This window comes from Acidovorax sp. GW823-FHT05D11 (genome assembly GCF_058795695.1).
This window is the reverse complement of the sequence record NZ_CM179502.1, coordinates 5,195,001-5,250,569: the sequence shown is the minus strand read 5'-3', so window position 1 is coordinate 5,250,569 and position 55,569 is coordinate 5,195,001. Positions and strand designations below refer to the sequence as shown.

Annotated in this window: 50 protein-coding genes (1 of these 50 cut by a window edge); 35 read left to right on the top strand and 15 right to left on the bottom strand. The window is 68.6% G+C overall.

Annotated elements, in window-relative coordinates; translation table 11 throughout:
* The 3 genes in view from AC3RCE_RS24165 to AC3RCE_RS24155 are tightly spaced (at most 22 nt apart) and all read left to right on the top strand, a layout consistent with a single transcriptional unit that may run on beyond the window.
* A protein-coding gene (locus AC3RCE_RS24165) for a nucleotidyltransferase family protein (protein WP_218341806.1) crosses the window boundary here: on the top strand, positions 1-646 show its 3' portion. 101 nt of this gene lie to the left of the window's left edge; the window shows 646 of its 747 coding nt (coding positions 102-747); the start codon falls outside the window, past its left edge; its stop codon occupies positions 644-646.
* The gene (locus AC3RCE_RS24160; RefSeq protein WP_218297888.1) at positions 643-2,040 is read left to right on the top strand and encodes an aminopeptidase P N-terminal domain-containing protein; all 1,398 of its coding nucleotides are present in this window, start codon (positions 643-645) and stop codon (positions 2,038-2,040) included. Before AC3RCE_RS24165 ends, AC3RCE_RS24160 begins: the two co-directional genes overlap by 4 nt.
* Before the next feature lie 22 nt (positions 2,041-2,062).
* A complete protein-coding gene (locus AC3RCE_RS24155) occupies positions 2,063-2,851 on the top strand; it encodes a CPBP family intramembrane glutamic endopeptidase (protein ID WP_492254128.1) in 789 nt (262 codons plus the stop codon).
* Positions 2,852-2,881: 30 nt separating this feature from the next.
* Here AC3RCE_RS24155 and AC3RCE_RS24150 read toward each other — a convergent pair whose 3' ends face one another.
* A complete protein-coding gene (locus AC3RCE_RS24150; RefSeq protein WP_218297887.1) occupies positions 2,882-3,778 on the bottom strand; it encodes a LysR family transcriptional regulator in 897 nt (298 codons plus the stop codon).
* Between the two features lie 168 nt (positions 3,779-3,946).
* On the opposite strand from AC3RCE_RS24150, the gene AC3RCE_RS24145 reads away from it, so the two are divergent.
* Positions 3,947-5,434 carry an MFS transporter gene (locus tag AC3RCE_RS24145; protein WP_492254127.1) on the top strand — a complete coding sequence of 496 codons (1,488 nt, stop codon included), beginning with the start codon at positions 3,947-3,949 and terminating at the stop codon, positions 5,432-5,434.
* Positions 5,435-5,513: 79 nt separating this feature from the next.
* Positions 5,514-6,950 carry a pyruvate kinase gene (gene pyk / locus AC3RCE_RS24140; protein ID WP_492254126.1) on the top strand — a complete coding sequence of 479 codons (1,437 nt, stop codon included), beginning with the start codon at positions 5,514-5,516 and terminating at the stop codon, positions 6,948-6,950.
* A 45-nt stretch (positions 6,951-6,995) separates the two neighbouring features.
* Here pyk and AC3RCE_RS24135 read toward each other — a convergent pair whose 3' ends face one another.
* On the bottom strand, positions 6,996-7,748 hold the full coding sequence (locus AC3RCE_RS24135) for a phosphatase PAP2 family protein (protein ID WP_218341776.1): 753 nt from the start codon (positions 7,746-7,748) through the stop codon (positions 6,996-6,998).
* Between the two features lie 88 nt (positions 7,749-7,836).
* On the opposite strand from AC3RCE_RS24135, the gene AC3RCE_RS24130 reads away from it, so the two are divergent.
* The 8 genes from AC3RCE_RS24130 (at position 7,837) to AC3RCE_RS24095 (ending at position 17,928) form a co-directional block, all read left to right on the top strand.
* Positions 7,837-8,544, top strand: a complete 708-nt coding sequence (locus AC3RCE_RS24130) for a response regulator transcription factor (RefSeq protein WP_218297884.1) — start codon at positions 7,837-7,839, stop codon at positions 8,542-8,544.
* A complete protein-coding gene (locus AC3RCE_RS24125) occupies positions 8,541-9,959 on the top strand; it encodes a histidine kinase dimerization/phospho-acceptor domain-containing protein (protein WP_492254125.1) in 1,419 nt (472 codons plus the stop codon). Before AC3RCE_RS24130 ends, AC3RCE_RS24125 begins: the two co-directional genes overlap by 4 nt.
* An 80-nt stretch (positions 9,960-10,039) precedes the next feature.
* Positions 10,040-11,104 (top strand): class II fructose-bisphosphate aldolase, encoded by a 1,065-nt coding sequence (gene fba / locus AC3RCE_RS24120; RefSeq protein ID WP_492254124.1) that lies wholly within the window; start codon positions 10,040-10,042, stop codon positions 11,102-11,104.
* 491 nt (positions 11,105-11,595) lie between these two features.
* Entirely contained in the window at positions 11,596-12,147 is a 552-nt protein-coding gene (locus AC3RCE_RS24115) for a hypothetical protein (RefSeq protein ID WP_255591903.1), read from the top strand.
* Between the two features lie 63 nt (positions 12,148-12,210).
* Positions 12,211-13,812 carry a Re/Si-specific NAD(P)(+) transhydrogenase subunit alpha gene (locus AC3RCE_RS24110; protein WP_492254123.1) on the top strand — a complete coding sequence of 534 codons (1,602 nt, stop codon included), beginning with the start codon at positions 12,211-12,213 and terminating at the stop codon, positions 13,810-13,812.
* A 34-nt stretch (positions 13,813-13,846) separates the two neighbouring features.
* The gene (pntB, locus tag AC3RCE_RS24105; protein WP_492245259.1) at positions 13,847-15,259 is read left to right on the top strand and encodes a Re/Si-specific NAD(P)(+) transhydrogenase subunit beta; all 1,413 of its coding nucleotides are present in this window, start codon (positions 13,847-13,849) and stop codon (positions 15,257-15,259) included.
* A 91-nt stretch (positions 15,260-15,350) separates the two neighbouring features.
* Positions 15,351-17,030: a long-chain-fatty-acid--CoA ligase gene (locus tag AC3RCE_RS24100; protein WP_218297878.1), complete on the top strand. Its 1,680-nt coding sequence runs from the start codon at positions 15,351-15,353 to the stop codon at positions 17,028-17,030.
* Between the two features lie 130 nt (positions 17,031-17,160).
* A complete protein-coding gene (locus tag AC3RCE_RS24095) occupies positions 17,161-17,928 on the top strand; it encodes a 5'-methylthioadenosine/adenosylhomocysteine nucleosidase (protein WP_492254122.1) in 768 nt (255 codons plus the stop codon).
* A 193-nt stretch (positions 17,929-18,121) separates the two neighbouring features.
* On the opposite strand, the gene corA is transcribed toward AC3RCE_RS24095, so the two are convergent.
* The 5 genes from corA to AC3RCE_RS24070 all read right to left on the bottom strand — a co-directional run bounded on the left by corA (position 18,122) and on the right by AC3RCE_RS24070 (position 22,417).
* A complete protein-coding gene (gene corA / locus AC3RCE_RS24090; protein WP_010464274.1) occupies positions 18,122-19,108 on the bottom strand; it encodes a magnesium/cobalt transporter CorA in 987 nt (328 codons plus the stop codon).
* A gap of 198 nt (positions 19,109-19,306) precedes the next feature.
* Entirely contained in the window at positions 19,307-19,888 is a 582-nt protein-coding gene (locus tag AC3RCE_RS24085) for a uracil-DNA glycosylase family protein (protein ID WP_492254121.1), read from the bottom strand.
* 256 nt (positions 19,889-20,144) lie between these two features.
* Positions 20,145-20,624 carry a ribosomal protein S18-alanine N-acetyltransferase gene (gene rimI / locus AC3RCE_RS24080; protein ID WP_218297874.1) on the bottom strand — a complete coding sequence of 160 codons (480 nt, stop codon included), beginning with the start codon at positions 20,622-20,624 and terminating at the stop codon, positions 20,145-20,147.
* 22 nt (positions 20,625-20,646) lie between these two features.
* Positions 20,647-21,387 (bottom strand): tRNA (adenosine(37)-N6)-threonylcarbamoyltransferase complex dimerization subunit type 1 TsaB, encoded by a 741-nt coding sequence (gene tsaB / locus AC3RCE_RS24075; RefSeq protein ID WP_492254120.1) that lies wholly within the window; start codon positions 21,385-21,387, stop codon positions 20,647-20,649.
* Positions 21,388-21,418: 31 nt separating this feature from the next.
* On the bottom strand, positions 21,419-22,417 hold the full coding sequence (locus tag AC3RCE_RS24070) for a DMT family transporter (protein ID WP_492254119.1): 999 nt from the start codon (positions 22,415-22,417) through the stop codon (positions 21,419-21,421).
* A 100-nt stretch (positions 22,418-22,517) separates the two neighbouring features.
* On the opposite strand from AC3RCE_RS24070, the gene dacB reads away from it, so the two are divergent.
* From dacB to AC3RCE_RS24055, 3 genes are all read left to right on the top strand, one after another.
* Positions 22,518-23,990 carry a D-alanyl-D-alanine carboxypeptidase/D-alanyl-D-alanine endopeptidase gene (dacB, locus tag AC3RCE_RS24065; protein WP_492254118.1) on the top strand — a complete coding sequence of 491 codons (1,473 nt, stop codon included), beginning with the start codon at positions 22,518-22,520 and terminating at the stop codon, positions 23,988-23,990.
* A gap of 71 nt (positions 23,991-24,061) precedes the next feature.
* Entirely contained in the window at positions 24,062-24,331 is a 270-nt protein-coding gene (locus AC3RCE_RS24060; RefSeq protein WP_218297870.1) for a SemiSWEET transporter, read from the top strand.
* Between the two features lie 132 nt (positions 24,332-24,463).
* Positions 24,464-25,762, top strand: a complete 1,299-nt coding sequence (locus tag AC3RCE_RS24055; RefSeq protein WP_492254117.1) for a lipase family protein — start codon at positions 24,464-24,466, stop codon at positions 25,760-25,762.
* Between the two features lie 119 nt (positions 25,763-25,881).
* Here the strand turns inward: AC3RCE_RS24055 and AC3RCE_RS24050 are convergent, their stop codons facing one another.
* The 4 genes from AC3RCE_RS24050 to purE form a co-directional block, all read right to left on the bottom strand.
* Positions 25,882-26,835: an SGNH/GDSL hydrolase family protein gene (locus AC3RCE_RS24050; protein ID WP_218297868.1), complete on the bottom strand. Its 954-nt coding sequence runs from the start codon at positions 26,833-26,835 to the stop codon at positions 25,882-25,884.
* Positions 26,836-26,910: 75 nt separating this feature from the next.
* Entirely contained in the window at positions 26,911-27,927 is a 1,017-nt protein-coding gene (locus tag AC3RCE_RS24045; RefSeq protein ID WP_218341785.1) for an L-threonylcarbamoyladenylate synthase, read from the bottom strand.
* Between the two features lie 2 nt (positions 27,928-27,929).
* On the bottom strand, positions 27,930-29,099 hold the full coding sequence (locus tag AC3RCE_RS24040) for a 5-(carboxyamino)imidazole ribonucleotide synthase (RefSeq protein WP_218297866.1): 1,170 nt from the start codon (positions 29,097-29,099) through the stop codon (positions 27,930-27,932).
* Positions 29,096-29,590 (bottom strand): 5-(carboxyamino)imidazole ribonucleotide mutase, encoded by a 495-nt coding sequence (gene purE, locus AC3RCE_RS24035; RefSeq protein ID WP_057227318.1) that lies wholly within the window; start codon positions 29,588-29,590, stop codon positions 29,096-29,098. The genes AC3RCE_RS24040 and purE overlap by 4 nt, the downstream gene beginning before the upstream one ends.
* Before the next feature lie 159 nt (positions 29,591-29,749).
* Here purE and trxA point away from each other — a divergent pair, with 159 nt between their 5' ends.
* A complete protein-coding gene (trxA, locus tag AC3RCE_RS24030) occupies positions 29,750-30,658 on the top strand; it encodes a thioredoxin (RefSeq protein ID WP_492246531.1) in 909 nt (302 codons plus the stop codon).
* A gap of 185 nt (positions 30,659-30,843) precedes the next feature.
* Here trxA and AC3RCE_RS24025 read toward each other — a convergent pair whose 3' ends face one another.
* Positions 30,844-31,764 carry a phosphoribosylaminoimidazolesuccinocarboxamide synthase gene (locus tag AC3RCE_RS24025; protein ID WP_218297864.1) on the bottom strand — a complete coding sequence of 307 codons (921 nt, stop codon included), beginning with the start codon at positions 31,762-31,764 and terminating at the stop codon, positions 30,844-30,846.
* A 259-nt stretch (positions 31,765-32,023) separates the two neighbouring features.
* Here AC3RCE_RS24025 and AC3RCE_RS24020 point away from each other — a divergent pair, with 259 nt between their 5' ends.
* From AC3RCE_RS24020 to hprK, 4 genes are all read left to right on the top strand, one after another.
* Entirely contained in the window at positions 32,024-33,250 is a 1,227-nt protein-coding gene (locus tag AC3RCE_RS24020) for an MFS transporter (RefSeq protein ID WP_218297863.1), read from the top strand.
* A gap of 247 nt (positions 33,251-33,497) precedes the next feature.
* The gene (gene hpf, locus AC3RCE_RS24015; protein ID WP_218297862.1) at positions 33,498-33,833 is read left to right on the top strand and encodes a ribosome hibernation-promoting factor, HPF/YfiA family; all 336 of its coding nucleotides are present in this window, start codon (positions 33,498-33,500) and stop codon (positions 33,831-33,833) included.
* A 111-nt stretch (positions 33,834-33,944) separates the two neighbouring features.
* Positions 33,945-34,412 (top strand): PTS sugar transporter subunit IIA, encoded by a 468-nt coding sequence (locus AC3RCE_RS24010; protein ID WP_218297861.1) that lies wholly within the window; start codon positions 33,945-33,947, stop codon positions 34,410-34,412.
* 50 nt (positions 34,413-34,462) lie between these two features.
* Complete coding sequence (hprK, locus tag AC3RCE_RS24005; RefSeq protein WP_218297860.1) at positions 34,463-35,419, top strand: HPr(Ser) kinase/phosphatase; 957 nt, start codon at positions 34,463-34,465, stop codon at positions 35,417-35,419.
* Positions 35,420-35,538: 119 nt separating this feature from the next.
* Here hprK and fur read toward each other — a convergent pair whose 3' ends face one another.
* On the bottom strand, positions 35,539-35,955 hold the full coding sequence (fur, locus tag AC3RCE_RS24000) for a ferric iron uptake transcriptional regulator (RefSeq protein WP_218297859.1): 417 nt from the start codon (positions 35,953-35,955) through the stop codon (positions 35,539-35,541).
* An 87-nt stretch (positions 35,956-36,042) separates the two neighbouring features.
* Here fur and AC3RCE_RS23995 point away from each other — a divergent pair, with 87 nt between their 5' ends.
* The 6 genes from AC3RCE_RS23995 to AC3RCE_RS23970 all read left to right on the top strand — a co-directional run bounded on the left by AC3RCE_RS23995 (position 36,043) and on the right by AC3RCE_RS23970 (position 42,146).
* Entirely contained in the window at positions 36,043-36,603 is a 561-nt protein-coding gene (locus AC3RCE_RS23995) for an outer membrane protein assembly factor BamE (protein ID WP_218297858.1), read from the top strand.
* Positions 36,604-36,759: 156 nt separating this feature from the next.
* Entirely contained in the window at positions 36,760-37,530 is a 771-nt protein-coding gene (gene dapB, locus AC3RCE_RS23990) for a 4-hydroxy-tetrahydrodipicolinate reductase (protein ID WP_492255432.1), read from the top strand.
* Positions 37,531-37,544: 14 nt separating this feature from the next.
* On the top strand, positions 37,545-38,228 hold the full coding sequence (locus AC3RCE_RS23985; protein ID WP_218341788.1) for a MotA/TolQ/ExbB proton channel family protein: 684 nt from the start codon (positions 37,545-37,547) through the stop codon (positions 38,226-38,228).
* A gap of 22 nt (positions 38,229-38,250) precedes the next feature.
* Positions 38,251-38,700 carry an ExbD/TolR family protein gene (locus tag AC3RCE_RS23980; protein WP_218341789.1) on the top strand — a complete coding sequence of 150 codons (450 nt, stop codon included), beginning with the start codon at positions 38,251-38,253 and terminating at the stop codon, positions 38,698-38,700.
* A gap of 135 nt (positions 38,701-38,835) precedes the next feature.
* Positions 38,836-41,529, top strand: coding sequence for a leucine--tRNA ligase (gene leuS, locus AC3RCE_RS23975; protein ID WP_218297854.1), 2,694 nt, complete (start codon positions 38,836-38,838; stop codon positions 41,527-41,529).
* Positions 41,530-41,648: 119 nt separating this feature from the next.
* Positions 41,649-42,146, top strand: coding sequence for an LPS-assembly lipoprotein LptE (locus AC3RCE_RS23970; protein WP_218297853.1), 498 nt, complete (start codon positions 41,649-41,651; stop codon positions 42,144-42,146).
* A gap of 71 nt (positions 42,147-42,217) precedes the next feature.
* Here the strand turns inward: AC3RCE_RS23970 and rocF are convergent, their stop codons facing one another.
* A complete protein-coding gene (rocF, locus tag AC3RCE_RS23965; protein WP_369643631.1) occupies positions 42,218-43,207 on the bottom strand; it encodes an arginase in 990 nt (329 codons plus the stop codon).
* A 236-nt stretch (positions 43,208-43,443) separates the two neighbouring features.
* Here rocF and holA point away from each other — a divergent pair, with 236 nt between their 5' ends.
* Complete coding sequence (gene holA, locus AC3RCE_RS23960; protein ID WP_492254116.1) at positions 43,444-44,499, top strand: DNA polymerase III subunit delta; 1,056 nt, start codon at positions 43,444-43,446, stop codon at positions 44,497-44,499.
* A gap of 84 nt (positions 44,500-44,583) precedes the next feature.
* On the opposite strand, the gene AC3RCE_RS23955 is transcribed toward holA, so the two are convergent.
* Entirely contained in the window at positions 44,584-44,862 is a 279-nt protein-coding gene (locus tag AC3RCE_RS23955; protein ID WP_369643630.1) for a hypothetical protein, read from the bottom strand.
* Positions 44,863-44,955: 93 nt separating this feature from the next.
* On the opposite strand from AC3RCE_RS23955, the gene AC3RCE_RS23950 reads away from it, so the two are divergent.
* From AC3RCE_RS23950 to gshB, 7 genes are all read left to right on the top strand, one after another.
* Entirely contained in the window at positions 44,956-46,236 is a 1,281-nt protein-coding gene (locus tag AC3RCE_RS23950) for a glutamate-5-semialdehyde dehydrogenase (RefSeq protein ID WP_492254115.1), read from the top strand.
* Positions 46,237-46,296: 60 nt separating this feature from the next.
* Complete coding sequence (trkA, locus tag AC3RCE_RS23945; protein WP_218297848.1) at positions 46,297-47,751, top strand: Trk system potassium transporter TrkA; 1,455 nt, start codon at positions 46,297-46,299, stop codon at positions 47,749-47,751.
* A gap of 274 nt (positions 47,752-48,025) precedes the next feature.
* Positions 48,026-49,492, top strand: coding sequence for a TrkH family potassium uptake protein (locus tag AC3RCE_RS23940; RefSeq protein ID WP_218297847.1), 1,467 nt, complete (start codon positions 48,026-48,028; stop codon positions 49,490-49,492).
* Positions 49,493-49,590: 98 nt separating this feature from the next.
* Positions 49,591-50,886: a glutamate--cysteine ligase gene (gene gshA, locus AC3RCE_RS23935; RefSeq protein ID WP_218297846.1), complete on the top strand. Its 1,296-nt coding sequence runs from the start codon at positions 49,591-49,593 to the stop codon at positions 50,884-50,886.
* A 252-nt stretch (positions 50,887-51,138) separates the two neighbouring features.
* Positions 51,139-53,007 carry a potassium transporter Kup gene (locus tag AC3RCE_RS23930; RefSeq protein WP_492254114.1) on the top strand — a complete coding sequence of 623 codons (1,869 nt, stop codon included), beginning with the start codon at positions 51,139-51,141 and terminating at the stop codon, positions 53,005-53,007.
* Positions 53,008-53,143: 136 nt separating this feature from the next.
* Complete coding sequence (locus tag AC3RCE_RS23925) at positions 53,144-54,331, top strand: benzoate/H(+) symporter BenE family transporter (RefSeq protein WP_492254113.1); 1,188 nt, start codon at positions 53,144-53,146, stop codon at positions 54,329-54,331.
* Between the two features lie 135 nt (positions 54,332-54,466).
* A complete protein-coding gene (gene gshB, locus AC3RCE_RS23920; RefSeq protein ID WP_492254112.1) occupies positions 54,467-55,423 on the top strand; it encodes a glutathione synthase in 957 nt (318 codons plus the stop codon).
* Positions 55,424-55,569: the final 146 nt, after the last annotated feature.

The window sequence follows — 55,569 nt, the reverse complement described above, 5'->3', positions numbered from 1 at the left end:
CCTGGCGGCGCTGCAGGAAGCGGGTGTGGAGCAGGTGGTGATCAACACCGCATGGCTGGGTGGGCAGATCAGCCACCACTTTTCCGATGTTTTTGGCCTCCAGCGCCGGGTGGACAAGCGCAAGCAGCTATCCATTTCATACTCGCACGAAGGCGTGGACTTTGGAGGCGCACTGGAAACCGCCGGCGGCATCGCCCGCGCCTTGCCCCGGTTGGGCCCCGTGTTCTGGCTGGCGGCGGGCGATGTGTTTGCGCCCGACTTCGTGTTCGGCAGCGCCGCCGTGTCGGCCTTCGAGGCCAGCGGCCACCTGGCCCACCTGTGGCTGGTGCCCAATCCGGCGCACAACCTGCGCGGCGACTTCGGGCTGTCGGCGGACGGGCTGGCACTGAACCTGCCCGCCGACGACCCCGCGCCGCGCTACACCTACAGCACCATCGCCCTGCTGCGCGCCGGGCTGTTCGCGGCGCCCTGGTGCGACATTCCGGCCGGCAACCCGGACGGCATCAAAGCCCCGCTGGCGCCGCTGCTTCGCCGCGCGATGGACAATGGCCGGGTCAGCGCACAGCTCTACACCGGACGCTGGACCGATGTGGGGACCCCCGAGCGCCTGGCTGAACTCAATTCTCTCTCTGCTGCCCGTCCATGAACACCACCGTGCCTGCCTCCATCTACGCCCAACGCCGCGCGCGGCTTGCTGCCCAGCTGGGCGCGGGGGGCATCGCCATCATTCCCACGGCGCCGGAGCGCCCGCGCAACCGGGACACCGACTTCCTGTTCCGCCACGACAGCTACTTCTACTACCTGACCGGCTTCATCGAGCCGGGGGCATGCCTTGTGGTCGCGCAGGACGGGTGCAGCACCCTGTTCTGCCAGCCCAAGGACCTGGAGCGCGAGATCTGGGACGGCTACCGGCTGGGCCCCGCTGCGGCGCCCGGGGCGCTGGGCGTGCAAGCCGCCCATTCCATCGCCGAGCTGGACGCCAAGCTGCCCCGCCTGCTGGAGAACCGCCACCGCGTGTGGTACCCGTTTGCCATCCACAGCGGCCTGGCAGCGCGGGTGGAAGGGTGGCTGAACGCGGTGCGCGCGCGCGTGCGCTACGGCGCGCTGTGCCCGGCGGAGCAGAACGATGTGTGCACGCTGCTCGACGAGATGCGGCTCATCAAGGACGCGCACGAGCAGGACATCATGCGCCGCGCCAGCGACATCAGCGCCAGGGCGCACATCCGCGCCATGCAGCGCTCGGCCCGCATGCTGCGCGCCGGCCAGGACGTGCGCGAGTACCACCTGGATGCCGAGCTGCTGCACGCGTTTCGCGACGAGGGCTCGCAGTACCCGGCCTACAGCTCCATCGTGGCGGCCGGGGCCAACGCCTGCGTGCTGCACTACCGCGCGGACGCCGCCCCGGTGCGCGACGGCGAGCTGGTGCTCATCGACGCCGGCTGCGAGCTTGACGGCTACGCCAGCGACATCACCCGCACCTTCCCGGCCAACGGCCGCTTCACCGGGCCGCAGCGCGCGCTGTACGACCTGGTGCTGGCCAGCCAGGACGCGGCGGTGGCGGCCACCAAGGCCGGCGCGCGCTTCAACGACCCGCACGACGCCACCGTGGCCGTGCTGGCGCAGGGCATGCTGGACCTGGGCCTGCTCGACAGGAACAAGGTGGGCACCGCGCAGGACGTGATCGACACGCGCGCCTACTTCCAGTTCTACATGCACCGCACGGGCCACTGGCTGGGCATGGACGTGCATGACTGCGGCAGCTACGTGGAACCCGATGAGGTCGGGGCGGTGAGCGAGCGCAAGGACCCGCTGTCGGGCGAGACCATCACCAACCGCCCCAGCCGCGTGCTGCGCCCGGGCATGGTGCTCACCATCGAGCCCGGCATCTACGTGCGGCCGGCCGACGGGGTGCCCGAGCAGTTCCACCACATCGGCATCCGCATCGAGGACGACGCCATCGTCACCGAGACGGGCTGCGAGCTGATCACGCGCGGCGTGCCGGTGAAGGCCGACGAGATCGAAGCGCTGATGCGCGGCTGAGGCCGAGGGATGGCCAGGGTCCATGATGGCTTCTGATACCGCCGTGCCCGCGCACCTTGCCACGCGCTCCCCCCGCGCGCAGAAGTGGCGCCTGGGTGCCGCGCTGTGGCTGCTGGGCCTGCCGGGCGTCGTGGCCGTGGTGTGGGCGCTGGTCCCGCCCCTGGCCGCCCACCAGGCCTTGCTGCCGCTGCCGCTGTGGGCCATGGTGCTGCTCAGCGGCCTGCAGACCGCGGTCCTGCTGGCCCTGTGCGTGGCACTGGGTGTGGCGCTGGCGCCCCGCGTGGGGCTGGCGGCGCCTGCCGTGTCGGCCTGGCTGCAGGGCCAGCCGGTGGCCGGGCCCTTCCGGCGCCAGTGGGCGCCGGGGCTTGTGGGCGGGCTCGCGGGCGCACTGTGGCTGTGGGGCCTCTCGCTGGTGGCGCCGCAGGCGCTCAGGCCCTCCGACCCGGCCGGTGCCGCATCCCTGGGGGTCAAGCTGCTCTATGGCGGGATTTCCGAGGAACTGCTGGTGCGCTGGGGCGTGATGAGCCTGCTGCTGTGGTTGGGCTGGCGCTTCGTGCAGCGCGGCCAGGGCACGCCGGGCCGTGGCATCGTGGCGACCGCCGTGGTGGCCAGCGCCCTGCTATTTGCGCTGGGGCATCTGCCTGCCGCGCAGGCCATGGCCGGGGTGCTCACCCCCTCCGTGGTGGCGTTCGTGCTGGTGGGCAACACCGCCTTCGGGCTGGTGGCGGGATGGCTCTATGCCCGGCATGGGCTGGAGGCCGCCATCCTGGCCCATGTGCTGGCGCACGCCCTGTCGCATCCCTTCGTCTGACCGCTGCGTGCGGCCGTGCGGGGGCGCGCGTCAGCGAAGCTCGGCGCACACTTCCCGGACCAGCCCGCGCAGCCACTGGTGCGCGGGATCGGCTTGCAGCCGGGGGTGCCACAGCAGCGACACCGTGATCTGCGGCACCGGGACGGGCAGTGCAAAGCTGGACATGCCGGCGCGCAGGTTGCCGGTGTGGTGTTCGGGAACCGTGGCAACCAGGTCGGAGCCGCGCGCCAGCGCCAGCGCGGTGGAAAAGCCGCCCACCACGGTGGCGATCTGCCGCGCCAGGCCCAGGGGCGCGAGGGCATCGTCCACGGGCCCCCGGTCCCGCCCCTTCCGCGACACGAGCACATGCCTGCCGGCCGCATAGCGGGCCGGCGTGATCTCGCCCGCGCACAGCGGGTGCCCCGCGCGCACGACCCCCACGAAGCGGTCGCGGAACAGGGCCTGCGCCCGCACCTCGGGGCCCATGGCGTCGCCCACCACGCCGGTCTCCAGGTCGACGGTTCCATCGCGCAGCGGGGCGCTGTGCCTGTCGGTCTTCTGCACGAAGCGCAGCCGCACCCCGGGGGCGGCCTCGCCCACGCGGGCGAGGAGGCCGGGACCAAAGTTCTCCGCAAAGCCGTCGCTGCAGCGCAGCGTGAAAGACCGGGCCCATTGGGCGGGGTCGGACGCCGATGCGGGGCGCAGGACGGCCTCGGTGTCCTGCACGAGCTGGCTGACCTTGTCGCGCAGCTCCAGTGCGCGTGGCGTCGGCACCAGTCCGCGCCCGGCCCTGACGAGCAGCGGGTCGCCGGTGGTGTCGCGCAGCCGGGCGAGCGCCCGGCTCATCGCGGAAGGACTCAGGTGCAGGCGCTCGGCGGCCCGCGCCACGTTGCCCTCCGCAAGCAGCACATCCAGGGTGACCAGCAGGTTGAGATCAGGCCGCGGCATGGCGGGACCATAGCACGCCGGTCCGTGGCATGGCGTCTGGTGCATGTATGGAATGCAAATGCTGCGTCTTCCGCCGGGCCACGTGCCTGGCTACGCTGGAGTGGCTGGTTTTCCAGGGGCGCCGACCGGGCACCCGCGAACCATCGCCTCCCGAGGAGACCCTCCGCCATGACACCCCCCACCCGCACCGCCATTCCCCCGCAAGCGACTTTTTCCCTGCTGCCCCAGCCTGCCGCGGGCGGGCCGCAGGCCACCGGCCCCTCGGACAGCCGGTGGGCGCTGGCGAGCCTTGCGCTGTCCATGCTGCTGTCCTCGCTGGGCACCAGCATCGTCAATGTCGGCTTGCCCACGCTGGCGCAGGCGCTGGGCGTGCCCTTTCAGGAAGTGCAATGGGTGGTGCTGGCCTACCTGCTGGCCATCACCACGGCCGTGGTCGGCGTGGGCCGGCTGGGCGACGTGGTGGGCCGCCGGCGGTTGCTGCTGGCGGGGCTGGCCCTGTTCACGGGGGCCTCGGCCCTGTGCGCCGCGGCCCCCACGCTGGGGCTCCTGGTCGCCGCCCGGGCGCTGCAGGGGCTGGGCGCGGCCGCGATGATGGCGCTCACGATGGCCTTCGTGGGCGAGACCGTCTCCAAGGACCGGGCGGGCAGCGCCATGGGCCTGCTGGGCACCATGTCCGCCGTGGGCACGGCCCTGGGGCCGACGCTGGGCGGTGTGCTGATCGCCCAGGCCGGCTGGCCGATGATCTTTCTCATCAACCTGCCGCTGGGCGCCCTGGGCCTGCTGCTGGTGCGCCGCCACCTGCCGGCGGACCGCCTGGCCGCAGGGGAGAGGCCCGGGTTCGACCCCCTGGGCACGGTGCTGCTGGCCCTCGCGCTGGGGGCCTACGCGCTGGCCATGACGATGGGGCGTGGCGGCTGGGGCCTGCTGAACGGGGCGCTGCTGTGCCTTGCGGCGCTGGGGGCATGCCTGTTCGTGTGGGCCCAGGCGCGCGTGGCCGCGCCCCTGGTCCGGTTGTCGGTGTTGCGCCTCCCCGGCTTGGGCGCGGGCCTGGCCACCACCACCCTCGTGGCCACGGTGGTGATGGCGACGCTGGTGGTGGGGCCGTTCTATCTGTCGGGGGCGCTGGGGCTCGGTGCCGCGCAGGTCGGGCTCGCCATGTCGTGTGGCCCGCTGGTGTCCGCGCTGGTGGGCCTTCCCGCGGGCAGGGCCGTGGACAGGCTGGGCGCGCATTCCATGGGGCTGGCCGGGCTCGCCGCCATGCTCGCCGGGTGCGCCGGCCTGGCGCTGGCGCCGCTCGCGTGGGGCGTGCCGGGCTATGTCGTCCCGCTGGCGGTCTTGACGGCGGGCTATGCCCTGTTCCAGGCGGCCAACAACACCGCGGTCATGGCCCACGCAGAACCCGGCGCGCGGGGTGTCGTGGCGGGGTTGCTCAACCTGTCGCGCAACCTGGGGCTCATCACGGGAGCGTCCGCCATGGGGGCCGTGTTCGCGATGGGCGCGGCGCTGGCGCATGCCGTGGGGGCTTCAGGGATGCCCATGGTGGCGGGCATGCGGGCCACGCTCACGGCCGCCGCGCTGCTGATGGTGGGGGCCATGGCCCTCATGCTGGGCAGCCGTGCGCGCAGGCGCCAAGGATGCCCTCCGGGCATCGGCTGAGGGCGGCTGGTAATCGGCATGTAACCGCTTCGTGTGAGAATTGAAATTCGATTACATACCCACAGAAAGAGACAAGCCCATGCCTACCCGCCGCGCCACCAAGATTGTTGCCACCCTGGGCCCCGCATCGAGCGACCCGGCACTGCTGGAGGCCATGATCCGCGCGGGGGTGAACGTGGTGCGGCTGAACTTCAGCCACGGCAAGGCGCAGGACCACATCGACCGCGCCGCCACGGTGCGCGCCGCGGCCCAGCGCGCGGGCCGCGAAGTGGCCATCATGGCCGACCTGCAGGGCCCCAAGATCCGCGTGGGCAAGTTCGCGGAGGGCAGGGTGCAACTGGAATCGGGCGCCAAGTTCGTGCTCGACGCCTCGCGCACGGAGCTGGGCGACATCGACGGCGTGGGGCTGGACTACAAGGAACTGCCGCGCGACGTGAAGGCGGGCGATCTGCTGCTGCTCAACGACGGGCTGATCGTGCTCACCGTGGATGCGGTGCGCGGCGAAGAGGTGCACACCACCGTCAAGGTGGGCGGCGAGCTGTCCAACAACAAGGGCATCAACAAGAAGGGCGGGGGCCTCACGGCACCGGCCCTCACCGCCAAGGACATGGAAGACATCCGCACGGCCATGAGCTTCCAGGCCGACTATGTGGCGGTGAGCTTTCCGAAGAACGCGACCGACATGGAAATGGCGCGCCAGCTGTGCAACGTGGCCGCGTCCGAGTACCGCCACAAGCCGGGCCTGATCGCCAAGATCGAACGCGCCGAGGCCATCCCGCACCTGGAAGCCATCCTGCGCGTGAGCGACGGCATCATGGTGGCGCGCGGCGACCTGGCCGTGGAAGTGGGCAACGCGGCCGTGCCCGCCTTGCAAAAGAAGATGATCCGCATGGCGCGCGAACAGGACAAGGTCGTGATCACCGCCACGCAGATGATGGAAAGCATGATCACCAACCCCGTGCCCACGCGCGCCGAGGTGAGCGACGTGGCCAACGCCGTGCTGGACGGCACCGACGCCGTGATGCTGAGCGCCGAGACAGCCGCCGGCCGCTACCCGCTCGAGACGGTGGAAGAAATGGCCACCATCTGCGCGGCGGCCGAGGCGGCCGAAGACCACCAGCTCGACGCCGACTTCACCGGCCAGACCTTCGGCCGGATCGACCAGTCCATCGCTATGGGCGCGCTGTTCACGGCCCACCACCTGGGCGCCAAGGCCATCGTGGCCATGACCGACAGCGGCGCGACGGCACTGTGGATGAGCCGGCACAGCATCGACATTCCGATCTATGCGCTCACGCCCAAGGTCGCCACGCAGCGCAAGATGGCCATGTACCGCAACGTGCGCCCCTTGCTCATGGACACCAGCGCAGACCGCGACACGGCGCTGGAGCAGGCCGAGCGCCACCTCAAGAGCCGCAACATCGTGCAAAAGGGCGATGTCTACGCCATCACCTGCGGCGAGCCCATGGGCGCCCCCGGCGGCACCAACATGCTGAAGATCTGCGTGGCGAGTTGAGCGCGGCCGCCGGAGCGGCGACGCCGTCTCACCCCGCACCCGGCTTCACTGGGACGGGGCGCCGTGCCCTGGCAGGTCCTGCTCCCCGGTATCGGCGGGGCGGGGCCGCGCCAGTTTCTGAAACCCCAGGTCGCACAGCCAGCCCGACACCCAGCACAGCCAGCCCGTCCAGAGCGTGTGGCTCATGAAGTGCGCGCCGCGCACCTGCTGGGCGCCGCCCAGGACCAGGCCCGCCGCCACGGCCGCGGCCAGCCACCAGCGCGCCGCCGCGGGTTCCTTGCGGCGCAGCGCAAAGTAGCCGCCGATGAAGGCGAACCCGGCCGAGGCATGGCCCGCCGGAAAGCAGCGCCCGCCGCCGCCGTCGGCCACGCCCAGCGCCCAGTGGGACGCATAGCGCGCCACGCCGCCGAACTCCGCGAGGTCCCAGGGGCAGCTCGTGTCGCTCAGGTTCTTGGCGATGCTCACCACCGCGAGCGCCAGCAGCGCGCTCAGGGCCATCTGCAGGCGCTCGCCGGTATCGATGCGCCGCAGCACCCCGCGCGGCGGCCACCACACGCCCACCACGAGCAGCAGCACCAGCAGCCACGCCAGGCGGCGTGCGCCTTCATGGAGCACGTGCACGAAGAACCACTGCTCCCGCAGGGGGAATCCCGTGGCCGAGCCAAATGCACGGGCGAGCGGAATGTCTTGCCCCCCCGCGTCCCAGGCCACCACGGCGGCCAGCAGGCCGAGTGTCCACAGGAGCAGGAATCGATGGCGGGCCGGGAAGGGATGGGGATGGGAAGGCGAAGATGGCATGCCCGGACCATAGAAGGCCGCACTTAACACCGCCTTAATGGCGGGCAGCGGCTGGTCCGGGGGCGCCGGGCCCGGCGACAATCGCCGCATGCGAATACTCGTTGTCGAAGACGATGCCGGCATCGCCAGCGGGCTGCGTGCCAACCTGCACCAGCGCGGCTACGCGGTGGACGTGTGCGATGGCGTGGCCAGTGCGTGGAGCGCGCTGCGCGCCGAGCGCTTTGATGCCGTGCTGCTGGACCTGGGGCTGGCCGACGGAGACGGCGGCGAATTGCTCCGGCGGCTGCGGCTGAGCCCGGCCCCGGGCGCTGCCGCCGCGGCTCCGGGGCTGCCCGATCCGTCCACCCCCGTGCTCATCGTCACCGCCCGTGACCAGGTGCACCAGCGCATCGCGGGGCTGGACCAGGGCGCCGACGACTACCTGGCCAAGCCCTTCGATATCGATGAGCTGGACGCGCGCCTGCGGGCCCTGCTGCGCCGGGCCGCCGGCCGGGCGTCCCCCACCATCCGCTACGCAGACATCGAAATGGACCCCGCTGCGCGGACTGTCCACCAGGGCGGCAAGGCGGTGGAGATGTCGCCGCGGGAGTTTTCGGTGCTGCTGGTGCTGCTGGAAGCGCGGGGGCGCGTGCTCTCGCGCCAGCAGATCGAAGAGCGCCTGTACAGCTGGGACGCGGCCATCGAGAGCAACGCGGTGGAGGTCCACATCCACCACCTGCGCCGCAAGCTGGGCAGCGCGTGCATCCAGACCATGCGCGGCGTGGGCTATTTCATGCCCCAGGAGCCCGCGGAATGAGTGATTCTCCTGCGGCCTCTGCGGCCTCTGCGGCCTCTGCGGCCTCTGCGGCCCGTGTTCGCCGGCCGTCCCTGACGCGCCAGCTGCTGCTGTGGTGCCTTGGAGCGCTGGCGCTGGTGTGGGGCAGCTTCGTGTTCATCGGCTACCAGACGGGGGTGCACGAGGCGGACGAACTGACCGACGGGCACCTGGCCAGCGTGGCCGCCCTGCTGCTGAACCTGCGTGCGACCGAGGCCGCCGAGGGGCCGCAGGTCACCCAGCGCGCCCCCACGCCCTGGCTCAAGTCGCACGACTACCAGCAGTCCCTCAGCGTCGTGCAGTGGGACGCGCAGGGCCGCATGCTCCATCACAGCGGCACCGCGCCGGCGCCGGCCTTTGGCGAGGTCGAGGGATTCGCCAACATGGCGCTCGGGCCGGACGGGACGGTGTGGCGCAGCTTCTCGCAATGGGACGCCGCGCGGATGCGCAAGATCATGGTGCTGCTGGAGCTGCGCGAGCGCGATGAACTCGCGCAGGACATCGCCGAGCAGATGATCGAGCCCGGCCTCTGGCTGCTTCCCGTGGTGTCGCTCGCGCTGGGCCTGGCCCTGTGGCGGGGTTTGCGGCCGCTGTATGCCCTGTCGGCCGACGTGGCCGCCCTCGACCCCGCCAGCGCGCCGCGCCTGGCCTCGCGCCATGCGTGGAGCGAATTCGAGTCGGTGGTCGCCTCCATCAACACCTTGCTGGACCGCCAGCAGGCGGCGCTGGTGCGCGAGCGGCGGCTGGCCAACGAAGTCGCCCACGAGCTGCGCACGCCGCTGTCCTCCATCGCGCTGCAGGCCAGCGCCCTGGCCGGAGACCTGGAGGCCGGTGCCAGGGCGCAGGCCATCGCGCGCATCGGCCAGGATGCCCTGCGGGCCGGCCATGTGCTCAACCAGCTGCTGGCCCTGGCCCGCGCGAGCCGGGCTGAGCTGCACGAGGCCAAGGCGCCGGTGGACCTGTGCGCCGTGGCCCGCCAGGTCTGCGCCGACTACGCGCAGGCGGCGTGGCAGCGGGGCGACGACATGGCGCTGTCGGCCCCGCCGGAGCTCTGGGTGTCCGGGCATGTGCTGCTGCTGGACATCGCCGCGCGCAATCTGGTGGAAAACGCGCTCAAGCACACGCCGCAAGGCACGCACATCGCGGTGCAGGTGGGGGCGTCTGACGGGGCGGGTGCATGGCTGCAGGTGTGCGACGACGGCGCCCGGCGCCCTGGCGATGCTCCCGCCTCCGGGGGAGCGAGGGGCACCTCCGACAGCCTGCACCTGGGCCACGAGATCCTGCGGCGGGTGGCGGACATCCACGGCGGCCAGTTCGGCGCGGCACCGGCCCCCGCGCCCTTTACCACCTGTTTCCGGTTGGATTTGCCCCTGCCGCCGTCCGCGCCCCCCGGTTAAAATCACGGGTTACCAAGCGGTTACCACCGCACTGCCAGGCTGACAGCGCCTTCCTCCAACCTTCAACGGACCCTACGACCATGCCCCTCGTTTCGATGCGCGAACTGCTCGACCATGCCGCCGCCCACAGCTACGGCATCCCTGCCTTCAACGTCAACAACCTGGAACAGGTCCAGGCCGTGATGGCCGCCGCCGACGAAGTGGGCGCGCCGGTCATCCTGCAGGCCAGCGCTGGCGCGCGCAAGTACGCGGGCGAGCCTTTCATCAAGCACCTGATCCAGGCCGCCGTCGAGGCCTTCCCGCACATCCCCCTGGTGATGCACCAGGACCACGGCACCTCGCCCAAGGTGTGCGCCGGCGCCATCGACCTGGGCTTTGGCTCGGTCATGATGGACGGATCCCTGATGGAAGACGGCAAGACGCCGGCATCGTTCGAGTACAACGTCGACGTGACGCGCAAGGTCGTGGAGATGGCCCACAAGGTGGGTGTCACGGTCGAAGGCGAGCTGGGCTGCCTGGGCAACCTGGAAACCGGCGAGGCTGGCGAGGAAGACGGCATCGGCGCCGAAGGCAAGCTGGACCACAGCCAGATGCTGACCGACCCCGAGGAAGCCGCCGTGTTCGTCAAGGCCACCCAGCTCGACGCGCTGGCCATCGCCATCGGCACCAGCCATGGCGCGTACAAGTTCAGCCGCAAGCCCACCGGCGACATTCTGGCCATCAGCCGGGTCAAGGAAATCCACAAGCGCATTCCCAACACCCACTTGGTGATGCATGGCTCCTCGTCGGTGCCCGCCGAACTGCTGGCCATCATCAACCAGTACGGCGGCAAGATGAAGGAAACCTACGGGGTGCCGGTCGAGGAGATCCAGGAAGCCATCAAGTTCGGCGTGCGCAAGATCAACATCGACACCGACATCCGCCTGGCCATGACCGGCGCGGTGCGCAAGTTCCTGGCCGAGAACCCCGACAAGTTCGATGCCCGCGAATGGCTTAAGCCCGCCCGCGAGGCCGCCAAGCAGGTGTGCAAGCAGCGTTACCTGGAGTTCGGCTGCGAAGGCCAGGGCAGCAAGATCCAGGGCCTGAGCCTGCAGGCCGTAGCGGCCCAGTACGCTGCGGGTACGCTGGCGCAAGTGGTGCACTGATCGTTGGCACGAGGCCCTGCGGGGCCGCTGCCCAGCCTGGTTGCGTTGTGCTGCCAGGCTTTTTTTTGCCTGTCTGCATGCAGAGACTGGGGAGTTCCCTCTACAGCAGACAAAGGTGACAGCGACAAGATCTTCTTCATGTAAGCTCGCGGTCAGCTTGCCCACCGGCAGCGCCGCAAGAAGTGTCCGATACCAGGGCGCGTTCAACACATTTCTCACCAGCTACACCGAGCTGGTTGTTGCATGGCAGAAGCCGTCGATGGACGGACTCGGGTGCCGTGGGATGATTGAAGGCGAATTCGTATGAACCTTTCTCTATGACTCTGACAATTTCAAAGTTCCGGCGGCTGTTGCCTGTGTTGGCTGTGACGGTGTTCACGGTGGCGTGCGCGCCCCTGACCGTTCCCCCCAAGTCCGAATATCCCGTCGGCCGGGCCCGTCTGGTGTTGCCGCCGGGGGCGTGGCAAGACCTGGGCACTTCCGAAGAAGCCATGTCCGGTCCCGCAGGCCGTACCCCGCTCCAGACCCGTGCGGTGGGGCTGCGGGGTGCGCAAGGTGAATGGCTGGCCGCGCTGCGGGTGCAGACCAACCGCACGGGCGACCTGCGTGGGTCTCCGCAAGGGGTGGGGTACTGCCCGCCGCAACAGGACGTCGTGGTCAAGGATCCCGCGGACGGCAGCCCCGTGCGCGCCGATTGCCTGCGCTTCAAGCTTTGGGCCAGCAGCCCCAGGTGGCTCGAAAAGAACCGGCCCGACCTGGTCCAGTGGATGGCCAGCCGCCAGATCGCGCTGAGCACTCCCTACGCGCATGTGGGCTACCGCTACGTCACCGAAGCGGGTGTCTGGGTGGCGGTGGATGCCCTGGTGGACCAGCGGCTGCTCAGCGTCCGGCCGCGCAGCAACGAAGAATTCCTGACCGCGGGCCTGCCCCTCCAGCAGTGGGCCCATGACCTGGCCCAGGCCGTGCGCCTGAGCGCCGGCATGATGGATGGCCACCTGGCCATTCCGCCGTTCCCGTTTCCCGCGCCCCCTTCCAGACGCTAGCGCGCCAGCCCTCCCCTGCCTGGCGGCCTTGCATAACGATTACGAAACTCGAGGAGACCTCTGATGCAGACAAGCCCAGTCCCGCAGCCGCAGCGCATTGGCGTGCCAAGGGAAACTTTCCCTGGCGAAAAGCGCGTGGCCACCGTGCCCGATGTGGTGGAGAAGCTGATCAAGCTGGGCTTCGCGGTTGCCGTGGAGTCGGGGGCAGGGGAGGCCGCCAACTTCAGCGACGACGCCTACCGTGCCGCCGGGGCCCAGATCGTGGGCGACGCTGCCGCGCTGTGGGCTGCATCGGACATCGTCTTCAAGGTGCGCCCGCCCAGCAGCGAGGAAGTGGCGCTGATGCGCGAGGGCACGACGCTCATTGATTTCATCTGGCCCGCCCAGCACCCCGAGCTCATGCAGCAGCTGGCGGCCCGCAAGGCCACGGTGCTGGCCATCGACTGCCTGCCGCGCACGCTGTCGCGCGCCCAGAAGATGGATGCGCTCACGTCCACCGCAGGCGTCAGCGGCTACCGCGCCGTCATCGAGGCGGCCAATGCCTTCGGCCGCTTTTTCAACGGCCAGATCACGGCCGCGGGCAAGGTGCCGCCGGCCAAGGTGTTCATCGCGGGCGCGGGCGTGGCGGGGCTTGCCGCCATCGGCACGGCGGCCAACCTGGGCGCCATCGTGCGCGCCAACGACACGCGCGCCGAGGTGGCGGACCAGGTCAAGTCGCTGGGTGGCGAGTTCGTCAAGGTGGACTACGAGGAAGAAGGCTCGGGCGGCGGCGGCTATGCCAAGGTCATGAGCGAGGGTTTCCAGGCCGCACAGCGCAAGATGTACGCCGAGCAGGCCAAGGATGCGGACATCATCATCACCACCGCGCTGATCCCCGGCAAGCCCGCGCCCAAGCTCATCACGGCCGAGATGGTGCAGAGCATGAAGCCCGGCAGCGTGATCGTGGACATGGCCGCCGAGCAGGGCGGCAACTGCGAACTGACCGTGCCCGGCCAGGCCGTGGTGCGCCACGGCGTGACCATCGTCGGCTACACCGACCTGGCCTCGCGGCTGGCCAAGCAGTCGTCCACGCTGTACGCCACCAACCTGCTGCGCCTGACGGAAGAGCTGTGCAAGGCCAAGGACGGCGTGGCCGTGGTCAACATGGAGGACGACGCGATCCGAGGCCTCACCGTGGTCAAGGATGGGGCGATCACCTGGCCTGCCCCGCCGCTCAAGCAGGCCCCTGCACCGGCACCCAAGGCCGCGGCGGCTCCTGTGGCCGCCAAGAAATCCAGCCATGGCCCGGGCGCACCGATGTCCGCCAAGACGCTGACCATCGTTTTTGCCGTGTTGGCCGTGCTGTTCTGGGCCATCGGCGCCTATGCGCCCGTGGCCTTCCTGGGGCACTTCACGGTGTTCGTGCTGGCCTGCTTCATCGGCTACATGGTGGTGTGGAATGTCACGCCCGCGCTGCACACGCCACTGATGAGCGTGACCAACGCCATCTCCAGCATCATCGCCATCGGCGCGCTGGTGCAGATCGCGCCGCCCGATGCGGGTGTCAACGGGCGCCCGGATGGGCTCATCCTGTGGCTGGCGTTTGCCGCGCTGGTGCTCACGGCCGTCAACATGTTCGGCGGCTTTGCGGTGACGCGCCGCATGCTGGCCATGTTCCGCAAGTAACTCCATCACAACAAGAACACGAGGAGCACAGAACATGTCCCCAAGTCTCGCCACCGTCGCCTACCTGGGCGCGGCCATTTTGTTCATCCTGAGCCTGGGCGGGCTCTCCAACCCCGAAACCTCGCGCCGGGGCAACCTGTTCGGCATGGTCGGCATGGCGCTGGCCGTGCTGGCCACGGTGTTCGGCCCGCGCGTCAGCCCCGCAGGGGTGGCCTGGATCGTCGGCGCGCTGGTCGTTGGCGGCGGCATCGGCCTGTATGCCGCCAAGGTCGTCAAGATGACCCAGATGCCCGAGTTGGTCGCGCTCATGCACAGCCTGGTGGGCCTGGCGGCCTGCCTGGTGGGGTTTGCGAGTTACGTCGATACCTCGATCCAGCTGCAGGGCGCGGAGAAGATCATCCATGAGGTGGAGATCTATGTCGGCATCCTGATCGGCGCGGTCACGTTCAGCGGATCGCTGATCGCCTTTGGCAAGCTCAACGGCAAGATCGGTGGCAAGCCGCTGCTGCTGCCCGGCCGCCACTGGATGAACCTGGCCGCGCTGCTGGTCGTGATCTGGTTTGGCCGTGAGTTCCTGCGCGCCGAGACCATCGAACAGGGCATGGTGCCGCTGATGGTGATGACGGCGATCGCGCTGCTGTTCGGCATTCACATGGTGATGGCCATCGGTGGTGCGGACATGCCGGTGGTGGTGTCCATGCTCAACAGCTACTCGGGCTGGGCAGCGGCGGCCACGGGCTTCATGCTGTCCAACGACCTGCTCATCGTCACGGGCGCGCTGGTGGGCTCCTCGGGTGCCATCCTGAGTTACATCATGTGCAACGCGATGAACCGCAACTTCATCAGCGTGATCGCGGGCGGCTTCGGCTCGGGCGCTGGCACACCGGCCAAGAAGGGCGAGGCTGCCGAGCCGCAAGGCGAGGCCGTGCCCGTCAGCTCCGCCGAGACGGCCGAGCTGCTGCGCGATGCCAAGAGCGTCATCATCGTGCCCGGCTACGGCATGGCCGTGGCCCAGGCCCAGCACACGGTGTACGAGATCACCAAGACCCTGCGCGAAAAAGGCGTGGATGTGCGCTTTGCCATCCACCCCGTGGCGGGCCGCATGCCCGGCCACATGAACGTGCTGCTGGCCGAGGCCAAGGTGCCCTACGACATCGTGATGGAGATGGACGAGATCAACGAGGACTTTCCCAATGCCGACGTGGCCATGGTCATCGGCGCCAACGACATCGTGAACCCGAGCGCGCTGGACGACCCGTCCAGCCCCATCGCCGGCATGCCAGTGCTCGAAGTGTGGAAGGCCAAGACCTCGATCGTGATGAAACGCTCCATGGCCTCGGGCTATGCGGGCGTGGACAACCCCCTGTTCTACAAGGACAACAACCGCATGCTGTTTGGCGACGCCAAGAAAATGCTCGACGAAGTTCTTTCCGCGCTCAAGGGGTGACGGGCATAATTCCACCGCGAAAAAAGCACGACCGTGCTGAAAAAATCAGCACGGTCTCACGGCCTCAATAAAACTTATCAGGAGACAAAAAATGACGAATCGCCCCTGGCTGGCTGCCTATCCGCAAGGCGTCCCCGCAGACATCGACACCGCGCAATACCCGTCGCTGGTGGCCCTCATGGACGAGGCGTTCACCAAGTACGCGGGCCGCGTGGCCTACAGCTTCATGGGCAAGGAAGTGACCTATGCCCAGACAGACTCGCTCTCCAGTGCCTTTGCGGCCTACCTGCAGGGCCTGGGCCTGGTCAAGGGCGACCGCGTGGCCATCATGATGCCCAACGTGCCGCAGTACCCCGTCACGGTGGCGGCCATCCTGCGCGCGGGCTTCGTGGTGGTCAACGTGAACCCGCTGTACACCCCGCGCGAGCTGGAGCACCAGCTCAAGGATTCGGGCGCCAAGGCCATCGTCATCATCGAGAACTTCGCCACCACGCTGCAAAGCTGCATTGCCAACACGCCCGTCAAGCACGTGGTGCTGTGCGCCATGGGCGACCAGCTGGGCCTGCTCAAGGGCGCGCTCGTCAACTACGTGGTGCGCAACGTCAAGAAGATGGTGCCCGCCTACAACCTGCCGGGCGCCGTGCGCTTCAATGACGCGGTGGCCCAGGGCACGCGCGGCACCCTCAAGAAGCCCGACATCCGGCCCGACGACATCGCGCTGCTGCAATACACCGGCGGCACCACCGGCGTGAGCAAGGGCGCGGTGCTGCTGCACCGCAATGTGATCGCCAACGTGCTGCAGTCCGAGGCATGGAACGACCCGGTGATGAAGAAGGTGCCCGCGGGCGAGCAGCAGACCAGCATCTGCGCGCTGCCGCTGTACCACATCTTCGCGTTCACCGTGAACATGATGCTGAGCATGCGCACGGGCGGCAAGACCATCCTGATCCCCAATCCGCGCGACCTGCCTGCCGTGCTCAAGGAGCTGTCCAAGCACACCTTCCACAGCTTCCCGGCCGTGAACACGCTGTTCAACGGCCTGGCCAACCACCCCGACTTCAACACCGTCAACTGGAAGAACCTCAAGGTCTCGGTGGGCGGCGGCATGGCCGTGCAGGGCGCCGTGGCCAAGCTGTGGCTGGAGAAGACCGGCTGCCCCATCTGCGAGGGCTACGGCCTGTCGGAGACCAGCCCCTCGGTCAGCTGCAACCCCGTGACCGCCAAGGAGTTCACCGGCACCATTGGCGTGCCGCTCCCCGGCACCCTGATGAAGCTGCTCGACGACGACGGCCGCGAGGTGACCACCCTCGGCCAGCCCGGCGAAATCGCGATCAAGGGCCCGCAGGTGATGGCCGGCTACTGGCAGCGCCCCGATGAAACCGCCAAGGTCATGACCGACGACGGCTTCTTCAAATCCGGCGACATCGGCGTCATGGACGAGCGCGGCTTCTTCAAGATCGTGGACCGCAAGAAGGACATGGTGCTGGTCAGCGGCTTCAACGTCTACCCCAACGAGGTCGAAGAAGTCGTGGCCAACTGCCCCGGCGTGCTCGAATGCGCCGTGGTGGGCGTGCCCGACGAGAAGACCGGCGAGGCCGTCAAGCTCGTGATCGTCAAGAAGGACCCCGCGCTCACCGAAGCGCAGGTCAAGGAGTTCTGCCGCGCCGAACTCACCGGCTACAAGCAGCCCAAGGTCATCGAGTTCCGCACCGAGCTGCCCAAGACCCCCGTGGGCAAGATCCTGCGCCGCGAGCTGCGCGACAAGAAATGACCATCCCCCTGAGCCGCTTCGCGGCTTCCCCCTTCTCTCGGCTCGCGCCGGGAAGGGGGACGACGCCAGCGGCCTGGCGAAGCCAGTTCCACGGCGTCCGCTGGTATGGGACGTGTCGGTTTCGTAGGCCATGACCACCGCCATCCTCAGCGCCTTGCCCGAAGAGCAAAGCTCGCTGGTCCAGCACCTGTCGCACCCCCAGCGTCTGATGCATGCGGGCCGCGCCTTTTGGCTGGGCGAGCTGCACGGCCGCGCGGTGGTGTTGGCGCTGTCGGGCATCGGCAAGGTGGCGGCTGCCACCACGGCCACGGCGCTCATCGAGCGTTTCGGCGTGGCGCGCATCGTCTTCACCGGGGTTGCGGGCGGTGTGGGCGATGGCGTGAATGTGGGCGACGTGGTGGTGGCGCAGGACTACCTCCAGCACGACATGGACGCCTCGCCCCTGTTCCCGCGCTGGGAAGTGCCCGGCTACGCACGCAGCCGCCTGGCCTGTGACGGCGTGCTGTCTGCTCTGCTTTTGGAAGCTGCTTGCGCTTGTGTATCAAGCGCCAGTGGCCAATTTGGCTTGAGAACTGGTGCAACAGATGCGTTGGAAGGCGTCTTGCACCGCACCCACCACGGCCTGGTGGCCAGCGGGGACCGATTTGTCTCTGCCGCCGATGAGTCCCACCGCCTGCGCAACACCTTGCGCGACGCCGGCCACGACGTGCTGGCCGTTGAAATGGAAGGCGCCGCCGTGGCCCAGGTGTGCTATGACTACAGCATCCCCTTCGCCGCCGTGCGCACCATCTCCGACCGCGCCGATGACACCGCCCACGTGGACTTTCCCCTCTTCGTGCAGACCGTGGCCAGCCGCTACGCCGAGCACATCATGCTGGCGTTTCTTCAAAAACTATAAAATTGATAGCTACTCGCGCTTGTTGAGTAAGCGCTAGGGGCTATTTTGTTGGATATTTTCATGCGTGGCCGTAGATCATCGGTCGCCGCGCCGTGAAACTGGCGCTCCTCCATGCCAGCGCCACCGTGGATCCGGCTTTGCCTGTCCACCGGAGGCGTCCCCCTCGGGGGAAGGCGCGCAGCGCCACAGGGGGCTACTTCAACCAGCCGCGCTTGCGGAAGTACCACATGGGCCCCACCGCGCTGGCGATCATCAGCAGGATGCCGTAGGCATACCCGTAGCTCCACTCCAGCTCGGGCATGAACTTGAAGTTCATGCCGTACACGCTGGCGATCAGCGTGGGGGGCAGCAGCGCCACGCTGGCCACCGAGAAGATCTTGATGATCTTGTTCTGGTTGATGTTGATGAAACCGACCGTGGCGTCCATCAGGAAGTTGATCTTGTCGAACAAAAACGCCGTGTGGTTGTCCAGCGATTCGATGTCGCGCAGGATCTGGCGGGCTTCCTCGAACTGCTCGGAGTTGAGCATCTTGCTGCGCATCATGAAGCTCACGGCGCGGCGGGTGTCCATCACGTTGCGGCGGATGCGTCCGTTCAAGTCTTCCTGGCGGGCAATGGCGCCCAGCACCTCGCCAGCAAGGGCATCGGTCACGTCGCCGGCCAGCACCTGCTTGCTCACCTTTTCCAGCTCGTCGTAGATGTTCTCGAGCGTGTCGGCCGAATACTCGGCGTCGGCGTCGAACAGCTTGAGCAGCACTTCCTTGGCGTCTTCGATGAGGCCTGGCGCGCGGCGTGCGCGCATGCGCAGCAGGCGGAACACCGGCACGTCTTCGTCGTGGATGGAGAACAGCACGCCCCGGCTCTTGAGGTTGGCGTTGTGCTGGTTCAGGATGAAAGCCACCCGCACCGAGCGCGGGTCTTCATCGTCGTCGATCAAAAAGTCGCTGCGAATGTGCAGCTCGCCGTTGTCTTCTTCGTAGAAGCGGGCGGATTCCTCGATGTCCTCGTCCATCGCATCCTCGGGGATGGACAGGCCGTAGTGCTGCTTGATCCAGCGTTTTTCTTCGAGGGTGGGGGCTTCCAGGTCCACCCAGATCGGCTGGAAGCGGGTCAGCTCTTCCAGGGATTCGATTTCTTCCTGGAACAGCCGGCCATTGGCGAGCGTGAAGATGTTGAGCATGGGCTCACTCCCTTGTTGTGTGGCATCTGCGGTGTGGGGGATCGGGTGCTTTCAACCCCACAGCAGGCAGGCCGGGGAGCTGAAAGCTACCAACTCGGGTAGGTTTCCAAGGAGCTTTCTCCGTAAAAAATGGACAGGCGGCGGATTATGGCACTGCCGCCGCGGCGGGCCCGTGGCAAAAGCCCGCGCCCGCCGTGGTCAGGTGGATGAAGCCTGGCGCACGATGGCCAGTGCCCGGCACAGGTCGGCCCAGGCGGCGGCCTTGGTCTCCTGCGAGCGCAGCAGGAAGGCGGGGTCGTAGGTCACCACGGCGGGGCACCCGCCCAGCGCGTGTGGCCCCGCGCGCAGGCGGCCCAGCGGTTCGGTGCGGCCCAGCGCCACGCGCGCCGCGACATGGCCCAGCACCAGCACCAGGGCGGGCTGCAGCGATGCCACGGTCTCGGCCAGCGTGGCCTGGATGTCCGCGCTCGCCTGCGTGCCGGAGGCGGGGCGCTCCAGCGCGGCCAGGAACACGCGGGGATGCCGGTGCAGTTGCATGGCGCGCAGCATGTTGTCGAGCAGGCGGCCTGCGTCGCCGCCCAGCGGGTCGTCGGGGGTGAGGCTTTCGGCCACGATCAGCCAGCCCGGGCCCAGCCCGGCGGGCGCCTGCGCCGGATCGGCCAGGGGGTACAGCGGCTGGGGCGCGTGCAGCCTCAGGGCCGGGGCGACGGGGGCCGTCGCGGTGGAGAGGGTGGAGGGCGGCGTGTCCTGCGCTGGCGCCGGTGCAGCGCGCGCGGGCACCCGGGGCGGGGGGGGGCGCTGCGCGGTCGGGGGCGGCGGCCGGGGCTGTCGTGGCGGCCACCAGGGCGGGCCGCGCCGGTGGGCGATCGGTGCCGGGGGCTGCTGTGGCGCCCGCTGCTTGCGCGGCTGGCGCCGCCACCGCCGCCGCCACGGCCTGTGGCGGGCCCCACACGGTGACGCCCATTTCTTGCAGCATGGCGCGCTGTCGCGCATCGAGGTGGAGGCTCATACGGGCGGGGTGGGTGGTTCTTGCGGGTTACAGGGGCAGGCTCATGACCACGGCGTCTTCGCGCTGGCCCTCGGCCGCGGGGTAGTAGCGCTTGCGTTCGCCCACGCGGCGAAATCCGTGCGCCTGGTAGATGTGCTGCGCGCGCAGGTTGCTCACGCGCACCTCCAGCCACAGCCACTGCGCGCCCCGTCCGCGTGCCCACAGGGCCAGCGCATCGAGCAGCACCCGCGCCCAGCCCTGGCGCTGGAATTCGGGCGTGACGGTGATGTTGAGCAGGTGCACTTCGTCCACGCCCAGCATCGCCACGAAGTAGCCCAGCAGATGGTCGCCGGCCATGAGCAGCTGGGCCTGGTAGCCCGAGGCCAGCGCATCGGTGAAGTTGCCGCGCGTCCAGGGGTGCGAATAGGCGCGTTGCTCCACCGCCAGCACGGCGTCGAGCCGCGCGAGCGTGAGGGTTTCAAAGCGCGCTTCCAGGGCGCGGGCGGGCGGGGTGGGCAGGGCGCTCATGCGGTGGTGGCCAGGACAAGGTTCACTGGGGCGCGCCAACCCCGGGTTCCTGCGGGTTGGCTGCCGCCTGGGCGGCGCGCAGGGCGGCACGTTCGGCGGTGGTTTGCGCCACTTTATCGCGGATATAGCGCGGCAGCGCATCGCGGGCCGGCACGCCGTGGCCGGCGGCCAGCAGCGCAGGGGCCAGGCGCAGCAGCGCGCCGGCCGTGGGCAGCGCGGCCACATGGGGGGCATCGGGCGCGAGCCGGTCGCCGTAGGGGGCCTGCGCATTGCCCGCCACCGTCCAGCCCGGGGGCGGCAGCACGGATTCCGGCGCGCCCAGTCCAAAGTCGGCGTCGGCCTGCCAGCGTGCCTCGGAGGCCCGCCATTCGCAGCGCGCGTGGTAGACCTCGTCCATGCGCGCGTCCAGCACCGCCACCACGCGCGTGCAGCCCTGCGCGTGGCGCGCCTCCTCGGCCACCGCGAGCAGGGTGTCCACGGGCAGCACCGGCACGCCGTGGCCCCCGCGCGCGCCAAACGCCAGCCCCTGGGCCACGGCGCAGGCGGTGCGCAGCCCGGTGAAGGAACCCGGCCCCCGGCCAAACACGATGGCCTCGAGCGTGTCGAACGACACGCCGGCCTGCGCCATCAGGCTGCGCACCGCCGGGATCAGGGTGGCCGATGCCTGCGCGCCCCCGGGGCCCGTGTGATGCCACACGGCATCGCCCTGCTGTACCGCGATGGAGAGGGTGTCGGTGCTGGTGTCGAAGGCAAGTAGATTCATGGGGCCTGGGGGTTTGCGCGGCAAAAGGAGGTCAGGAGGCGGTGTGGCCAGGGGCGGGCGTGGCGGTGGCGGCCGGGCCCGCCGGACTCCTGCGCAGCACGCCCAGCAGGATACCGGCAGTCACCAGCAGCAGGCCGGCGACGAGGTTCCAGTACATCGGCTCGTCCAGGAACACCACGGCACCGATGGCCGAGAGGCCGGGCACCAGCGCCGTGATCATGGTGGAGCGCACGGGCCCATAGTGCTGGATCATGCGCGTGAAGCCGATGCCCGAGATCACCACCGAGCCGCCGCCCTGGAACACCATGTGAAAGACGATCTCGCTCCAGGGCGCCAGCGCCAGGTGGCTGGTGACGGCGCCCAGCGTGGTCAGCAGGGCATAGCCGGGCACATAGACCAGGCAGGCAAACGCCGTGATCGCGATGGTGGCCTGCACGGCGTCCACCGCGTGGCGCCGGGCCAGCACGCTGTAGGTGGCCCAGCTCGCGGCCGCCATCATGAAGAGCAGGTCGCCCTTCCACACGTCGCCCCCCGAGAAGGCCGCCAGCAGGCTGCGGCCGCCCACCAGCAGGTCGCCCGCCACGATGAAGGCCAGGCCCGCGGCACGCAGCGGGGTGATGTGGTCGCGCAGCAGCGCGGCGGCCAGCAGCGCCGTCCACAGCGGCAGGCTGCCCGGCATCAGCACGGCCGCGTGGGTGGCGGGCGCATGGAAGAACCCCGCGTAGGCCAGCATGGCGTACAGCAGCCCGCCGAAGATGCCCAGCAGGGCCGTGGTGCGCAGCGGCAGGGGCGAGATGCCCCCCAGGCTGGAGGGCGGGGCGGACGCGCCCTGCGCCGCCGTGCGCCGCCGCACCATCCACCAGCCCCAGGGCAGCAGCACCAGGCTGGCGCCGGTGATGCGCAGCAGCGCGATGTCGAACGGGGTGAGCGTGCGCTGGGCCGAGGCGCGGGCAATGACGATGAAGCCTGTCCAGATGGTGACGGTCACGACCGCCGCCAGCAGGCCCATGGCACGAGGAGAAAAGCGCATCGGGGGATTATCGGTGCCTGCCGCCGCCAGCGCTGGCGCGCGGCTTGCCGGCGGGGCCGGGGCAGAGGCCGCCCCTGGCGCCGGGCGATAGACTTCCGCCATGTTTTCTCTTCCTGTTGCCTGGCGCTGGAGTGCGCTGCGGGATGCCGTGCGCTGCTGCGCGGCATCGCTTGTCCTGGCGGGGGCCGCCGGCGCCGCCGGGGCGCAGCCCGCCACCCCCGCACCCGTTTCGTTGCCCCCGGAAGTCGAGGCGGCCCTGCAGCGCGCCAGGCTGCCGCGCGAGGCGCTGTCGGTGGTGGTCGTGGATGCCCAGGGCGGCCGCGCTGCGGCGCGCCTTTCGCACCGCGCGCAGGCCCAGGTCAACCCGGCGTCGGTGATGAAGCTGGTGACCACTTACGCGGCGCTGGAGCAGCTGGGCCCCGCCTATGTGTGGAACACCCCGGTCTACGTGCAGGGCACGGTGCAGGAGGGCAGCCTGCGCGGCAATGTCTACATCCAGGGCCAGGGCGACCCCAAGCTCGTCATGGAGCGCCTGTGGTTGCTGATGCGGCGCCTGCAGGGCCAGGGCATCCAGGTCATCGTGGGCGACATCGTGCTCGACCGCACCGCCTTCGATGTGCCCGACCACGACCCGGCGCGCTTTGACGGCGAGCCCCTGCGCCCGTACAACGCCGCGCCCGACGCGCTGCTGCTCAACTACAAGTCCTCGGTGATGACCTTCGTGCCCGACGCCGCCGGCGGGCTGGCCCGCATCCAGTACGACCCGCCCCTGGCGGGCGTGTCGCGCCAGCCCACCGTGGCGCTGGCGGCGCCGGGCACCGAGTGCGGAGACTGGCGTGGCGCCCTGCGCGCGGAGCTGGCCGACCCCGCCAAGGTGGTCTTCCAGGGGGTGTACCCGGCCGCCTGCGGCGAACGCGTGTGGCCCGTGGCGGCGGCCGACCCGCGCGGCTTTGCGGCGCGCGCGGTGGAAGGCATGTGGCGCGAACTGGGCGGCAAGCTCACGGGCAGCGTGCGCGAGGGCAAGGTGCCGGCCGGCCTGAAGCCCGCCTTCGTGGCCACCTCGCCCCCCCTGGCCGAGGTGGTGCGCGATGTGAACAAATACAGCAACAACGTGATGGCGCAGCATGTCTTCCTCACGCTGGCATTGCAAAGGAACGGTGTGGCCACCTTCGACGGTGCCCGCGAGGCCCTGCGCCAGTGGTGGCTCGCGCGCATGGGCGATGCGGAACTGCCCCTGGCCGACAACGGCGCGGGCCTGAGCCGGGACGCCCGCCTGACCGCGCAGGCGCTGGCGCGCATGCTGCAGGTGGCCTGGGCCTCGCCCGTGATGCCGGAGCTCGTGGCCTCGCTGCCCATCTCCGGCGTGGACGGCACGCTGCGCCGCAGCCAGAGCCGCGCGGGCGTGGCCCACCTCAAGACGGGCAGCCTGCGCGACGTGATGGCCGTGGCGGGCTACGTGCACGCGGCCAGCGGCCGGCGCTATGTGCTGGTGGCGGTCGTCAACCATGCCAATGCCGGCGCAGCGCGGCCCGTGCTGGACAGCCTGGTCGACTGGGCGGCGCGTGACCAGTGAATAATCCGGCGTTGCCCCGGCCCCGCGCGCCCGGGCCTTCGCTTCGAACAGGTTTCCGGAACCACCGCCCCATGCCCACGACCGAGCTCATCGGCTACCTTGCCGCCGCCATGACCACCTGCAGCTTCGTGCCGCAGGCGCTGCACACCTTCCGCACGCGGGATGTCCGCGGCATTTCGCTGGGCATGTACAGCGTGTTCACGGCGGGCGTGGCGCTGTGGCTGGTCTATGGGCTGACCCTGGCGGCCTGGCCCATCGTGGTGGCCAATGCCATCACGCTCGCGCTGGCGGGGACGATCCTGGGAATGAAGGTGGCCTACGGGGCAGGCGGCGGGCACTGACCGCCGGCCCGTGGCGGCACGCTGTCGCCTAGGCGTCTGCGCGCCCGGTGCGGTCCGCGTTATCCCCTATGGATGGTGCAGTGCAGGTGCGCGCACGATGCGTCGTTCCTTCCAGACCTGAGGTATCCATTCATGACGTATTTCCGCCTTACCTGTGTCGCCGCCGCCGCGGTCCTGCTTGTTGCCTGCGGTGGCTCCGACGATCCCGCCCGCGGCGCGCTGATCGATCCCCCGGCGGTGCTCACCACGCTGACGGCCGCGCAGATCGACGCAGGCACTTCCAGCAGCGGCCTGCAGGCCATCACCGGTAAGGCGAAATGCGACGTGAAGGTGGTTGCGCTCAATTACGCCACCGCGGGCGCCAAGGGGGGCGAGAGCACCAACGCCTCCGGCGTGATGCTCGTGCCCGCGGGCAGCTGCAGCACCGCCGCGCCGCTGGTCGCCTATGCCAAGGGCACCGACGTGCAAAAGCCCCGCACCCTGGCCAATCCGCAGGACAGCGAAACCTTCCTGCTCGCTGCCATGTACGCCGCCCAGGGCTATGCCGTAGTGGCCACCGACTACCTGGGGTTTGCCAAGTCGGGCTACAGCTACCACCCCTACCTGCACGCCGACTCGGAAGCCACCTCGGTCATCGACTCGGTGCGCGCCGCCCGCAACGCGGCGGGCAGCGTGGGCGCCAATCTGTCGGGCAAGGTCATGTTCACAGGCTACTCGCAGGGCGGGCACTCGTCGATGGCGGCGCACCGCTCCGCGGAGCGCGACTACGGCAATGAATTCAACGTGGTGGCCGGCGCCCACCTGGCGGGCCCCTACAACCTGTCGGGTTCGCTGCGCATCCCGGACGCCATCGCGGGCGTGCAGTTCTTCGTTCCGTACCTGGTGACGGCCTGGCAGAAGGTCTATGGCGATGTCTACACGGACGTCAAGCAGGTCTTCAAGGCGCCGTACTCGGGCTACATCGAGACCCTGCTGCCCCACCCCACGCTGACCTACACCACGCTGGTCACCTCGGGCACCCTGCCCGCGGGCACGCCCAACCAGGCGCGTGATGCGCTGTTCCAGCCCGCCTTCATCACGGGCTCGCAGACCAGCACCACCCACCCCCTGTACCTGGCGGCCAAGAAGAACGACCTGCTGGGCTGGAACCCCAAGGCCCGCGTGCTGCTGTGCGGCGGCGCTGGCGACCCCACGGTGCCGCCCGCCATCCACCAGCGGATCATGAAGGCCGACTTCGACAGCCGGGGCCTGACCAACGTGGCGTCGGTGGACGTCGATGCCGCGATCCAGGCCACCTTCGGCCCGGGCGGCCAGGCCCCCACCGATCCGGCATCGGCCGCATTCGCGACCTACTACGCCGCCTACCACGGCACGTATGAGCCACCCTTCTGCCATGCACAGGCCCGTGCAGTGTTTGACACCGTCAAGTAGGCAAAGGCATCCGCCCTGCCCGCCCGGGGCAGGGCGCACAGCAAAAAGCCGACCCTGGGGTCGGCTTTTTTGTGCCTCCCGGTGGCGCGCTCCACGAGCGCCGCCACCCCGCAGGCGGGTTACCAGCGCGCCTTCAGCCGGTCATGGGCGTAGGTGCCGAACTGGCGTTGTGCCGAAGGGGTGAGGTACACCGGGTCGGCGAACACGTAGGAGGCCTGGTTGGCGCCCGCCAGCAGCGTCGAGGGGGTGCACAGGGCCGAGTTGACCTGGCCCGCGCCGATGCCGATGCCGTTGGCGGCGTCCACGGAGGTGCACACGGGCGTCGTGGCGTTGTTGAAACCGTAGTTGGCGGGCACGCTCGTGTACAGGTTCACGTAGTAGGCGGAATCGACGTACAGCACGTTGGCGCCGAGGTCCACGATGCCCACGAGCAGGCCGTCGTTGAAGCGGCTGCTGGCGTCGGTCAGCAGCGCCTCGCGGCGGATGGCCTTGGCCCAGGGGGTCTTGCTCAGGTCATAGGTGCCGGTCACCACCACGTACTTGGCGCCCGCGGCGACGAGGCGGCGCACCTGCGCGGCCATGTCCTCACCGGCCTGGCGGGCTGCGGCCACCATGGCGGCTTCCGTCTGGGTGCCTGCCTGCACGGCGGCCATGCCGGCGATCACGTCGCTGATGCCGCCGCTCAGGATCACCACGTCGTTGGCCGCGAAGCTGCCGCTGGCCAGGAAAGTATCGATCTGCTCGGTGATGGTGGGGGTGCTGGCGTTGCCCGCGGCGTCGGGCTTGGCCTTGACGCGGGCGTTGCCCACCGCGTAGCTCTTGCCGCCCGCCGAGGCGGCCGTGAGGGGCTTGCCGTAGCTGGCGGCCACCTGCAGGGTCCAGTTGTTCACGCTGCCGTCATTGACGGTGTAGCGCGTTCCCTTTTGCCCCACGTCGCTGTTGGCATCGCCGAACGCGATGAAGCGCTCGGGCGTGATGGCCGATTCGGTGGTGCTTGAACCGCAGGCCGCAAGCAACGCGGCCGACGCACATGCGGCGACCAGAACGGTGCGGCGCATCCAATTTGCTGCCATGTATTTCTCCAGAAAAGTGGGGGTAGTTTAGCGGTGCAACGTCAACCCATGTAAAGCCGCCTTGTGCGGCTGGAATCATGCGGCAGATGCCCGTTGCAGGCGGTCACGAACGCCTTCCCACTCGGGCTCGGCGGGCGGGGTCTCGATCCAGATCAGTTTCACGCCGTCGTCGTCGAAGCCGCGCAGCACGGCGAACAGCTGCTGGGCCGTGGCGGCCGCGTCGTCGGGCATACGCCGCATGACGAGCCTGGAGGACTGGGTGCGCAGCGCGGCACGGGCATAGACCGCGATGTGGGCGGCCTCGGCGCCCAGCAGGTCCAGGCCGGTCTGCAGGGCCTTGGCGTCCATCAGGCGCACCTTGGCGGCGGGGGCGTAGTGGGCTTCGAGCGTGCCGGAGGCGCGCGGCGTGAGCGCGGGCAGGTCGTCCCTGGACAGCGGCGCGGTGCCGCAGGCGGCCTCAATCTGCTCGCGCGTGACGGCGCCCGGGCGCAGCAGCACTGGCACGCCGCGCGTGCAGTCCACGATGGTGCTTTCGATGCCCACTTCGCACGGGCCACCGTCGAGTACCAGCAGCCCGGCGCCCAGCTCGTCCTGCACGTGCCGGGCGGTGGTGGGGCTCACGCGGCCAAAGCGGTTGGCGCTGGGGGCCGCCACGCCCCACACGGGCGGGCCGCCCAGGGCATCGCCATCGCCGGGCGTGGCGCAGGCCAGCAGCAGCGCGTGCGCCACGGGGTGGGCGGGGCAGCGCAGCCCCACGCTGTCCTGGCCGCCCGTGGCGGCCGTGGCCACGCCGGACAGGCGCGGCAGGATGAGCGTGAGCGGTCCGGGCCAGAAGGCATCGACGAGCTTCTGTGCAAAACCCGGTACCTCACTGGCGAAGTGGGCAATGCCTTCGGCATTGGCCACGTGCACGATCAGCGGGTGATCGCTGGGGCGCCCCTTGGCGGCGAAGATCTGCGCCACGGCGGTATCGCTGCTGGCGTCGGCGGCCAGGCCATACACGGTTTCGGTGGGCAGGCCCAGCAGCGCGCCGCTGCGCACGGCCCGCGCTGCGGCGGCGATGGATGCGGGCTGGGTGCCGTCAAGAATCATGGTCAGAACGGCGCGATGCCCAGGAGGGCCGCAGCCCGCAGGGCGGTGGCCCGCGCAGCGTCGGGGGTGGCGGCGGTGATGTTGAGGTGGCCCATCTTGCGGCCGCGCTTGGCGTCGCGCTTGCCATACAGGTGCAGGTGCGTGCCGGGCAGGGCCAGCACCTCGGCCCAGGGGGGCGTCTGCTCCGTGCCGCCCTGCGCAAACCACAGATCGCCCAGCAGGTTGAGCATCACGGCGGGGCTGTGCTGGCGCGGCTGCGTGAGCGGCAGGCGGGCCATGGTGCGCACCTGCAGCTCGAACTGCGACACGTCGCAGGCGTTCTGGCTGTAGTGGCCGCTGTTGTGCGGGCGCGGGGCGATCTCGTTGACCACCAGGCCGCCGTCCTGCAGCACGAAGAACTCCACGCAGAGCACGCCGACGTACTGCAGGCCGTTTGCTATCGAAATTGCAGCTGCTACCGCTTGCTGAATAAGCGCTGGAGGCAGATTTTGTTCAAAAACCTCCGTCACGGCCAGGATGCCGTCGCGGTGCAGGTTGCGCTGCACGGGCAGGTGCACGGTGGCCCCGTCGGCGCCGCGCGCCACGATCACCGAGCATTCCAGTGCCAGCGGCAGCATCTTCTCCAGCACGCAGGGCACCTTGCCGACCGCGTCCCACGCAGCGGCGAGTTCGGCAGCGGTCTTCACTCGCACCTGGCCTTTGCCGTCGTAGCCCATGCGAGCCGTTTTCAGGATGCCTGGCAACAGATCAGAAGAAACCGCAGCCAGTTGCTCAGCCGTTTCGATCACCGCATACGGCGCGCAGGGCACGCCGCAGGCCACGAAATGGGCTTTTTCCCGTGCACGGTCCTGCGCCACCGACACGGCGCTGGCGGCGGGCGACACGGGGCGCTGCGCTGCCAGGGCGGCCAGCGCGGCCGCGGGCACGTTTTCGAACTCGGTGGTCACCGCATCGGCCAGGCGGGCCAGCTCGGCCAGGCCCTGCGGATCTTCATAGCCCGTCTGGATGTGGTGGTGGCTCACCAGCCCGGCGGGGCTGGTGGGGTCGGCGTCGAGCACGGCCGTGAAATAGCCCATGGCCTGGGCCTGGTGCACAAACATGCGGCCCAGCTGGCCGCCGCCGAGCACGCCCAGCGTCGATCCCGGCAGGAGGGGTTTGTTGCTGGCGCTCATGCGGCGGGCGGCAAGGTCATGTTGCGGGCCACCTCGGTCTGCTCGGCGCGGAAGGCTTCGAGCCGCTGGCGCAGTTCGGGGCTTTCGTTGGCCAGCAGGGCGACGGCAAACAGGGCGGCATTGGCAGCGCCCGCCGTGCCGATGGCGAACGTGGCCACGGGGATGCCCTTGGGCATCTGCACGATGCTGTGCAGCGAATCCACACCCTGCAGGTGGCGACTGGCCACGGGCACGCCCAGCACGGGCACGGTGGTCTTGGCGGCAATCATGCCGGGCAGATGGGCGGCGCCACCGGCACCCGCAATGATGGCCTTCAGGCCCCGGCCGGCGGCCGCCTCGGCGTAGGCGAACATGTCGTCGGGCATGCGGTGGGCCGAAACCACGCGGGCCTCGTGCGGGATGCCGAATTGCTCAAGAATCTGCACTGCATGCTGCATGGTGTCCCAGTCGCTGCTGGAACCCATGACCACGCCGATCTGGATGGGTTTCATGGTGTGGAAGGTGCCTTGGCCGCGGGCTGCGCCCGCGGCACGGCTGTAGGTGGAACCCGCGATTTTACTTTTTGCGCTTCCCTTCGCCGCACCCGGGCATGTCGATGGGCCAAAATAGCGCGAACCAACCAGCTTGACCGGCCCCGCCCGTACACCACCATGATTGACGTCACCGTAGAGAACTTTGAAGCCGAGGTCGTTGCCGCCTCGATGACCGTGCCCGTGCTGGTGGACTTCTGGGCGCCCTGGTGCGGCCCCTGCAAGTCGCTGGGGCCGGTGCTGGAAAAGCTCGAGACCGAATACGCCGGCCGCTTCAAGCTCGTCAAGATCGACTCGGACCAGGAGCAGCAGCTGGCGGGCATGTTCGGCATCCGCAGCATCCCCACCTGTGTGCTGCTCATGAACGGCCAGCCCGTGGACGGCTTCATGGGGGCCCTGCCCGAGGGCCAGGTGCGCGCCTTCCTCGACAAGCACGTGCCCACCGCCGAGGAAATGGTGGCCGAAATGGAGGAGGAAGAAGCCCAGGACGCCCTGGCCGAGGGTGACACCAGCACCGCGCTGGAGAAGCTGCAGCATGCGGTGGTGACCGATCCCTCCAACGACGATGCGCGCTTCGACTACGTCAAGCTCCTGCTGCAGCTGCACCGCGAGGACGATGCCAAGGTCGCGTTCGCCCCCGTGATCGCCAAGGCCGCGGGCTCGCGCAAGCTCGGCGCGCTGAAAGTCTGGATGGATGCTATTGATTTCGTAGCTTCTGGCGCATATGGAGAAAGCGCTGAGGCCGATTTTGATGCCAAGATCGCCGCCAACAAGCGCGATTTCGATACCCGCTACGCCCGCGCCCGCTGGCTCTTGGCCGGCCGGCGCTGGACGGACGCGATGGACGAACTGCTCGAAATCCTCATGCGCGACAAGGCCTGGGGCGAAGAGATCGCCCGCAAGACCTACGTGGCCATCCTCGAGATCATCGAACCCCCCAAGGCGAAAGTGGCCGACGGCCAGATCCCGCCCGACGACCCGGTGGTGGCGACCTACCGGCGCCGGCTGTCGAGCGTGGTGCTGAGCTAGAACAGGCTACCCCCTGAGGCGCCTTGCGCCTTCCCCCTGGAAGGGGGACACCGCCAGTGCGGCGGGGCGGCCCTTGCACGGCGGCCGCTGCCTGTACCGTGCCCGTTGCGACGGCATCGTGCGATGGGCAGAAAAGAAAAGGCTCCCGGTTGGGAGCCTTTTGTGTTTTTTAGGCAGGTCGCCGTTTAACCGACCAAACGCTCCAGCGCCTCGCGGTACTTGGCGGCGGTTTTTTCGATCACTTCGCGCGGCAGGCGGGGGGCGGGCGCGGTCTTGTCCCAGGGCTTGCCGTTCACCTGGGCCTGCTCCAGCCAGTCGCGCACGAACTGCTTGTCGTAGCTTGGCGGGTTCTGGCCGGCGGCCAGGGCGGCTTCGTAGCCTTCCACGGGCCAGTAGCGCGAGCTGTCGGGCGTGAGCACCTCGTCCATCAGCACCAGCGTGCCATCGGGCGCCAGGCCAAACTCGAACTTGGTGTCGGCGATGATCATGCCTTTGGTCAGCGCGATCTCGGCGGCGGCCTGGTAGATCGCAATGCTGAGGTCGCGGATGCGGGTCGCCAGGTCCAGGCCGATCATCTCCACCGTGCGCTCGAAGGTGATGTTCTCGTCGTGCTCGCCCATGGCGGCCTTGGCGGCGGGGGTGTAGATGGGCGCGGGCAGCTTGGCGGCATTGGTCAGCCCTTCGGGCAGCGGCACGCCGCAGACCGAGCGCGATTCCTGGTACTCCTTCCAGCCGCTGCCGGCCAGGTAGCCGCGCACCACGGCTTCGACGGGGATGGGCTGCAGCCGCTGCACGAGCATGGACCGTCCACGGATCTGCGCGGCCTCCTGCGCGGACACCACGCTTTCCGGCGCGTCGCCCGTCAGGTGGTTGGGGCAGATGTATCCGAGCTTGTCGAACCAGAACAGCGCCATCTGCGTGAGCAGCTCGCCCTTGCCGGGGATGGGTTCGCCCATGATCACGTCGAAGGCCGACAGGCGGTCGCTGGCCACCATCAGGATGCGGTCGTCGCCCACGGCGTAGTTGTCGCGCACCTTGCCACGGGCCAGCAGGGGCAGCGAGGTCAAGGCGGAAGTGTGCAGGGCGTTGGAACTGGGCTGGGTCATGGTGTCGGGGTGGGCGGTCAATGTCCGCTGCAGGCAGGCCGAAGAACGTGGGGAATGGAGCGCGGGGGCATGGGAAATGCCTGCTGGCGCGCAACCGGTGGATTTTACGCGCGGGGCCCGAAGCGTGCGCGTGGCATGGGTTCCCGAGGGCGCGCGGGAGCGCACCGGAACGCGCCTTTGGCGAACGGGCCAGCGCGCTTCGTGCCGTTGCGGCACACTGGCGGCCCTGAGTCCGACCTGGCCGCCCTGGCCGCTTCCTGTGCCCTCCCATTCCACCCTGACCCCCCGCCGAGAACTGTGGCTGCTGCTCACGCTGGCCGGCATCCAGTTCACCCACATCCTCGACTTCATGATCATGATGCCGCTGGGGCCCCAGTTCACGCGGCTGTTTGCCATCAGCGATGCGCAGTTCGGCCTGCTGGTCTCGGCCTACACGCTCTCGGCGGGCGCATCCGGGCTGCTGGCCTCGACCTACATCGACCGTTTCGGCCGCAAGCGGCTGCTGCTGACGCTGTACGTCTTGTTCGGGCTGGCCACGCTGGCCTGCGGCGTGGCACCCACCTACGGCACGCTCATGGCCGCGCGCATCCTGGCGGGGGCCTTCGGGGGCGTGCTGTCGGCGCTGTCGCAAACCATCGTGGCCGACGTGATCCCCTTCGAGCGGCGCGGGCGCGCGATGGGCATCGTGATGACGTCGTTTTCCCTGTCCACCGTGGCCGGTGTGCCCCTGGGGCTGATCCTGGCCGAATACGGGGGCTGGAACCTGCCATTCCTGGCCATTGCGCTGATGGTGGGCGTGCTGGCCGTTCTGGCGGCACGCACCATGCCCGTGATGACGGGGCATCTGCGGGCCGCGGATGGCCGCACCGCGCTGGGTGGCATCGCCCAGGTGCTGGCCGACGCCAACCACCGCTGGGCCTTCCTGTTCTCGGCGCTCATCATGTTCGCCGGCTTCACGGTGATTCCCTACATCACCATCTACATGCAGGCCAACGCCGGGGTGCGGCCCGACCAGATTCCCCTGGTGTACCTGTGCGGCGGCGTGGTGACGCTGTTCACCGCGCGCCTGTTCGGCGTGCTCACGGACCGCTGGGGCAAGGTGGTGATGTTCCGCTGCCTGGCGCTGGCCGGCGCGTTGCCCCTGCTGGGCATCACGCTGGTGCGCGGGGTGCCGCTGGTGGCCGTGCTGGTGGTGTCGACGCTGATGTTCGCGCTGATGAGCGGCCGCATGATTCCGGGCATGGCCATCATTTCCTCGGCGGCCCGGGCGCCCTTGCGCGGCACCTTCATGACGCTGAATGCGTCGGTGCAGTCCGCGGCGATGGGCGTGGCGTCCTTTGTGGGCGGGGTGCTGATCAGCCGCGACGCGCAGGGGCTGGTGCAGAACTACTGGATGGCCGCCGTGGTGGGCATTGCGGCGAGCCTGCTGTCAATGGTGGTGGTGGGGCGGCTCACGCTGCACGGCGCGGCGCCCGCGGCACGGTGAGGAGCCGCATCTGCGGGACGGCGGTGTACGGGACGGCCCACCCGGCAACCTGCCCATTGTGCGCGCTTTTCGGAGGCTTGGCACCTTGGTTGGCATAACCCAGCGGACAGGGTCGGTATGGGATTGCTTTTCAGGGAGGGCGGGGGCATAGTGACTTCACGTCAACGGGATGCATCCAGGTTCGCCGAGCCGCTCCTCTGATCCAGGGCGGCGTTCTTCCACCGAGAGTGTTACAGGAGACTTATTTATGAACTTGACGATCAGCGGTCACCACCTCGAAGTTACCCCAGCCTTGCGCAACTACGTCACCACCAAGCTGGACCGGATCACCCGCCATTTTGACCAGGTTGTCGATGTCAAGGTACTGCTGACGGTAGAGAAGCAAAAGGAGAAGGAAAAGAGGCAGCGAGCGGAATGCAACATCCACGTCAAGGGCAACGACCTGTTTGCCGAAAGCTCCCACGCCGACCTGTATGCCGCCGTGGATGAACTGGTCGACAAGATGGACCGCCAGGTCGTGCGCCACAAGGATCGCCTGCAGGACCATCACCACGATGCCGCCAAGCGCGAACTGCACGCCTGATGCGGCAGCCCTGAGCCCGGCACAGCAGCCGCCCACTGGGCGGTTTTTTTGTTGCCCGATGCGTTGTGCTCAGGGTTTTCGCCAACGTGTGCATAATTGTTACCCTTGACCATGAACCGACTCGCCTCCATCCTGCCTTCCGCTCAAGTGCTCGTGTGCGTGGACGCCACCAGCAAGAAGCGTGCTTTTGAAGAAGCGGGTCTCCTTTTCGAGAGCCAGCACGGCCTGTCGCGCGCGCTGATCACCGACAGCCTGTTCGCGCGCGAGCGCCTGGGCTCCACCGGCCTGGGCCATGGCGTGGCCATTCCCCACGGTCGCATCAAGGGCCTGAAAGCGCCCATGGCCGCCGTGTTCCAGCTGCTCAATCCCATCGGGTTCGATGCGCCGGACGAATTGCCCGTCGGGCTGCTCATTTTCCTGCTGGTGCCCGAAGCGGCCACGCAAAAGCACCTGGAGATCCTGTCCGAGATCGCCGAGCTGCTGAGCGATTCGGCGCTGCGTGAACGGCTCAAGGGCTGCACCGACGCCACCGAGCTGCACGGCATGATCGCGGGCTGGCAGTCCACGCAGACGGCCTGAGCCGCCTGGCGCCGCGCACGAACGCACGCTCGCACCGTCGCCGATCCACCGTGAAGCCCAATGTCGTCAGCGCCGATGTCCTTTTCGAGGAATTCCGGGGCCTCCTGAAATGGGAGTGGGTGGCGGGGCTGGGCGCCTCCGAACGCCGCTTTGACGAAGTGGCGGTGCGCTCGGCACGTTCCGGGGCCGATCTGGTCGGCTATCTCAACTACATCCATCCGTACCGCGTCCAGATCCTGGGCGAGCGGGAGATCGCGTATCTCGGCAGCGCTTCACCCGATGATTGCAAGCGCCGCATCGCGCGCATCGTGACGCTGGAGCCGCCCGTGCTGGTGCTGGCCGACAACCAGACCGCCCCCGACGCCCTGGTGTCGATGTGCGAACGGGCGCAGATCCCGATGTTCTCCACGCACGAGTCGTCGGCGTTTGTCATCGACGTGCTGCGCGCCTACCTGTCCAAGCACTTCGCCGACCGCACCACCATGCACGGCGTGTTCATGGACATCCTGGGCCTGGGGGTGATGATCACCGGCGAATCGGGCCTGGGCAAGAGCGAGCTCGGCCTGGAGCTGATCTCGCGCGGCAACGGCCTGGTGGCCGACGATGCGGTGGACCTGTTCCGCATCAACCAGACCACCATCGAGGGCAAGTGCCCCGAACTGCTGCAGAACCTGCTGGAAGTGCGCGGCATCGGCCTGCTCGATATCCGCGCCATCTTTGGCGAGACCGCCGTGCGCCGCAAGATGCGGCTGAAGCTCATCGTGCACCTGGTGCGCAAGGAAACCCTGGAGCGCGACTACGAACGCCTTCCCTACGAGCCGCTCACCCAGGACGTGCTGGGCGTGCCCGTGCTCAAGGTCGTGATCCAGGTGGTCGCCGGCCGCAACATCGCCGTGCTGGTCGAGGCCGCCGTGCGCAACACCATCCTGCAACTGCGCGGCATCGACACTTACCAAGAGTTTGTCGAACGCCATCGCCGCGCCATGGAGCGCGATACGGGCGGCTAGCGGCGCTCAGGCCACCGAAACTGGCGCGGCCCATACCAGGGCTCCCGCGCAAGGGCCGCCCCGCCGCGCCGGGAGCGTCCCCCTTAGGGGGAAGACGCCGAAGGTGGCTCAGGGGGGAGTCATTTCTTAGCGCAGTCGGCGCACTGCCCGTACAGCGCCATGGTGTGGTCCTGCACCAGCCAGCCCTTGGCCTTGGCCACGGCTTGCTGGCGTTTTTCGATCTCGGGGTCGTAGAACTCTTCCACCTTGCCGCACGAGGTGCACACGAAGTGGTCGTGGTGCTGGCCTTCGTTGAGCTCGTACACCGCCTTGCCGCTCTCGAAATTGCTGCGGATCAGGATGCTGGCCTGCTCGAACTGCGTGAGCACGCGGTAGACCGTGGCCAGGCCGATGTCCGAGCGCTCCTCCAGCAGCACGCGAAACACGTCCTCGGCCGTCATGTGGCGCTGCGCGCCCTTCTGGAAGATTTCCAGAATCTTCAGGCGGGGCAGCGTGGCCTTGAGTCCCGTGCTTTTGAGTTCGTCGATGTTGGTCATGGCATGGTCTTTCGGGATGCGGCCCCGCCGGGGGGTCGGAGGGCCTGCCGCTACAATGGGGCGATCATATCCTCAGCCCTTTTACCCATGCCCGTCAAAGCCCGTTGCAGCGCCCGCCTGGGCCTGGTCCTGTTGATCGGTGCCAGCGTGGCCGCCCTGGCCGGCTGCAGCAGCCTGGATGGCGCCAGTACCCGCATTGCCAACATTGTCACCCCCTACAAGATAGATGTGGTGCAGGGCAATTTTGTCTCGCGCGAGCAGGTCGAGGCGCTCCAGCCTGGCATGAGCCGCCAGCAGGTGCGAGAGATTCTGGGAACCCCGCTGGTCACCAGCCTGTTCCATGCCGACCGCTGGGAATACGTGTTCACGCTCAAGCGCCCCGGCGAAGATGCCCAGACCCGCAAGCTGACCGTGTACTTCAAGGGGGACGCGCTCGAGCGCTCCGAGGGCGACGAGATGCCGACCGAGACGGAGTTCGTGGCGGCCCTGGGGTCGCGCGGCTCCAAGGGCAAGGTGCCCGTGCTCGAGGCCACGCCGGAGCAGCTGGCCCGGTATCCCGCTTCCCAGCGGCCCCCCGCGTCGCCCACCGCGGCGCCGCTGGAGCCCGCTTCCATCAGCTATCCACCGCTTGAAGCGCCCGCACGGTAACGCCGGCGGGCTGGCGGTGGGCCGTGCCTGGCCCGCCGTGCTTCAACCACAACGTACAGGACACCCATGACAGGGACTTCTTCGCCTGCCGCCCCTTCCACCGCTTCCACGGGCTCCGGCCCCTGCCGTGTCGCCATCGCCGGCGCATCGGGCCGCATGGGCCGCATGCTCATCGAGGCCCTTCGCGCCAGTGACGACTGCGTGCTGGCCGGTGCGCTGGACGTGCCGTCCAGCCCGGGCATCGGCTCGGATGCCACCGCGTTCCTCGGCCATGCCAGCGGCGTCGCCATCACGGCCGACATTGCCACGGGCCTGAAAAACGCCGACGTCCTGATCGATTTCACGCGCCCCGAAGGCACCCTGACCCACCTGGCCGTGTGCAGCCAGCTCGGGGTGAAGGCCGTCGTCGGCACCACCGGCTTCACCGATGCGCAGAAGGCCGAGATCGCGGCGTTGGCCCAGCGCACGGCCATCGTCATGGCGCCCAACATGAGCGTGGGCGTCAACGTCACGCTCAAGCTGCTGGAGATGGCCGCCAAGGCCATGGCCACCGGCTACGACATCGAGATCATCGAGGCCCACCACCGCCACAAGGTGGATGCGCCCTCGGGCACCGCGCTCAAGATGGGCGAGGTGATCGCCGGCGCCATGGGCCGCGACCTCAAGGAGTGCGGCGTGTTTGCGCGCGAGGGCGTCACGGGCGAGCGCGACCCGTCGAGCATCGGCTTTGCCACCATCCGGGGCGGCGACATCGTGGGCGACCACACCGTGCTGTTCGCGGGCATCGGCGAGCGCATCGAGATCACGCACAAGTCCTCCAGCCGCGCCACCTACGCGCAGGGCAGCCTGCGCGCGGTGCGCTTCCTCGCCGGGCACAAGACGGGCATGTTCGACATGTTCGATGTGCTGGGCCTTAACAACAACTAGCCGTCGGGCCAGCCATGGACGCTCTCCACTGGTGGCGCCAGGGCGACGCCGTCACGCAGGGTGCCGCGCTGGTGCTCCTGGCCATGTCCGTGGCAAGCTGGGTGGTCATCGTCTGGAAGCTGCGGCTCATGCGCCAGGCCAGCGCCGACGTGGCCCGCTGCACGGCGGCGTTCTGGCAGGCGCCGTCCATGGACGTTGCTGCACAGCGCCTGCAATCTTTTGACCGCGCTGCGCTTGTCCTGCCTTTGGTTGTTGCTGCGAATTCAATAGCAAATCATGCCGGTCCCACCGGCCAGCCCACGCTGGCGGCGGCAGGCAGCCTGTCGCAGCGGCTCACCCGCGTGCTGCGCGACGCCTTGCACGGCGTGCTCGGGCGCCTGCAGTTTGGCCAGGTGCTGCTGGCCACGGTGGGCTCCACGGCACCGTTCGTGGGGCTGCTGGGCACCGTCTGGGGCATCTACCATGCGCTCACGGCCATGGCGGGCGCGGGGCAGATCACCATCGACCGCGTCTCCGGCCCCGTGGGCGAGGCGCTGGTCATGACGGCGGCCGGGCTGGCGGTGGCGATCCCGGCCGTGCTGGCCTACAACGTGTTCGGCCGCCTGATCGGCCGCATCGAGGCCGACCTGGAAGGCTTCGCGCGCGACCTGCGCGAACTGCTGATCGACACGGCGCCGCCCGCCGGTGCGCGGCCCTGAATCCCGGAGGTCCGTTTTCACCATGGCCTTCGGACGACTTGAACGCACCGCCGGGCCCCAGCCCATGAGCGACATCAACATGACGCCGCTGGTGGATGTGATGCTGGTGCTCGTGGTCATCTTCATCCTCACGGCGCCGCTCATGGCTAGCGCGATCCGGCTGGACCTGCCGCGCACCGAAGGCGCCACGCCCGGCACGGTGCCGCAGTTCGTCACCCTGGTGGTCGATGCCTCGGGCCAGGCCTTTCTTCAGGACGAGCCTCTGTCGCAGCCCGCGCTGGCCGAGCGCCTGCGCCGCATCGGCGCCGAACGGCCCGACACCGAAATCCAGCTGCGCGCCGATGCGGCCGTGCCCTATGGGCGGGTGGTCGAAGTCATGGGCGCGGCGCACCTGGCCGGGCTGCAGCGCATCGGCTTCGTGGCCGAGCCGCCGGCCGCTGGCGCGCCAACGGCCCCTGCCAGGGCACCTTGAAGCCGCCATGCGCCGGAGTCCCTGGGGGGCCGCGCAGGCCGCTGGCGGCGGCGGGCGCGGAACGCAGGGCCTGACAGCCTAAAATCTGCGCAGCGCGGCCTCGCAGCCGCACACCTCTCTCATCCCCGAGCCCTCATGCAAGACAAATACTCTCCCCAAGACGTCGAGCGCGCCGCGCACGACCACTGGACCGCCACCGACGCCTACCGCGTGACGGAGGACACCAGCAAGAAGAAGTTCTACGCCTGCTCGATGCTGCCCTACCCCAGCGGCAAGCTGCACATGGGCCATGTGCGCAACTACACCATCAACGACATGCTCACGCGCCAGCTGCGCATGAACGGCCACAACGTGCTCATGCCCATGGGCTGGGACGCCTTCGGCCTGCCGGCCGAGAACGCCGCGCTCAAGAACGGCGTGCCCCCCGCCAAGTGGACGTACGAGAACATCGCGTACATGAAGAAGCAGATGCAGGCCATGGGCCTGGCCATCGACTGGAGCCGCGAAGTGGCCACCTGCGACCCCACGTACTACAAGTGGAACCAGTGGCTGTTCCTCAAGATGCTGGAAAAGGGCATTGCCTACCGCAAGACCCAGGTCGTGAACTGGGACCCGGTGGACCAGACCGTGCTGGCCAACGAGCAGGTCATCGACGGCAAGGGCTGGCGCACCGGCGCCACGGTGGAAAAGCGCGAGATCCCGGGCTACTACCTGAAGATCACCGACTACGCCGAAGAGCTGCTGGACTTCGTGACCGGCGACAAGCTGCCCGGCTGGCCCGAACGCGTGAAGCTCATGCAGGAGAACTGGATCGGCAAGAGCGAAGGCGTGCGCTTCGCCTTCCCGCACGATATCCGGGCCGATGACGGCACGCTGATCGGCGACGGCCGCATGTACGTCTTCACCACGCGCGCCGACACCATCATGGGCGTGACCTTCTGCGCCGTGGCGCCCGAGCACCCGCTGGCCGCCCACGCCGCCAGGACGAACCCGGAGCTCGCCGCCTTCATCGAGGAATGCAAGAGCGGCGGCACCACCGAGGCCGAGCTGGCCACGCAGGAAAAGAAGGGCCAACCCACGGGCCTGTTCGTCACGCACCCGCTGACGGAGGAAAAGGTCGAGGTCTGGGTCGGCAACTACGTGCTCATGGGCTATGGCGACGGCGCCGTGATGGGCGTGCCCGCGCACGACGAGCGCGACTTCGCCTTCGCCCTCAAGTACAACCTGGAGATCAAGCAGGTGGTGCTGGTCGATGGCGAGCACTTCGACTACCACCAGTGGAACGACTGGTACGGCGACAAGCAGCGCGGCGTCACCATCAACTCCGACAGCTTCAGCGGCCTGGGCTACAAGGAAGCCGTCACCGCCGTGGCCCACGCGCTGCAGGCCAAGGGCCTGGGCGAGACCAAGACCACCTGGCGCCTGCGCGACTGGGGCGTGAGCCGCCAGCGCTACTGGGGCACGCCCATCCCGATCATCCATTGCGATGAGCACGGCGCCGTGCCCGTGCCCGAGAAGGACCTGCCGGTGGTGCTGCCCACCGACTGCGTGCCCGATGGTTCGGGCAACCCGCTGCACAAGCACGAAGGTTTCCATGCTGGCGTGGTCTGCCCCGTGTGCGGCAAGGCCGCGCGGCGCGAGACGGACACCATGGACACGTTCGTGGACTCGTCCTGGTATTTCATGCGGTATTGCGACCCCAAGAATGCCGACGCCATGGTCGCTGGCGGCGCCGACTACTGGATGCCGATGGACCAGTACATCGGTGGTATCGAACACGCCATCCTGCACCTCTTGTACGCGCGCTTCTGGACCAAGGTCATGCGCGACCTGGGGCTGGTCAAGGTGGACGAGCCCTTCACCAAGCTGCTCACGCAAGGCATGGTGCTCAACCACATCTACAGCCGCCGCACCGCCAAGGGCGGAAAGGACTACTTCTGGCCACACGATGTGGAGCATGTGCTGGACGAAGGCGGCAAGATCGTTGGCGCCAGGCTCAAGAACGAAGCCACCAGCGGTGACGGCCTGTTGCCGGCGGGCACGCCCATCGACTACGAGGGCGTGGGCACCATGTCCAAGTCCAAGAACAACGGCGTGGACCCGCAGGACCTCATCGAGAAGTACGGCGCCGACACCGCGCGCCTGTACACCATGTTCACCGCCCCGCCCGAGGCCACGCTGGAGTGGAACGACGCGGCCGTGGAGGGCAGCTACCGTTTCCTGCGCCGCGTGTGGAATTTCGGCTTCAAGCTCTCCGCCATGGACATGCAAGCCGCCAGCGCCAGCGTGGCAAGCGCCAGCAGCCTGAAGGAGGTGGAATTCGGCAAGGAAGCCAAGGCCCTGCGGCTGGAGATCCACACCGTGCTCAAGCAGGTGGACTACGACTACCAGCGCATGCAGTACAACACCGTGGTGTCGGGCGCGATGAAGATGATCAACGCGCTCGAGGACTTCAAGGCCACGGAGTCGGCCGGCGCCCAGGTGGCGCTGATCGAAGGCTTTGGCATCCTGCTGCGCGTGCTGTACCCGGCCACGCCCCACATCGCGCACAGCCTGTGGAGCAGCCTGGGCTACGCGGGCCACCTGGGCGATCTGCTGGATGCGCCCTGGCCCCAGGTGGATGCGAACGCGCTGGTGCAGGACGAGATCGAGCTCATGCTGCAGGTCAATGGCAAGCTGCGCGGCTCCATCCACGTGCCGGCGCAGGCCGACAAGGCAGCGATCGAGCGCATCGCCCTGGCCAGCGAGGCGTTCACGGCACATGCCGCGGGCGCAGCGCCCAAGCGGGTGATCGTGGTGCCTGGCCGCCTCGTGAACGTGGTGGTGTGAAATGAAGCGACACCTCCCTGAGGCGCTGCGCGCCGGGGCGGCCCCGGTGCGGCGCCTGCTGGCCTGGGCCGGGCCAGTGCCACGGGTTGTGGGTGGCGCGAACGCAATGGATAACTGAAATGCAAAGACGCACACTGCTCTTCATCGCGCCCGCGGCCCTGCTGTCGGCCTGCGGTTTTCGCTTGCGGGGCGTGCCGGAGTTCGGGTTCGACTCGCTCTACATCGCGGCCCCCGCGGGCTCGCCGCTGGCGCGGGAGCTGCAGCGCACGCTGGACGGGTCGGGCAGCAAGCTGCAGGTGCTGCGCGACCCGGCGGCCCTGCCCACCGCCGAGGCCATCCTGGACCTGCTGCAGGAGCAGCAGGAGCGCGTGGTGGTGGGGCTCAACGCCTCGGGCCAGGTGCGCGAGCTGCAGTTGCGGCTGCGCATCCGCTTCAGGCTCCGGACCCCGGCGGGCACCGAACTGATCCCTGACACCGAACTGCTGCAGCAGCGCGACATCAGCTACAACGAAACCATCGCCCTGGCCAAGGAGGCCGAAGAGGCGCTGCTGTACCGCAACATGCGGACCGACCTGGTGCAGCAGCTGATGCGCCGGCTGGCCGCCGTGAAGCGGTAGCCGGGGGCGGCGACGCCAGCGGCCGGGCCAGGCCCGCTCCACGGCGTCCCGCGCGGGGGCGCGCGCCCGTTTCAGGAAGCGCTACGGAGCGCCGCCTGCGGGGCGCGCAGGTCCGATGGCACGCGCATCAGCGTGCTCTTGCCGAACAGCGACTCCACCAGGTCCACGGCCAGCACGGCGGTGCGGTTGCGCACGTCCAGCGCGGGGTTGAGCTCCACGATGTCCAGCGACGCCAGGCGGCCGCTGTCGGCGATCATCTCCATGCACAGCTGGGCCTCGCGGTAGGTGGGGCCGCCGGGCACCGTGGTGCCCACGCCGGGCGCGATGTCCGGGTCCAGGAAATCCACGTCGAAGCTCACGTGCAGGTGGGTGTCGGCATCCAGCCCGGCCAGCGCCTGCTGCATGGTCTGGCGCATGCCCACCTCGTCGATGTAGCGCATGTCGAAGACTTCCAGGCCCTGCTCGTGCACGAAGCGTTTTTCGCCTTCGTCCACGCTGCGGATGCCGATCTGGCGGATCTGGCCGGGGTGCAGCGCGGGGCCTCCGCCGGGCATCCGGGCCAACTGCGTCAGCTCCTTCGGCCCAAAGCCGCACAGGCAGGCCACGGGCATGCCGTGCACATTGCCGCTGGGCGTGAGGGCGCTGGTGTTGAAGTCGGCATGCGCATCAAGCCACAGCACGCGCAGCTTCCTGCCGGTCTCCGCGCAATGCCGCGCCACGGCGCTGATGCTGCCCAGGCCCAGGCAGTGGTCGCCGCCCATCAGGATGGGCAGGTGGCCGCGCCGCAATTCGGCATACACCGCATCGAACACGAGCTGGTTCCACTCCACGACTTCGGGCAGGTGGCGGTAGCCTTGCTGCGGGGGCTGCCAGGGATTGGCCGGCCCGCTCAGGTTGCCCCGGTCGAACACCCGCAGGCCGTGGCTTTCCAGCGCCGGCTGCAGCCCGGCCACGCGCAGGGCCTCGGGGCCCATGGAGGCGCCGCGCGCGCCCGCTCCCACGTCGGTGGGGGCGCCCAGGAGGCTGATGGATGGCGCGGGGAGGGGCGGGGTGGAGGTCATGGTGCGAGGCCTTGGTGGGGAACGGACGGTGCCGGGCGCGCCCGGGGTGCTGGGTGCCCGTGTGGGTGGCGGGGTGATTGTCGGGGCGGGGAGCGCCAATGAAAAGCAGGACAGCTGCGCAATCGGGTGCGTGTACCGTGCAATCTGCAGGCCTGTGCTGGCGATCTGCGGGGTTTTCTGTGCCCCTGGCCTCCTGGTGCGCCAGGGTGTCAGGGCAAGGGGATAAACTTTGCCGCATGCAAGTCGCCCTGGCCCAACTCTCCACGCATCTCCAACGGGGCCTGTCGCCGCTCTACGTGCTGCATGGCGACGAGCCCCTGCTGCAGCAGGAGGCGGCCGACGCCATCCGCGCCACGGCCCGTGCGCAGGGCTATACCGAGCGCAGTTCCTACACGGTGGCGGGCGCGCACTTCGACTGGAGCGCGGTGCTGGCGGCGGGCGGCTCGCTCAGCCTGTTCGCCGACAAGCAGATCGTGGAGATCCGCATTCCCTCGGGCAAGCCCGGCAAGGACGGCAGCGTGGCGCTGCAGCAGGTGGCCGAGTCCGCCCGGGGCAACGACAGCACGCTCACGCTCGTGATGCTCCCGCGCCTGGACAAGGCCACACGCACCGGCGCGTGGTTCGCGGCGCTCGAATCGAGCGGCACCTCGCTCCAGATCGACCCCATCGAGCGCGGCATGCTGCCGCAGTGGATCGCACAGCGCCTGGCCGCCCAGGGGCAGCGCGTGGTGGCGGGCGAGGAGGGGCAGCGCACGCTGCAGTTCTTTGCCGACCGCGTGGAAGGCAACCTGCTGGCCGCGCACCAGGAGATCCAGAAACTGGCCCTGCTGCACCCGGCGGGCGAGCTGACGCAGGCCCAGGTCGAGGCCGCCGTGCTCAACGTGGCGCGCTACGACGTGTTCAAGCTGTCCGAGTCCGTGCTGGCGGGGCAGGTGGGGCGCGTGCAGCGCATGCTCGACGGCCTGCAGGCCGAGGGCGAGGCCGAGGTGCTGGTGCACTGGGCGCTGGCCGAGGACATCCGCGCCCTCAAGCGCGTGAAGGACGCGATGAACGCCGGCCGCCCCCTGCCCATGGCCCTGCGCGAGAACCGCATCTGGGGCCCCAAGGAGCGCCTGTTCGAGCGCATCCTGCTCAAGGCGAGCGACGCGGCACTGGCGCGGCTGCTGCAGTCCGCGCACACGGTGGACGGTATCGTCAAGGGCCTGAAGGCGCCCGACTGGCCGACCGACGGCTGGCAGGCGCTGCAGCGCCTGGCGTTCCAGCTGTGCCGGCTGACGCAGGCGGCGCGGTGAGCCGCGCTGCGCCTGGTTCCAGATAAAAATAGCCGCTACCGCTTGTCCATCAAGCGCTGGAAGCTATCAAAATGGTAGTGATGGTCAGGCGGCGTCCAGCACGCCGCGTGCCTTGTCCACCCACATCTCCAGGTTGGCGACAAGATCCTTCTGGCTGAACGAGCAGCTTTCTTCCGAGAACAGCGCGCTGGATTCGAGCCGGTCCAGCAGGCCGTGCAGCACCTCGGCGTAGCGCGGGGGCAGGGCGGCCAGCAGGTCGGTCTGGGCGCGGGCGGTGGTGCTCAGGGCGGACGCCGACAGCGTGCCGTGGCTGAAGGCCTGCAGGGCGTCGTGGACAGGTTGGAGCAGGTGGGCGCGGGTCATGGGCGGCTCTGGAAGCGGGGGATGGCGGCGGGGTGGCAAGGGTAACAGGCGCTCGGTGGGCCGCACAGAGGGTATCTGCGGCAAAATCGCCGGATGAACGCCCTCAACGTCGCTGAATACACGCACACCCTCGGCCAGCAGGCCAAAACGGCCTCTGCGCTGATGGCCAAAGCGCCAGCAGCTATCAAAAACAAAGCACTCAAGGCCCTGGCCCGCCTGCTGCGCGAGAACGTGGAGGCGCTGCAGATCGACAACGCCCGCGACCTCGAACGCGCCCGCGCCGCCGGCCTGGCCGAGCCGATGGTGGACCGCCTGAAGCTCGGCCCCAAGGTGCTGGAGACCTGCGCCGAGGGCTGCGAGCAGCTGGCCGCCATGCCCGACATCATCGGCGAGATCCTGGGCATGAAGCAGCAGGGGAGCGGCATCCGCGTGGGCCAGATGCGTGTGCCGATCGGCGTGTTCGGCATGATCTACGAGAGCCGGCCCAACGTGACCATCGAGGCCGCGAGCCTGTCCATCAAGAGCGGCAACGCCTGCATCCTGCGCGGCGGCTCCGAAGCCATCGATTCCAACAAGGCTCTGGCCAAGCTGGTGCAGCAGGCGCTGGCCGAGGCCGGCCTGCCGCAGGACGCGGTGCAGCTGGTGCAGACCACCGACCGCGAGGCCGTGGGCCAGCTCATCGCCATGCCGCAGTTCGTGGACGTGATCATTCCGCGTGGCGGCAAGGGCCTGATCGAGCGCATCAGCCGCGACGCCAAGGTGCCCGTCATCAAGCACCTGGACGGCAACTGCCACACCTATGTGGACGACCCCTGCGACATCGCCATGGCGGTGAAGGTGGCCGACAACGCCAAGACGAACAAGTACAGCCCCTGCAACGCGAGCGAAGGCCTGCTGGTGGCGCGGGGCGTGGCGGCCGACTTCTTGCCGAAGATCGGCGCCGTGTACGCCGCCAAGGGCGTGGAGATGCGGGGCTGCCCGCAGGCGCTGGCCATCCTGCAATCGGTACAAGGCGCCCAGCTGGTGCCCGCCACCGAGCAGGACTGGAGCGAGGAGTACCTGGCCCCGATCATCAGCGTGAAGGTGGTGGATGGCGTGGACGAGGCCATCGCCCACATCAACCGGTATTCGAGCCACCACACGGATGCCATCCTCACCACCCACCATATGCACGCCCAGCGGTTCCTGCGCGAGGTGGATTCCGCCAGTGTGATGGTGAACACCAGCACGCGGTTCGCCGATGGCTTCGAGTACGGGCTGGGCGCCGAGATCGGCATCAGCACCGACAAATTCCATGCGCGCGGGCCCGTGGGGCTCGAAGGCCTGACCTCGCTCAAGTACGTGGTGCTGGGCGAGGGCGAGGTGCGGACCTGATTTGCTCCATTTTTCATAGCTGGTGGCGCTTGCCAGTAGTGCGCTGACGGCCCATACCACATGAAAATCATCATCCTCGGGGCGGGCCGCGTGGGCCAGAGCGTGGCCGACAGCCTGGTGTCGGAGCGCAACGACATCACCGTGATCGACACGGACGCCGCGCGCCTGCGCGACCTGGAGTCGCGCTTCGACCTGCGCGGCGTGGTGGGCAACGGCATCGAGCCCGCCGTGCTGGCCGAGGCGGGCGCGCAGGACACCGACCTGCTGATCGCCTGCGCCGCGCAGGACGAGACCAACCTGGTGTGCTGCAAGATCGCGCAGCTGGTGTTCAACATCCCCAAGCGCATCGCGCGGGTGCGCTCCACCGGCTTTGACCTGGACACGCGGCTGACCGGACCCGAGGGCTTTGCGGTGGACCGCATCATCTGCCCCGAAGAATCCCTCACGCGCTACATCGGCAAGCTCATCGAATACCCCGAGGCCATGCAGGTGCGCGAGTTCGCGGGGGGGCGTGCCTGCCTGGTATCGGTGCGCGCGCGTGCGGGTGCCCCCATGGCGGGCCACACCATCGGCCAGCTGCGCGAGAGCGACCCCGAGATGGCCATGCGCATGGTGGCCATCTACCGGCGGTTTCCGGACGAGCCGGACCGCTTCGTCGCGTGCGACGGGCGCACCCGCATCGAGCCGGGCGACGAGGTCTTCGTGCTGGCCGCGCAGGAGCACATCGCGAAGGTGCTGGCGGCCCTGCACCGGCCGCAGTCGCAGCCTTCCCAGCCCGTGCGCCGCATCATGATCGCCGGCGGCGGCCGGGTGGGGCTGCGCCTGGCCCGCCAGCTGGCGCAGGCGCCGGGGCGCTTCAACATCAAGATCATCGAGGATCACGCCGACCGCTGCGTCGAGCTGGCGTCGGCCCTGCCTTCCGAGGTGCTGGTGCTGCAGGGCGACACCACCGACGAGGACCTGCTGGGCGACGAGGGCATCGAGGAGGTGGACCTGTTCCTGGCGCTCACCGACGACGACGAGGACAACATCATGTCCTGCCTGCTGGCCAAGCGCATGGGCGCCAGGCGGGTGCTCGCCCTCATCAACCGCCGCAGCTACGCCGACCTGATGCACGGCACGCAGATCGACATCGCGCTGTCGCCCGCGCAGGCCATGCTGGGCGAGCTGCTCGCCTACGTGCGCCAGGGGGATGTGCAGGCCGTGCACAGCCTGCGCCGGGGCGTGGCGGAGGCGCTGGAGATCGTGGCGCGCGGCGACCGCAAGAGCTCGCGCGTGGTGGGCCGCAAGGTCAGCGAACTGGCGCTGCCGCGCGATGTGCACATGGGCCTGATCGTGCGCGGCCTGCCGGATTCGCCCGATGCGCCGCCCGGGGATCTGCGCGAGCCGCAGGTCATCATCCCGCGCAGTTCCACGGTGATCGAGGGCAACGACCACGTGGTGTTCTTCCTGCCGAACAAGCGGCTCGTGCGCGACGTGGAAAAGCTCTTCCGCGTGAGCGCGACGTTTTTTTGATGTCCCCCCCTGAGTTGATTCGCGCCTCCGTGCAGTTGCCAGAGGCACCAGCTCTTCGGGGCCGTCCCAGCCTGCGCAGGCACGCTGGGAGCCCCGGCCCCCAGCCCCCGCTCTCGCAGCGCTTCGCGCTGCGGGCAGGGGGACGCCGCCAGCGCACGCCAGCGAAGCGCCGCCTCTGCGGCGCGGCGGCCCTTGCGCGGCGGCCCTCGCCTGGGCTGCGCCAGTATCGGCAGCTGCATGCGATGCCGGCTGCCATGGACCAAGGACGCCCGTCATGACAGACATGTTTCCCGTCCTGCGCGTGCTGGGCATCCTGGTCATGATCTTTTCGCTGGCCATGGGGCTGCCGCTGGTGGTGTCGCTGTGGACGCGCGATGGCGTGTGGCACGTGTACCCGATCGCCATGGGCGCCACGATGGCGGTGGGGGCGTGGCTCTGGTGGCGCCTGCGCCTTTTCCGCCAGGAATTGCAGCCGCGCCACGGCGTGATGCTGGTGTCGCTGGTGTGGATGCTGCTGCCGCTGTCCGCCGCGGTGCCCCTGATGCTGGCGGGCCACCACATCGGGCGGCCGATGTCTTTCACGCATGCGTACTTCGAGGCGGTGTCGGGCCTGACCACGACCGGCTCCACGGTGCTCAGCGGCCTGGACGCGCTGCCCGTGTCGGTCAATGTATGGCGCACCTTTCTGCAGTGGATGGGCGGGATGGGCATCCTCATCCTGGCGGTGGCCGTCCTGCCGCTGCTGGGGGTCGGGGGCAGCCAGCTGTTCAAGGCCGAAGCGGCCGGGCCGCTCAAGGACGCCAAGCTCACGCCGCGCATGACGGGCACCGCCAAGGGCCTGTGGGGCGTGTATGCACTGTTTTCCGTCACCTGCGGCCTGGCCTACTGGGCGGCCGGCATGGGGCCGCTGGATGCGCTGATGCACATGTTCACCACGGTGAGCCTGGGCGGGCTGTCTTCCCATGACACCAGCTTCGGGTATTTCCAGTCGCCGCTGCTGGAGGCGATCTGCGTCTTCTTCATGCTGGTGGCCAGCTGCAATTTCGCGCTGTACTTCGTGGCCTTCCGCAAGGGCCACTGGGGTGGCTTCTGGCGCGACCCGGAGTTGCGCGCGACGCTTTTCTCGCTGGTGGGCGGGGGGCTGGTGGTGGCGCTGCTGCTGTGGGCCAAGGGGGTCTATGCCCCGCTGGATGCGCTGCGCCACGCGATGTTCAATGTGATCTCGCTCGCCACCACCACGGGCTATGCCACCGTGGACTACCTGGCCTGGCCCGTGTTTGCGCCCGTGTTCATGCTGCTGCTGTCGGGGGTGGCCACCAGCGCGGGGTCGACCGGCGGGGGGATCAAGATGGTGCGCATGCTCATCCTGGCCAAGCAGGCGCGCCGGGAGATGAACCGCCTGGTGCACCCGCGCGCCGTGCAGCCCGTGTGCCTGGGAGGGGCCGTGGTGGACAACCGCGTGATCTTCTCGGTGCTCGCGTTCATGCTGGTGTATGGCGGCACGGTCTTCGGGCTCAGCATGGTCATGCTGCTGACCGACCTGGACCCGGTCACGGCGTTCTCGGTGGTGCTGGCCAGCGTGAACTGCGCGGGCCCGGGGCTGGGCAGCGTGGGCCCCGCGTCCACCTATGCCGTGCTGACCGATTTCCAGATCTGGGTGTGTTCGCTGGCGATGCTGCTGGGGCGGCTGGAGATCCTGAGCTTCATGGCCTTGCTCACCCCCGCCTTCTGGCGCCGGTAGCCAGCGCCCGCCACGGCTCGTGCCGCAGGCGGCTTGCGAATTTCCGGCCCGACCCCAACTCCCTACAATTCATCGCAATCGCTTCCCGAGGGCTTTCCATGGTTCCGCATCTCATCACGGCCCTCACCGGGCCGATCAACGAACTCGAACAGCGCATTCTCGACTCGATGCCCGCCATCGAGCGCTGGTTCCGGCTGGAGTGGATGGAGCACACGCCGCCGTTCTACACCTCCGTGGACATCCGCAATGCGGGCTTCAAGCTCGCGCCCGTGGACACCAACCTGTTTCCCGGGGGCTGGAACAACCTCACCAAGGAGATGCTGCCCCTGGCCGTGCAGGCCGCCATGGCCGCCATCGAGAAGATCTGCCCCGAGGCGCGCAACCTGCTGATCATTCCGGAAAACCACACGCGCAACACCTTCTACCTGGCCAATGTGGTGCAGCTGCAGCGCATCTTCAACATGGCGGGCCTGAACGTGCGCGTGGGCTCCATCAGTCCCGAGATCAAGAAGCCCACGCTCATCGAGCTGCCCAATGGCGACACGGTGACGCTGGAGCCCGTGGTGCGCACCAAGCGCCGCCTGGGCCTCAAGGACTTCGACCCCTGCACCATTCTGCTGAACAATGATCTCTCCGCCGGGCCGCCCGGCATCCTGGAAGACATCCACGAGCAGTACCTGCTGCCCCCGCTGCATGCGGGCTGGAGCGTGCGCCGAAAGAGCACCCACTTCAAGAACTACGAAGAGGTGGCCAAGCGCTTCGGCAAGATGCTGGGCATCGACCCCTGGCTCGTCAACCCCATGTACAGCCAGTGCGATGGCGTGGACTTTGCCGAGGACAAAGGCATGGACAAGCTGCAGACCACGGTGGATGCGCTGCTGACCAAGGTGCGCCGCAAGTACAAGGAATACGGCATCAACGAGAAGCCGTTCGTCATCGTCAAGGCCAACAACGGCACCTACGGCATGGGCATCATGACCGTGCGCGACGCCAAGGAGCTGGACGCGGTCAACCGCAAGACCAAGAACAAGATGGCCATCATCAAGGACGGCCAGCCGGTCAGCGACCTCATCATCCAGGAAGGCGTGCTCACGCAGGAGCGCGTGCACGAGGCCGTGGCCGAACCGGTGGTCTACATGATGGACCGCTACGTGGTGGGCGGCTTCTACCGCATGCATGCCGAGCGCGGCGTGGACGAGAACCTCAACGCCCCGGGCGCGAGCTTCGTGCCGCTCGCGTTCGAGCACAGCACGCACATGCCCCAGCCCGGCGTGCGCCCCGGCGTGAGCGCCCCCAACCGCTTTTACATGTACGGCGTGGTCGCGCGCCTGGCCATGCTGGCGGCCAGCTACGAGCTGGAAGCCACCAACCCGGACGCCGAGGTGTACGACTGAAACGGCGCCTCCGGGAAGCGGCGTGTCTTCTCCGTGTTCTCCCGGAGGGGGCGGGGCCGCCCCTGCGACCAGGCAGCGCCAGTTTCGCCGGGGGATTCCGCGCGGCCTGCCATGTCTGCGCCGGGCTGCCAAGGGCAAGTTGTTGCGTCGCAACATGGGGAGCTCCCCCCAGGCACTTGATCTGCCTCAGGCGCACAATAGCGTTCCCAAAAGTAACGGAACCCGGCAGCCCCTGTGTGCCGGGTGCGGTCAGTGCAAAGCTCCAAATCATCGCTCGCAGCGCTTACGCTGGGCGCCATCGGTGTTGTGTATGGCGATATCGGCACCAGCGTGCTGTATGCCGTCAAGGAGGTCTTCGGGTCCGGCCATGTGCCGTTCTCCCCAGCCAATATCTACGGCATCCTCTCGATCTTCTTCTGGACGCTCACCGTCATTGTTTCGCTGAAGTACGTGGTGCTGGTGCTGCGCGCCGACAACCACGGCGAGGGCGGGCTCATCGCCATGCTGGCGCTGGCCTCCCAGGCCGTCAAGGACAAGCCCCGGCTGCGTGGCGTGCTGCTGGCCGTGGGCATCTTCGGCACCTCGCTCTTCTATGGCGACGGCGTCATCACGCCCGCCATCTCGGTCCTGTCGGCCGTCGAAGGGCTGGAAGTCGTCTCGCCGCATTTCAAGCAGTACGTGATTCCGATCACCCTGGTCGTGCTCTTTTGCCTGTTTGCCGTGCAAAAGCGCGGCACCAGCGGCATCGGCAAGTTTTTCGGGCCCATCACCCTGGTGTGGTTCATCACCATTGCGCTGCTGGGCGTCTCGCACATCGTGGGGCATCCCGAGATCCTCTGGGCGCTGAGCCCGCACCACGCGCTGGGCTTCATGTGGGCCCATCCCGGCACCAGCTTCATCATCCTGGGGGCCGTGGTGCTGTGCGTGACGGGGGCCGAGGCCCTGTACGCCGACCTGGGCCACTTTGGCAAGCGCCCCATCCGCATGGCCTGGTTCGGCGTGGCCATGCCCGCGCTCACGCTCAACTACTTCGGCCAGGGCGCGCTGCTGCTGGCCGAGCCCGAGGCGGTGAAGAACCCGTTCTACATGATGGCGCCCGACTGGGCGCTGGTCCCGCTGGTGATACTGGCCACCATGGCCACCGTGATCGCATCGCAGGCGCTGATCACCGGCGCCTTCAGCGTGACCAAGCAGGTCATCCAGCTCGGGTACCTGCCGCGCCTGAACATCCAGCACACCAGCGTGCGGGACACCGGGCAGATCTACATGCCGCTGGTCAACTGGGGGCTGTTCGCCGCCATCGTGCTGGCCGTGGTGATGTTCCGCTCCTCCAGCAACCTGGCGGCCGCCTACGGCATTGCCGTGACGCTGGACATGCTGATCACCACCACGCTGACCTTCTTCGTGATCCGGTACGGCTGGGGCTACCCGCTGGCGCTGTGCATCGCGGCCACGGGCTGCTTCTTCGTGGTGGACCTGGCGTTCTTTGCCTCCAACCTGCTCAAGCTGTTCCAGGGCGGCTGGTTCCCGCTGATGATCGGCGGCGTCGTGTTCTCCCTCATGATGACGTGGAAGGAGGGGCGGCGGCTGCTCAACGACAAGCTGCGTGCGGACGCCATCGACCTCAAGGACTTCCTGGAGTCGGTGTTCATCAGCCCGCCCACGCGGGTCGAGGGCACCGCCGTGTTCCTCACGGCCGAGACCGGTGCGGTGCCCAATGCGCTGTTGCACAACCTCAAGCACAACAAGGTGCTGCACCAGCAGAACCTGTTCGTGACCGTGCACAACCACGAGACGCCCTGGATCGGGCTGGACAAGCGCCTGCAGGTGGAGCCCCTGGGCCACGACTGCTGGCAGGTGGTGATCCACTACGGCTTCAAGAACGACCCGGACGTGCCGCGTGCGCTGGAGCTGCTGCGCGGGCGGGGCTGCGAGCTGGATTCGATGACCACCAGCTACTTCCTCTCGCGCGATACCGTCATCCCCACCATTGGCAGCGGCATGGCGCCCTGGCGCGAGAAGCTGTTCGCGCAGATGCACCACAACGCCAGTGGTGCGGCGGACTTCCTGCACCTGCCCAACAACGCGGTCGTCGAACTCGGATCCAAGATCGAGATTTGAGCGGGTTGGGGTCTTTTGGGCTTCAAGCGCTTGCTCATCAAGCGCCAATAGCTATAAAAATAATAGCAATCGTGTCCCCCGCCTTTCTGTGGTGGCGCGGCCGCCGGCGGGGATGCGTGGTGCCAGAATCCAGCCCATGCAATTTTTCAAAGACCTGAGCCTGTCGGCATTCACTGCCGGGTTCGTGGCCGTGCTGGTGGGCTTCACCAGTTCGGTGGCCATCGTGTTCCAGGCCGCGCAGGCGTTTGGCGCCACGCCGGCCCAGGTCACGTCCTGGATGTGGGCGCTGGGCCTGGGCATGGGCCTGTGTTCCCTGGTGCCCTCGCTCATCCTGCGCAAGCCCGTGATGGTGGCCTGGTCCACCCCTGGCGCGGCCGTGCTGGCCACGGCCGGCCTGGCCGGGGGCTTCACCATGGGCGAGGCGGTGGGCTCCTTCATGGTCAGCGCCGTCCTCATCACGCTGGCCGGCGTGACGCGCTGGTTCGAGCGGGCCATGGGGCGCATCCCCATGGAGATCGCCGCCGCCCTGCTGGCGGGCGTGCTGGCGCGTTTCGGCCTGCAGGCGTTTGCCGCCGCCCAGACGGCACTGCCGCTGGTGCTGACCATGCTGGTCGTGTACCTGTTTTCCCGCAAGTTCGCGGCGCGGTACGCCGTGGTCGTCACCCTGGCGGTGGCCGTGGTCTTCGTGGCCCTGCAGGGGAAGATGGCATGGTCGGGGGTGCGGCTGGAACTGGCGATGCCCGTCTTCACGGCGCCGCAGTTCAGCCTTGCCGCGACCATCAGCCTGGCGATCCCCTTGTTCGTCGTCACCATGGCGTCGCAAAACCTTCCCGGCGTCGCGGTGATCCGGGCCTCGGGCTATGACCTGCCCATCTCCCGCCTCATCACGCTGACGGGGCTCGCCACGCTCGCGCTCGCTCCCTTTGGCGCCTTCGCGCTGAACTTCAGCGCCATCACGGCCGCGATGTGCATGGGCCCCGAGGCCCATGAGGACCGCCATCGGCGCTACGCGGCAGCAGTGTGTTGCGGCGCACTGTATGTGGCGATCGGTCTCTTTGGTGCGGTCATCACCGGCCTGCTGACCGCATTTCCCTCCGAACTGGTGGTGGCGATCGCAGGCCTGGCCCTGCTGGGCACCATCGGCAACGGCCTGGCGGTCGCCTTGCGCGAGGAGTCGCACCGCGAAGCGGCGCTCGTCACGTTCCTCGTCACCCTGAGCGGCGTGGTCGTTGCCGGGGTGGGGTCGGCCTTCTGGGGCGTGGTCGCCGGCAGCTTTGCGCTATTTGTGCAACAGTACAGGCGTTCGCCGGCCCGGGGTGCGTGAGGCGAGCCCGGGTGAACCGCTGGCGCGGCGGCCGGGCCAACCGGGCGTTGCGGCCATCGTCTTTGCCCATATCTATATAGAGGAGCTAGCTGGCCAGCCTGGCAGCGCCTCTCCTGCTACTTTCGATCCGACACCATGAAACTGCTCTTCATCGCCGATCCCCTGGAAAGCTTCAAGATCTACAAGGACACCACCTTCGCCATGATGCGCGAAGCCCATCGGCGCGGGCATACGCTGGCGGTGTGCGAGCCACGGCACATCACATGGCAGCGCGCAAGCAAGGTGAGTGCGCGGGTGCGCGACATCCGACTGACGGGGAATGCCAGCCCGTGGTTCGAGGCGCAGCCCGAACGCGTCGCCGCGTTGGTGGACTTCGACGCCGTGCTGATGCGCAAGGACCCGCCCTTCGACAGCGAGTATTTCTACGCCACCCATCTGCTGGAGCAGGCCGAGCGAGATGGCGCCCGCGTGTTCAACAAGCCCCGGGCACTGCGCGACCATCCGGAAAAGCTGGCGATCATGGAGTTTCCCCAGTTCATCGGGCCAACCCTGGTCACGCGCAGCGCATCGGACATCCAGCGTTTTCACGCAGAGCACCGGGACATCATCCTCAAGCCGCTGGACGGCATGGGGGGCATGGGCATCTTCCGCGTGGGGCCGGATGGCCTGAACCTGGGCAGCATCACCGAAACGCTCAATCGCGACGGCGCGCAGAGCGTGATGGTGCAGAAGTTTCTGCCCGAGATCGTGGACGGCGACAAGCGCGTGCTGGTGATTGGCGGCAAGCCCGTTCCTTATTGCCTGGCGCGCATTCCGCAAGGCACGGAGGTGCGTGGCAACCTTGCGGCGGGAGGCAAGGGCGTGGCACGACCCCTGACGGCACGCGACCTGGAGATCGGCGAAACCCTGGGGCCCATACTGCAAGAGCGCGGCCTGTTGCTGGCGGGCGTGGATGTCATCGGGGACTGCGTCACGGAAATCAATGTGACCAGCCCGACGTGCTTCCAGGAAATCTTCGATCAGACAGGGTGTGATGTCGCAGCCCTGTTCATCGACGCACTGGAGGCCGCCATGGCGGCATCCCCCCGGTAGAGGGCAATTTTTTGGCTGGATCTTTCCTCGCCCTCCGAACTCATGCTATAGTCGAGGGCTTCGCTACTGAGGCGGTGCTGCAGAGATGCGGGGCGCTGGAGGTTCGGGTGATGATGGGGTCCAGGCCCTGTGGTTGCCGGGGCTGA

What these genes read in the sequence shown, in the direction of transcription:
- AC3RCE_RS24160 (WP_218297888.1), top strand. Translation starts at nt 643, where the DNA reads ATGAACACCACCGTGCCTGCCTCCATCTACGCCCAACGCCGCGCGCGG.
- AC3RCE_RS24155 (WP_492254128.1), top strand. Translation starts at nt 2,063, where the DNA reads ATGATGGCTTCTGATACCGCCGTGCCCGCGCACCTTGCCACGCGCTCC.
- AC3RCE_RS24150 (WP_218297887.1), bottom strand. Translation starts at nt 3,778, where the DNA reads ATGCCGCGGCCTGATCTCAACCTGCTGGTCACCCTGGATGTGCTGCTT.
- AC3RCE_RS24145 (WP_492254127.1), top strand. Translation starts at nt 3,947, where the DNA reads ATGACACCCCCCACCCGCACCGCCATTCCCCCGCAAGCGACTTTTTCC.
- pyk (WP_492254126.1), top strand. Translation starts at nt 5,514, where the DNA reads ATGCCTACCCGCCGCGCCACCAAGATTGTTGCCACCCTGGGCCCCGCA.
- AC3RCE_RS24135 (WP_218341776.1), bottom strand. Translation starts at nt 7,748, where the DNA reads ATGCCATCTTCGCCTTCCCATCCCCATCCCTTCCCGGCCCGCCATCGA.
- AC3RCE_RS24130 (WP_218297884.1), top strand. Translation starts at nt 7,837, where the DNA reads ATGCGAATACTCGTTGTCGAAGACGATGCCGGCATCGCCAGCGGGCTG.
- AC3RCE_RS24125 (WP_492254125.1), top strand. Translation starts at nt 8,541, where the DNA reads ATGAGTGATTCTCCTGCGGCCTCTGCGGCCTCTGCGGCCTCTGCGGCC.
- fba (WP_492254124.1), top strand. Translation starts at nt 10,040, where the DNA reads ATGCCCCTCGTTTCGATGCGCGAACTGCTCGACCATGCCGCCGCCCAC.
- AC3RCE_RS24115 (WP_255591903.1), top strand. Translation starts at nt 11,596, where the DNA reads ATGTCCGGTCCCGCAGGCCGTACCCCGCTCCAGACCCGTGCGGTGGGG.
- AC3RCE_RS24110 (WP_492254123.1), top strand. Translation starts at nt 12,211, where the DNA reads ATGCAGACAAGCCCAGTCCCGCAGCCGCAGCGCATTGGCGTGCCAAGG.
- pntB (WP_492245259.1), top strand. Translation starts at nt 13,847, where the DNA reads ATGTCCCCAAGTCTCGCCACCGTCGCCTACCTGGGCGCGGCCATTTTG.
- AC3RCE_RS24100 (WP_218297878.1), top strand. Translation starts at nt 15,351, where the DNA reads ATGACGAATCGCCCCTGGCTGGCTGCCTATCCGCAAGGCGTCCCCGCA.
- AC3RCE_RS24095 (WP_492254122.1), top strand. Translation starts at nt 17,161, where the DNA reads ATGACCACCGCCATCCTCAGCGCCTTGCCCGAAGAGCAAAGCTCGCTG.
- corA (WP_010464274.1), bottom strand. Translation starts at nt 19,108, where the DNA reads ATGCTCAACATCTTCACGCTCGCCAATGGCCGGCTGTTCCAGGAAGAA.
- rimI (WP_218297874.1), bottom strand. Translation starts at nt 20,624, where the DNA reads ATGAGCGCCCTGCCCACCCCGCCCGCCCGCGCCCTGGAAGCGCGCTTT.
- tsaB (WP_492254120.1), bottom strand. Translation starts at nt 21,387, where the DNA reads ATGAATCTACTTGCCTTCGACACCAGCACCGACACCCTCTCCATCGCG.
- AC3RCE_RS24070 (WP_492254119.1), bottom strand. Translation starts at nt 22,417, where the DNA reads ATGCGCTTTTCTCCTCGTGCCATGGGCCTGCTGGCGGCGGTCGTGACC.
- dacB (WP_492254118.1), top strand. Translation starts at nt 22,518, where the DNA reads ATGTTTTCTCTTCCTGTTGCCTGGCGCTGGAGTGCGCTGCGGGATGCC.
- AC3RCE_RS24060 (WP_218297870.1), top strand. Translation starts at nt 24,062, where the DNA reads ATGCCCACGACCGAGCTCATCGGCTACCTTGCCGCCGCCATGACCACC.
- AC3RCE_RS24055 (WP_492254117.1), top strand. Translation starts at nt 24,464, where the DNA reads ATGACGTATTTCCGCCTTACCTGTGTCGCCGCCGCCGCGGTCCTGCTT.
- AC3RCE_RS24050 (WP_218297868.1), bottom strand. Translation starts at nt 26,835, where the DNA reads ATGGCAGCAAATTGGATGCGCCGCACCGTTCTGGTCGCCGCATGTGCG.
- AC3RCE_RS24045 (WP_218341785.1), bottom strand. Translation starts at nt 27,927, where the DNA reads ATGATTCTTGACGGCACCCAGCCCGCATCCATCGCCGCCGCAGCGCGG.
- AC3RCE_RS24040 (WP_218297866.1), bottom strand. Translation starts at nt 29,099, where the DNA reads ATGAGCGCCAGCAACAAACCCCTCCTGCCGGGATCGACGCTGGGCGTG.
- purE (WP_057227318.1), bottom strand. Translation starts at nt 29,590, where the DNA reads ATGAAACCCATCCAGATCGGCGTGGTCATGGGTTCCAGCAGCGACTGG.
- trxA (WP_492246531.1), top strand. Translation starts at nt 29,750, where the DNA reads ATGATTGACGTCACCGTAGAGAACTTTGAAGCCGAGGTCGTTGCCGCC.
- AC3RCE_RS24025 (WP_218297864.1), bottom strand. Translation starts at nt 31,764, where the DNA reads ATGACCCAGCCCAGTTCCAACGCCCTGCACACTTCCGCCTTGACCTCG.
- hpf (WP_218297862.1), top strand. Translation starts at nt 33,498, where the DNA reads ATGAACTTGACGATCAGCGGTCACCACCTCGAAGTTACCCCAGCCTTG.
- AC3RCE_RS24010 (WP_218297861.1), top strand. Translation starts at nt 33,945, where the DNA reads ATGAACCGACTCGCCTCCATCCTGCCTTCCGCTCAAGTGCTCGTGTGC.
- fur (WP_218297859.1), bottom strand. Translation starts at nt 35,955, where the DNA reads ATGACCAACATCGACGAACTCAAAAGCACGGGACTCAAGGCCACGCTG.
- AC3RCE_RS23995 (WP_218297858.1), top strand. Translation starts at nt 36,043, where the DNA reads ATGCCCGTCAAAGCCCGTTGCAGCGCCCGCCTGGGCCTGGTCCTGTTG.
- dapB (WP_492255432.1), top strand. Translation starts at nt 36,760, where the DNA reads ATGGGCCGCATGCTCATCGAGGCCCTTCGCGCCAGTGACGACTGCGTG.
- AC3RCE_RS23985 (WP_218341788.1), top strand. Translation starts at nt 37,545, where the DNA reads ATGGACGCTCTCCACTGGTGGCGCCAGGGCGACGCCGTCACGCAGGGT.
- AC3RCE_RS23980 (WP_218341789.1), top strand. Translation starts at nt 38,251, where the DNA reads ATGGCCTTCGGACGACTTGAACGCACCGCCGGGCCCCAGCCCATGAGC.
- leuS (WP_218297854.1), top strand. Translation starts at nt 38,836, where the DNA reads ATGCAAGACAAATACTCTCCCCAAGACGTCGAGCGCGCCGCGCACGAC.
- AC3RCE_RS23970 (WP_218297853.1), top strand. Translation starts at nt 41,649, where the DNA reads ATGCAAAGACGCACACTGCTCTTCATCGCGCCCGCGGCCCTGCTGTCG.
- rocF (WP_369643631.1), bottom strand. Translation starts at nt 43,207, where the DNA reads ATGACCTCCACCCCGCCCCTCCCCGCGCCATCCATCAGCCTCCTGGGC.
- holA (WP_492254116.1), top strand. Translation starts at nt 43,444, where the DNA reads ATGCAAGTCGCCCTGGCCCAACTCTCCACGCATCTCCAACGGGGCCTG.
- AC3RCE_RS23955 (WP_369643630.1), bottom strand. Translation starts at nt 44,862, where the DNA reads ATGACCCGCGCCCACCTGCTCCAACCTGTCCACGACGCCCTGCAGGCC.
- AC3RCE_RS23950 (WP_492254115.1), top strand. Translation starts at nt 44,956, where the DNA reads ATGAACGCCCTCAACGTCGCTGAATACACGCACACCCTCGGCCAGCAG.
- trkA (WP_218297848.1), top strand. Translation starts at nt 46,297, where the DNA reads ATGAAAATCATCATCCTCGGGGCGGGCCGCGTGGGCCAGAGCGTGGCC.
- AC3RCE_RS23940 (WP_218297847.1), top strand. Translation starts at nt 48,026, where the DNA reads ATGACAGACATGTTTCCCGTCCTGCGCGTGCTGGGCATCCTGGTCATG.
- gshA (WP_218297846.1), top strand. Translation starts at nt 49,591, where the DNA reads ATGGTTCCGCATCTCATCACGGCCCTCACCGGGCCGATCAACGAACTC.
- AC3RCE_RS23925 (WP_492254113.1), top strand. Translation starts at nt 53,144, where the DNA reads ATGCAATTTTTCAAAGACCTGAGCCTGTCGGCATTCACTGCCGGGTTC.
- gshB (WP_492254112.1), top strand. Translation starts at nt 54,467, where the DNA reads ATGAAACTGCTCTTCATCGCCGATCCCCTGGAAAGCTTCAAGATCTAC.